Source organism: Bacillus sp. FSL W8-0770, assembly GCF_038008705.1.
Taxonomy (GTDB): Bacteria; Bacillota; Bacilli; order Bacillales; family Bacillaceae_G; genus Bacillus_A; species Bacillus_A cereus.
Genome location: NZ_JBBOZR010000001.1, coordinates 3539624 through 3597294, shown reverse-complemented (window position 1 = coordinate 3597294; position 57671 = coordinate 3539624). Strand labels below are relative to the sequence as shown.

The window sequence follows — 57671 nt, the reverse complement described above, 5'->3', positions numbered from 1 at the left end:
TTTACAACGAGCCATCCACGTGATTTCGATGATCACTTAATTGAAGTGCTTGGAAAAGGTGGCAACCTAGTAGAACATATCCATTTACCAGTTCAATCTGGAAGTACAGATATGCTGAAAATTATGGCACGTAAATATTCGCGTGAGCATTATTTAGAACTTGTAAGAAAAATTAAAGAAGCAATTCCAGATGTAGTATTAACAACAGATATTATCGTTGGTTTTCCAAATGAAACAGATGAGCAATTTGAAGAAACGATGTCGTTATATCGTGAAGTAGGGTTTGATACTGCCTTTACATTCATTTATTCTCCTCGCGAAGGTACACCAGCTGCAAAAATGAAAGATAATGTACCGATGGAAGTAAAGAAAGAACGTCTTCAGCGTTTAAATACACTAGTAAATACGTTGGCAATTGAAAAGAATAGTCGTTACAAAGGTCAAATTGTAGAAGTGTTAGTTGATGGGGAAAGTAAAAATAATCCGGAAGTACTTGCAGGTTATACTCGTACGAATAAACTTGTAAACTTCGTCGCTTCAAAATCTTTAATTGGTCAGCTTGTGAAAGTGAAAATAACGGAAGCAAAAACTTGGTCTCTTAACGGGGAATTAGTTGAAGAGCCGATTGAGGTGAAATAATAGATGAAAGTATATTCGAAAGATGACATTGTTGAACAAGCGAAAGAATTAGCAAAAATGATTTCTGAAACAGAAGAAGTTGATTTTTTTAAGAAAGCAGAGGCGCAAATTCATAAAAATGAAAATGTAAAGCGCGCAATCGATGAAATTAAAGCACTGCAAAAACAAGCAGTAAACTTGCAACATTACGGGAAATGGGAAGCTTTAAAAAAGGTAGAAGCTGAAATTGATGCATTGCAAGATAAGTTAGACAGTATTCCAGTCGTACAACAATTTAAATCTTCACAAACATACGTAAATGACTTATTACAGTTAGTTGCTAGTACAATTTCTAACAACGTAACAGATGAAATATTAATTTCAACTGGTGGCGATGTACTAAAGGGTGAAACTGGCGCAGCGGTAGAAAGTAAAAAAGGAAATTGTGGTTGTTAAAGAGATGTCATATTGACATCTCTTTTTTTTGGGGATTAAACGTAAGTTCTTCTCAAAAAAAGAATGACACATTCCGCTATTGTCACGCATATGATTAAGTGAATAGTGATTGAGGAGGGTTACGAATGTCCGAATTTAGAGAGATTATTACAAAAGCAGTGGTTGGAAAAGGACGTAAGTATACAAAGTCAACGCATACATGTGAATCGAATAATGAGCCAACAAGTATTTTAGGGTGCTGGGTAATTAACCACTCGTACGAAGCAAGAAAGAATGGAAAACATGTGGAAATTGAAGGTTTCTATGATGTGAACACTTGGTATTCATTTGATGGAAATACAAAGACTGAAGTTGTAACAGAACGTGTGAACTACACGGACGAAGTAAGTATTGGTTATCGTGATAAAAACTTTTCTGGTGACGATTTAGAAATTATTGCTCGTGTTATTCAGCCGCCAAATTGTTTAGAAGCACTTGTATCACCAAATGGTAATAAAATTGTTGTAACTGTAGAACGTGAATTTGTAACAGAAGTAGTTGGAGAAACGAAAATTTGTGTAAGTGTAAATCCTGAAGGCTGCGTAGAATCAGATGATGATTTCCAAATTGCTGATGATGAATTTGAAGAATTAGATCCGAACTTTATAGTTGATGCAGAAGAAGAGTAATAGAAAGCTAGGGAGAAGTTCTTCCTAGCTTTTTACTTTACATAAGTGGGGCTGAATGAACATGATTCTTTATGAAATATGTTATAATGAAGAAAGACTCCTGAAATAGGAGATAAGAGTGTCCGTGAAATGCGACATATATGAAAATAGATTATCATGTAAGAATTATGGAGGAAAAGTATGACTCAATATACGCCTATGATACAGCAATATTTAAAGGTTAAGGCAGATTATCAAGATGCCTTTTTATTTTTTCGCTTAGGCGATTTTTATGAAATGTTCTTTGAGGATGCTGTAAAAGCAGCTCATGAACTTGAAATTACATTAACGAGCCGAGATGGCGGTAGTAGTGAACGTATACCAATGTGCGGTGTACCGTATCATGCGGCTAAAAACTATATTGAACAACTTGTTGAAAAAGGATATAAAGTAGCTGTTTGTGAGCAAGTAGAAGATCCGAAAACAGCTAAAGGTGTAGTACGTCGTGAAGTAGTACAATTAATTACGCCAGGAACGATGATGGAAGGGCGTACAATTGATGAGAAAGAAAATAACTTCTTAGCCGCATTAACACATTTTGAAGATGGATCATATGCTTTAGCTTGTAACGACTTAACGACTGGACAAAATACAGTAACGTTATTGACTGGTTCAGTAGAAGATATTTTATTAGAAGTGTATGCAACTGGTTCGAAAGAAATTGTTGTTGATTCTTCATTTTCTAAAGATGAACTAAACAAGTTAACTGAAACATTGAAAATGACGATTTCGTATGAAGATGCAACGGCAATTCCGGAAGGATTAGAACATCTTGTGAAAAATGTTTCACAAGCAAAATTAATTAAAGCAGTTGGACGTTTATTTAACTATGTAATAAGAACGCAAAAACGTTCTTTAGATCATTTGCAACCAGTAGAAATTTATTATACGAATCAATTTATGAAAATTGATGTACATTCAAAGCGAAATTTAGAACTGACAGAAACACTTCGAACGAAAGAAAAAACAGGATCACTATTATGGTTATTGGACAAGACGAAAACAGCTATGGGTGGTCGTATGTTAAAACAGTGGATGGAACGTCCACTTATACAGAAAGAAAGAATTGAAGAGCGTTTAGAAATGGTTGAAACGTTTGTAAATGATTACTTCTTACGTGAAGATTTAAAAGAAAAGTTAAAAGAAGTATATGATTTAGAACGCTTAGCAGGAAAAGTTGCATTTGGTAACGTAAATGCAAGAGACTTATTACAATTAAGACGTTCATTGCTTCAAGTACCAGCTATTTTAGAAGCAATTAGTTTGTTAGATAACGCTTATGCATCGAGATTAATTCAAGGTGCAGATCCATGTGAAAGCTTAACAGAATTACTAGGAAGAAGTATTCAAGAAAACCCACCGCTTTCGATTAAAGATGGAGATATTATTAAAGATGGTTATAATGACAAGCTTGATCAATATCGTTACGTTAGTAAAAACGGGAAAACGTGGATTGCTGAGCTTGAAAAAAGAGAACGTGATATTACCGGAATTAAATCATTAAAAATCGGATACAACCGTATTTTCGGTTACTACATTGAAGTAACGAAAGCGAATCTTGCAGCACTTCCAGAAGGTCGCTATGAGCGTAAACAGACGCTTGCTAATGCTGAACGTTTCATTACAGATGAACTGAAAGAAAAAGAAACGTTAATCTTAGAAGCTGAAGAAAAAATTGTACAGCTAGAATACGATTTATTTACAGCACTTCGTGAAGAAGTAAAAGTATTTATTCCGAAATTACAACATTTAGCGAAAGTAATTAGTGAATTAGACGTACTGCAAAGTTTTGCAACAGTTAGTGAAGAAGAACAGTTTGTAAAACCTGTACTGACAACGAAGCGCGAAATCTTTATTAAAGATGGTCGTCATCCTGTTGTTGAAAAAGTATTGAACGGGAAATTGTATGTACCGAATGATTGTATTATGCCAGAGAATATGGATGTCTTTTTAATTACAGGGCCGAACATGTCTGGTAAAAGTACGTATATGAGACAATTAGCACTTGTAACGGTTATGTCGCAAATCGGTTGTTTCGTACCAGCAACAGAAGCAGTATTACCTGTATTTGACCAAATCTTTACGAGAATTGGTGCAGCGGATGATTTAATTTCAGGTCAAAGTACATTTATGGTCGAAATGTTAGAAGCGAAAAATGCAATTGCAAACGCATCAGAAAGAAGTTTAATTTTATTCGATGAAATTGGACGCGGTACATCTACGTATGATGGTATGGCACTTGCACAAGCGATTATTGAACATATTCATGACCAAATTGGTGCAAAAACGTTATTCTCTACGCATTATCACGAATTGACGGTGTTAGAAGAGAGTTTAAATCAACTGAAAAATGTACACGTTTCAGCAATTGAAGAGAATGGAAAAGTAGTATTCCTTCATAAAATTCAAGATGGAGCAGCTGATAAAAGTTACGGAATTCACGTTGCGCAACTTGCGGAGCTTCCAGATAGCCTAATCGCTCGTGCGAAAGAAGTGTTAGCACAGCTAGAAGGACAGGAAGAAATTATTATTCCAAAGCGAGTAGAAGTGAAAGTACAAGAAGCTACTCCAGAACCTGTAGTTGTAAAAGAGGAAATAGCAGAAATACAGGAAACGAAAGTAGAGACTGAAGAAGAATCGCAACTATCTTTCTTTGGAGGAGAACAGTCTTCGAAGAAACAAGAAAAGCCTCTGCTAGATCAAAAAGAAACAGCAGTACTGGCGCAAATTAAAAAAATCGATTTACTTGATATGACACCTTTAGAAGCGATGAACGAATTGTATCGCTTACAGAAAAAGTTAAAGAAAGGATGAGTAAGTAGATGGGGAAAATTCGCAAACTCGATGACCAACTCTCTAACTTAATTGCGGCAGGGGAAGTAGTAGAGCGCCCTGCTTCAGTCGTAAAAGAACTTGTGGAAAATTCTATCGATGCGAATAGTACATCTATTGAAATCCACTTAGAAGAAGCTGGGTTATCGAAAATTCGTATCATTGATAATGGTGATGGTATTGCAGAAGAAGACTGTATCGTCGCTTTTGAACGCCATGCAACGAGTAAAATTAAAGATGAAAACGATCTGTTCCGCATAAGAACACTCGGTTTCCGCGGTGAGGCATTGCCAAGTATTGCCTCAGTTAGTGAATTAGAATTAATTACTAGCACAGGTGATGCGCCTGGTACACACCTTATTATTAAAGGTGGAGACATTATAAAGCAAGAGAAGACTGCGAGCCGAAAAGGAACAGATATTACAGTACAAAACTTATTCTTTAATACACCAGCACGTCTTAAATATATGAAAACCATTCATACAGAGCTCGGAAATATTACAGATATCGTGTATCGTATTGCAATGTCACATCCAGAAGTATCGTTAAAACTATTTCATAATGAAAAGAAATTGCTTCATACGTCAGGTAACGGTGATGTAAGACAAGTACTTGCATCGATTTACAGTATTCAAGTTGCGAAGAAGCTTGTTCCAATTGAAGCCGAATCTTTAGACTTTACAATTAAAGGCTATGTAACATTACCAGAAGTAACGAGAGCATCTCGTAATTATATGTCAACGATTGTAAATGGTCGTTACGTTCGAAACTTTGTATTAATGAAAGCAATTCAGCAAGGATACCATACATTACTGCCAGTTGGCCGGTATCCAATTGGTTTCTTATCGATTGAAATGGATCCAATGCTAGTTGACGTTAACGTACATCCAGCGAAGTTAGAAGTTCGTTTTAGTAAAGAACAAGAATTGCTAAAGCTGATCGAAGAAATATTGCAAGCTGCATTTAAAAAAATACAGCTTATTCCAGATGCAGGTGTAACAACGAAGAAAAAAGAAAAAGACGAAAGTGTGCAAGAACAGTTCCAGTTTGAGCATGCGAAGCCGAAAGAACCATCTATGCCGGACATTGTTTTACCAACTGGCATGGATGCAAAACAAGAAGAACCGCAGGCTGTGAAACAACCACCACAACTGTGGCAACCGCCGAAACAAGAATGGCAACCACCACAGTCGCTCATAAGAGAAGAACAAAGTTGGCAACCATCCACTAAACCGATAATCGAAGAACCAATTCAAGAAGAGAAATCGTGGGACAGTAATGAAGAGGATTTTGAACTAGAGGAATTAGAAGAAGAAGTTCGGGAAATAAAAGAGATTGAAATGAACGGGAATGACTTACCACCGCTTTATCCAATTGGACAAATGCATGGAACATATATTTTCGCTCAAAATGATAAAGGCTTATATATGATTGACCAGCATGCCGCGCAGGAACGTATTAATTATGAATACTTCCGTGATAAAGTAGGAAGGGTAGCGCAAGAAGTACAAGAGTTACTTGTACCGTACCGTATTGATCTATCTCTTACTGAATTTTTACGTGTCGAAGAACAGTTAGAAGAACTAAAAAAAGTTGGGCTATTTTTAGAACAATTCGGCCATCAATCCTTTATCGTCCGCTCGCATCCAACATGGTTCCCGAAAGGACAAGAAACAGAAATCATCGATGAAATGATGGAGCAAGTTGTTAAACTAAAAAAAGTCGATATTAAAAAGTTACGTGAAGAAGCAGCCATCATGATGAGCTGTAAAGCATCCATTAAAGCGAATCAATACTTAACGAACGATCAAATATTTGCTTTACTGGAAGAACTACGTACAACAACAAACCCGTACACATGCCCGCACGGAAGACCAATTCTTGTGCATCATTCTACTTATGAGTTGGAGAAGATGTTTAAGAGGGTTATGTAGAGTGAATAGATTACATTTCAAAAGGGAGTAACATTTACTGTTGCTCCCTTTTAATATGTAGATTTAATTGTTAAACGAGAATATGGTGGAGTAATTTTGTATTGTATTTCTTGGTTGCGTTAACTTAAATTTATCTATGTATAAAAAAGCGCTGTATACAGCACTTTTTAAAAGGTGCATGAATTGTATCATTACTAACTAAATAACTATGCATGGCCAAATGTTGCTTCTTATTTAGCTAATTGTCATAAGGATCTATACAATTACTTATTTTTATTATTATTAATTTTTTCAGTGTATAGAACTTGCTCTTTATAGTGCTTCTTAATTGGGAAGTTATGTGTACCTGTGCCGTTTTTGAATTTTTTGTCAATGGGGTTCTTTAGAGGAACTGTTGTAGTTTCAGTAAATTCATATGGGTAATTTATTTTAGATTTATCTTCAAACATGAAAATGCCTCCTTTTAGGATCTCCTAAATTCTTTACTATAACATGATATGCATATAGATATTTTTTGGACTAGTTATTTATATAGGTTAATGGAATTTAATTACATAACTAATGAAACATTTTAAAGGAAAACAATTTGAGAAAGAAATGGTATGAATAGATGTTGGCTCCTATTGTTATTTTTTTGTTTAACAGCACAGTGAATTGTGCATATAAATTCATTATAGATTGTTTTTATAATATGGTTTATATGGGGTTTTCCTGATAATATAATGTGGAATATTATAGTGTTATTAGGTTATTAGGAACATTTAATGCTGTTTCATAACTGAAAGGGAATTGAAAAAAAACTGAAACTTTTCTCATAAAAATTCAATCTAACTTGAAAAATGAAAGGAAAATGAAATTTTCCAAAAGATATTCTTTGTTAAGATAAAAAGCATACATACAAAAAGCATTGACATATCTTAAAAATTTATTTTCAAGATATAGTGGGGGAAAAGATGAGATTAGAAAAACAATTAATAAAAAAGATGTATTATGAAACATTTCTAATGGAGAATGAAACAAAACCAACTCTTGACGTACTTGGACAAGCTTATGTAAACGAAGAAAAAAATGAGATTTCTGATGGGTCTTATATTCGTTTTGCACAAGGTGAATTTTATTATCGTCATCAAGATTTTGAAGCAGCTATTTTTAAATGGGAGAAGGTTAGTAATGAATTAGCACCATGGGCACAAAAAAATATTGCGGATGCTTATTTCGAACTTAATCAATTACCATATGCTGAAAATATTTATACTTCCATTACTACTGATAATAAAATATTGATGACCGAAATTAGACTACAATTACTTTCTCTTTACATTGAGCAAAATAATTTTGACTCAGCTTTCGGTGTTATTAAAGAAGCAGTTTCTTTAAATCCTGATTATCCGAATGTCACAAAAATTGCCCGTTCCTTTTATGAGGAACAGCAAGATTTTGATAGTGCAGTAGAGCTTGCTGTGAATGAGTTAATTCGAATAGAGTCGTATCCGTGGTTTGAGGTGTTAAAAGGATATATCGATAAAGGGTTTACTAAACATATTTCACCAGACTATTTTTATGATGCATTAGCTACATTAAATAATGTAGATCAAGTACAATTTACACAAATGGTTTCATCACTTTGGAACAGTTATAAAGATGAACCAAATTATTTATTATGGCTTAATACAATAAATGAATTTTTCTTACATATTGAAATACATTCGTCCGATATATGGAACAAAGTTTCTGCTCTTTACGAAGAAACGTACTTTACATTAATTCAAGGTCAATATACGCTTAGACAATTAGACGATATCATACCAAATCTGTTAGCAAACTGGTTAAAGGTAGTCAATCCATCTTATGCTGTATTTCCATCTGCAGCTGTATTGGCATGGGATGAGATTTTCCCTTCCAAAATAGATTCAGCAAATATAGAACATGCGGAAAACTTACTGTCACATTCTATTAATCATGTAAATGGCTTAGAGTACAGCTTACACCTTTTTGAATCTATTACACAGTGGGCACAAAAGCAGAATATAGAAATAGGTCACCGATTTAAATGGTTAGTTGACGAGCTCGCAGATTTAAGAACAAATCGTATTTTAGTAACGGGAACTTCAGGGAACGGAAAAACTACATTTATTAACTCTATATTAGGAGAAAATATATTAGAAAAATCAATTTCAAATGTAGTAGTTTTAAAAAATGATGCTCATATAGAAATAAACGCTATAACAGACTCAGCAATTACAACAACGGAAGATATCACTGATTACCATAATATGATGTCTCAGCACCATCAAACATATAGAGATAGAGCGTGTGTTGAATTTAAATTACCATGCAGATTTTTAAATGAAAATAAACTTACATTTGTAGTGACACCTGGCTTTAATAGAAATAACGACACTAGAGATGAGATATTCGAATATTTAAATTCTGTAGACGAATTACTGTTCGTATTGAATGCGGATTCACCTTTTACTGATAAAGAACGTGACATTCTATTAAGTATTCAAGAACATACGCCAAATTTACAAATTCATTTCTTATTAAATAAAATCGATAACATTTACAGTGAAGCAGAAGTGAAAAGGGTATTACATGATACGGCAACGAGAATAAATACATATTTTCCGTATGCGAGAATTTTCCCTTATTCCTCGTTATATACAAGTAGTCAACAATTAAATGGTTTAATCGAGTTTATTCATTTTAACTTTAATCATAAAAATATCGATGCAGAACGTACTGAAAAGTTATTATTTTTCATTCGAAAAACAATTACATATCTTTTGGAGAAACGTGTTGAGAAAGAAAATAACCTGGTGGATGCTATTAATTGGAATGAAGATATGCTAGTGAAACTAAACGGTAGCATTAATAACCTTACTGCATTTGAAAGGGAAAAAATTCATTTCATTACACAATCATATCGTTCAATGAAGACTGAAATTACAAATGATCTTACCGAAAATATTCCGAAGATATTAAAGAGCTGTTCTAATTTAATTAGTGAAGAAAGTGATTTCGGGCACATGGATACGGAACTAAATAAAGCAATGAATGAAAGAGTGCATAAATATTTAGAACAAACTGTATTACCTAATCTTGCTCTTTCTATGCAAAATTGGATTGCAACTTCTAATAATGAGCTTCTTCAAAGTCAAACGTATTTAGAAGAACTTAGTGAAGGGCTTAATTCACTATTTGGAGAAAATAAAATACAGTTAGAATGTGACTTTAAAGTGCTTGATGACTGGCGCAGAGATACTGACAGGATGACGACTAGAATACAAATGGATGAAGTAAATATTTTACGTCGATTTACGCCAGCACAATTTTTACTAAAAAGTGCCGGTAAATTATTTGGAGTTCTTCCTAAAAATAAATCTATGCTATATAACAAATATAAACAGTATGTAGAAAATGAAGATTATACTGAAGTAACGGCTTCTATTATGAAGAAATTTTTCTTGCAATTTGAGCTGTTTGAAAACACACAAGAGAGGGATATTCATATATTCTTTAGGAATCCATTTAACTCCTTAAAGCAAGCTGTAGAAAATACGCAATTAGAAATACAAGAAAAACAAGAGATGTTACATAAAATGAAATCAAATCCTGAAGTTTATCATGATTCTATCATGCTCTTTGAATTGAGATTGCGTCAATGTGAAGTAATTTTAAATATAGGTGATGATAATACCTATACAGATGTAGCTTTAGAAACAAGTGTAGAATAAAAGTAAAAGGGAGCAACTGTAATAAGTTGCTCCTTTTTCATATAGATTATTTTTCTGTTTCTTTAATTTTAGTTTGTACTTCGCCAGTTTTAATTTTATTGCTTTCTGAGAAACGTAATAAATCGCCTTCAATAATTTTGTCAGACATTCGTAATTCATTTTGTGCACGTTTAATGAGGGCTTGAGCTTCTTTTTTTGGTAAATCTACAATTTCACCTGTTATACGGTCGTAGAAAGTGTTGTTTTTGTATGCATACTTATCTGTAACGAAGCTACCATCACGTAAAACAACAAAGCCAGTATATTCATCTGAAAACATATCATGGCCAAAACGGATATCATTCGTAGAATCAACACCTAATAAATTTAGAATCGTAGGTTTCATATCGATTTGTCCCGTAGGCTTTGAAATAGTTTGACCTTCTGTTTGTCCAGGAATATGAATATATAAAGGTGTACGTTGTAAATTTAAAGTATCAAATTCTGTTATTTGATCTTTTTCTAAAAACTGTGCCATTGCACGATTATGTTTTTCGGAAATTCCATAATGATCACCGTATAACACAATAATAGAATTATCGTAAAGCCCCTCGGCCTTTAGACGTTCAATAAATTTTTTAATGGATTCGTCTAAGTAACGTGCTGTTACGATGTAACGATCAAATACGCCATTACCAGAGTTGTATGGTTCAATGAATTTTGTATCTTCATCATACGTAAATGGATAATGGTTTGTTAAAGTAAGGAAACGAGCATAGAATGGTTGATTAACAGTTTTTAATATATCTACTGATTGATCAAAGTATTCGATATCTTTTAATCCCCAATTTAAATTTGTTTCTGGTGTAATTTTGTAATCAAGCTCATTATAGTAACGATCATAACCAAGAGCAGAGTACATGATATTACGATTCCAAAATGTTGCGTTATTCGCATGGAATACAGAAGTGAAATAACCTTGCTGACGTAAAATTTCTGGAGTTGCAGTATAATCATTGTTACCGTGTGTGAAGAATACAGCTCCTCGATTTAATGGATACAATGACGTATCGATTAGAAATTCTGAATCGGATGTTTTCCCTTGACCAGTTTGATGGAAAAAGTTATCAAAGTAATAACTTTCATTTATGAATTCATTTAGGAATGGTGTAACTTCTTGCCCGTTCACTGATGCGCCTATTAAGAAGGTCTGCAAGGATTCAAGAGTGACGACAATTACGTTTTTTCCTTTCGCTGCACCAAACATATTAGGGTTTGGCTCGCTTTGATTTGCTTTTACGTAGTTTTCAGTTTCTTGTAATTTACTACTATCAGCAAGTGCTTTTTGTGACCCAGCTTTTACTTGCAGTGTTAAGTCATATACTTGGTGAGTATATAAGCCTAAATTTTTGACAAGCATGACTCGGTCGAATGATCTTGTTAATAATTCAGGGCGCTCTTTTTCTGCAAGATGTAGATTCGCAAAGAATACACCAATCGCTAAAAGAAAGTATAACAAGCGCGTAGAATGAGTTACACGTTCTGTTTTAAAGACCAATGATTTCTTTTTTAATAAAATAAAGAAGAAAACAATGTCTACGAATGCGAGTATAATTTTGTAGTTTAATATTTCTATAATACTGCCGCCTAATTGGCCAAAGTTTGAGGTTTGTCCAAGTACTGGTAATGTAACGAAATCACTATAAAAATCATAGAACATTACATTTCCAACAAGCACGATTGTTAATAAGAAATTAATACAGAGCGCTATATAATTTCGCTTTTCACCAGTTGCAAATAATGCTAATCCAACAAATGCTAATGATGCGGCTAGAGGGCTAATAAACAAAATGAGCTCTTGCGTTGAAGACTCGATTTTTAAATCAAAACTGAATCGCGTAATAAGATATGTTTTTAACCATACTGCTAAAGCCATTATTATAACAAAACTTATATTTTGCATTTGTAAATTTATTTTGTTCTTCATTTTTACACCTTCTTTATATAATTTATTTAACTAAAGTTATATATTATGTTTTTATAACTATTAGACTGTAATGAACCATTTAGACTTTGTTTTCTAAAGGGAATAATTTGAAGTATTCATATATATACAATGGGGATTTTTAAAGCGTAGTAGCATAAATATAACTCTTTTTTGAGAAACAGGCAGAAAAAGTCATAGTTGTAGTGAAATTGACTTATAGACATCCTACCATATTAAACACTATGATGATGTTACAAAATATCGAACAAATGAAAGTGAAAATGGATAGAGACTTTTAAAACTGTTGACATTCAATTCATTAGAATTGAATGCCAATCATTTTAAATATACAGTTATATTACATATGTATTTTGTAAAATCCTGATTTTTTGTCGGTTAATCATTAGCCGGGAAGGATAGGGGGCTTATTAATATACTTTTAATATATATGAGTAAAGTGTTTTGAAATTAGGAATATTTGACTAGAATCTTAATGATAGAAATTAAATGTCAGATAAGTACTTTCCAACATACAGACCACTTGCAGCTGCTTGAGATAATGAATGCGTAACGCCTGAACAATCTCCAATTAAAAATAGCCCATGCACACTTGTTTCAAAATAGTTATTGAGTTTTATCGTAGGAGCATAGAACTTTCCGTCAATTCCATATAACAAAGTATCTTTATCAATCGGTTCTTGTATAAATTGTTCTAAGCGTAATAAAAACTCTTTGAGCCCTTCAATATATAATTGAGGGATTTCTTGATTCAAATCTCCATAATCCCCCTGTAGTGTAGGGTGTATACGATTATGCTCCATGCTGTTTTCCACCGTAGGTTGTTTCTTTAGTAAGTCCTCTAAGCGCTGTATAACAATCCGATCTCGCCCTTGGTTAATGCCTTCAATAATTGAACTTGCGTATACATTTGCTTCTTTGAGAGTAGGAAAATAGCGAGGAATAAATAAAGTGAAATTTAAGTTAGAAGTGCCAGTTCCTTGTTCTCGAAAATTTTGACCGTCAGGCATAACTAAACCTTCTTCGTACTTTCGAATGATGCGGCCTTGTGGATTCATACAGTAAGTAGTTGCTGTGAAATGCTCACCTTGATAAGAAAGTTTTGTTTCAAAAGTATCTTTTAATATAGAACGTAATTGATGTTCTTTCATTTCTACTCTAATTCCTAAATCTACACGTGTTTGCTCCTGAGAAATATTTAGGGAACTGCATATTTCTTTTAACCAATCGGCCCCAGAGCGCCCAGTTGCAAATACAAGTTGCTTAGTTTGAACTGTTCCTTGATTTGTCTCTATTGTAAAATGATCTTCCTGTTTCAGAATATGTTGTACATCTATATGAAATTGGATCTTTATTTTCGTCAGTAAAAATTCATAGAGCTGCTGAAAAATGTTACTGGAAAGTGTAGTACCAAGATGTCTTACTTCTGTTGTTAGCATTTGTAAACCACACGCTTCAGCTCTCTTAGTGAGACTTGAATTTTCAGTAGAATATTTTGAAACCGAACTTCCACCAAACTGACATAGAATTTCATCTACTTCAGCCATGAGTTGTATAAAACCCTCTTTACCGACTTTTTTCTCAAGTTCTCCGCCAAATCCGTTTGTATAATTAAATTTCCCTTCAGATTTTCCTAAACCACCAAACCCGAAATATTTATCACATGTAGTACAATTACACACTTTTCCTTCGTCTAAAGGACAATGGCGATCTTCTAGCGCTTTACCTTTATCAAGAATTAAAACTTTTTTGTTACTTTTAGCTAGTGAATAAGCCATAAAAATGCTACTTACTCCAGCGCCGATAATCGTAACATCATACATATTCTTCCACCTGCTAACGAATAGTTTGTTTTTTATTTTTCTAGTGTATAACAATTTTATGAAGTTAAGAAATAGCTTTTATTAATAAAGTGGGAGTTTTTGAACTTGATGCTTTATTAATTTCTACGAGTGGTGGAGTAAATACAAAAATTTTTATTTGAAAGAAGAAACAGTTTAAAAAATAACTATGTCATATGATTAATAACATCTTACATAGAAAAAAACAGACCTTTTAAGTGAAGAGGTCTGTTAATGATTTTAAATCTTATTTAGCAAATACATGGTTACCAATTACTGCTACTGTTTGACGTGTCGTAATCCACTTGTCTGTTGATGTTTTTGGATTGTAGAAATAAAGCCAGTCAGAATGTACTCCATTTGTGGAGATAGCCTCTTCTACAGCCATTTTTGCTTCTGCGCTTGCAGGCTGATTAATTCTTCCATCTGTAACAGGAGTAAATGCATATCCGTATTTAATAGGTTCATAAATAACGCCTGTTATTGTATTTGGAAAACCTTTTGCATTTACACGATTTAGTATAACTTTCGCTACTGCTACTTTTCCTTTATAGGATTCGCCACCTGCTTCAGCGGTAACTAAGCGTGCCATTAAGTCTTTTTCTTTTTGTGAAATGCTTGAGTTGATTTTTAAATGTTGTCCTGTATAAAGCTTGTTTCCGACTGTATTGTTCATTTGTTTTATAGATTGGACAGTGACATTGTAACGCCTTGCTATCGTTTCTAATGAATCTCCCGGTTGTACTTGATAAATAATTTGTCCAGAAATGTTGGCTGGCTTGGTGTTTTGAGGAACAGTGATTTCATTTGATTTCACGGACCCTGGAATATGTAACTGTTCGCCAATAAAGGTTTGATCGTTTCCTTTATTATTAGCCTGTTTAATGGATTGTATTGAAACTCCGTATTGTTTACTAATGCCCCAAAGTGTATCGTTCTTTTTTACTGTATGAATGGTAGAAGCTTCAGCTGTGCTTTGACTACATACGAATGTAATTGCAGCTGCAGATAAAGGGATTATATGTTTTAGTTTTAGTAATTTCATTGTAAATCCTCCTAAGAAAAAATTAAGGTTAAACTATTAAGTAATGTAGTTTGAAATGTATATATGCGTAATATATTAATGTAAGTATATTAGCACATATAAAATAAATAATCACTATAAGTTTCATCTTCGTGTAGTGTAGAGTCCGAATATGAAATATTGCATATGAAAATACATTGAAGTTCATATTTCTGATTACTATAATCTATTTAGTAGAAAGGGAATACGTTATAGAAATAAAATCATTATAGATTAATATAATGATTAATTATTAATAGGAGGATTAATGTAATGAAAATATTTCAAAAAATGTGTGCGTCAACTGTAATCATTACAACACTTTTAGGAACAGGAGGTACTATTAATAGTGTACATGCTGATTCTATAGAACAGCAGATTAAATCAGGGATAGAACAAGAAACAGATAAGCAAATCATTGTAAAATTTAAAGCGGATTTGGATTTGCCATATGAAGATGGTATTGAAAAACAAATACAATCTCAAACGAATGATAAAGTAATAAAAGATCTTTTGACAGAATATCCAGATGTAACATTTACTCGTTTATTCACATCTGTAAGCCCGGAACAAATACAAAACCTTGAAGTGAAAGCACCTAATCATGTATCTACAAGTTTATTAAACTACTATATTCTGCAAAATCAAAATAGTGGGTATGAAGAAGAAATAGTAGATAAGTTAAAGGCATCTTCTTTAATAGAAGATGCGTATATGAAGAAACAAGAGAAAATAATGCCACCTGAAGTGCAATCATCAAGTGTAGCTCTTAATCCTAGTAACAATCCTAGATTTAAAAAACAAGGTTATCTTGAAGCGGCCCCATACGGTATTAATGCGCCTTTCGCCTGGGGAATTCAAGGCGGTAATGGAAATGGTATCACTTTTGTTGATATGGAATACGGATGGTTATTAAATCATGAGGATTTATTACATCAAAAAATTGAGTTAATGTCTGGAAGAAATATAGATCAGCATGTCGGTCATGGGACGTCTGTACTAGGAATTGTATCCTCTGAGGACAATGAAGTTGGGAATATTGGGATTGCGCCAAAGGCGAAAGCAAAGGTTATCTCTCAAATAAGAGATAATGGACAGTATAATACGGCTGATGCAATATTAAGCGCTGTAAATCAGTTAGAAGCTGGGGATGTTTTATTGTTAGAGGCGCAAGCATCTTTCGATGGATATGGTGATAAATATTTACCTGTTGAAGTACAACCAGATATCTTTGATGCAATTCGTGCTGGTACAGATAAAGGGATTGTAATTATAGAGGCTGGAGCAAATGGGTGGAATGATTTAGATGAGTTCAAAGATAGAAAGGGTAAGCAAGTCTTAAATCGTAATAGTAAAGATTTTAAAGATTCGGGTGCAATTATGGTAGGAGCTGGCTCTTCATCTTTCCCTCATGAACGTATGTGGTTTTCGAATTATGGAAGCCGTATTGATGTGTACGGATGGGGAGAAAATGTAGATACAACTACAGCTGAGCAAAGTAGAAGTGCTGTAAATCTTTATACTTCAAGCTTTAGCGGAACATCTAGTGCTTCGCCAATTATTGCTGGGGCAGCGACTTTAGTACAAAGCATTGCTAAAGAAAATTTAGGACAACCATATAGACCAAGTGAACTAAGAGCAATATTAAGTAACCAGAGCACAGGAACAAAATCTAAAGATCCATATGCAGATAAAATTGGTGTTTTACCAGATTTGAAGTCTATACTAGTAAACTTAGGCTATGAACAAAGAAAACCAAACGGTGGGAATGAATTACAAGTAACAGAAAATGAACCAAATAATGAGCCTAGACAGGCAAATAAAGTTAACTTTCATACACCGGTGAAAGGAACGCTACATAATAGTGATAGAGTAGATGTATTTACTTTCCAAATTGATTCGCCGGAAAATATTAATATTTCTTTACTAAATGAACAAAATATCGGAATGACATGGGTACTTCATCATGAATTAGATTTAAATAACTATGTAGCATATGGTGAAAATGAAGGCAATGTAGTTAAAGGAACTTATAATGCAAAGCCAGGTAAATATTATTTATACGTCTATAAATATGAGAATAAAGATGGTTCATACGTATTGAACATAAAATAAGTAAAAGGAACTTCAGATGAAGTTCCTTTAAATTTTTCTAATTTAGTATATGTGAATGATTTTTTAACTTTACTTCTATGCAATATTTCATATTGATGAAATGTTATTTATTTTTTCTGAACTAGCTTATATTATATTCAATAAGTTTGATGTAAAAACAGAAAAAGAGAGGGATAATAATGAGCAATAAGAAGTTAATTTTGAAATTATTCATATGTAGTACAATATTTATCACATTTGTATTTGCTTTACATGATAAGAGAGTAGTTGCAGCTAGCTCTGTTAATGAGCTTGAAAATTTATCAAAATGGATGCAACCTATACCTGATAGTATCCCGTTAGCACGAATTTCAATTCCAGGAACACACGATAGTGGGACGTTCAAGTTGCAAAATCCGATTAAGCAAGTATGGGGAATGACGCAAGAATATGATTTTCGCTATCAAATGGACCATGGAGCTCGCATTTTTGATATAAGAGGACGTTTAACAGATGATAATACGATAGTTCTTCATCATGGGCCATTATATCTTTATGTAACACTGCATGAATTCATAAACGAAGCGAAACAATTTTTAAGAGATAACCCGAGTGAAACGATTATTATGTCTTTAAAAAAAGAGTATGAGGATATGAAAGGGGCAGAAGGTCCATTTAGTAGTACGTTTGAAAAAAATTATTTTGTTGATCCTATCTTTTTAAAAACAGAAGGAAATATAAAACTTGGAGATGCTCGTGGGAAAATTGTACTACTAAAAAGATATAGTGGTAGTAATGAATCTGGAGGATATAATAATTTTTATTGGCCAGATAATGAGACGTTTACCACAACTGTAAATCAAAATGTAAATGTAACAGTACAAGATAAATATAAAGTGAGTTATGATGAGAAAGTAAAATCTATTAAAGATACGATGAATGAAACGATGAACAATAGTGAGGATTTAAATCATCTATATATAAATTTTACAAGCTTGTCTTCTGGTGGTACAGCATGGAATAGTCCATATTACTATGCCTCTTATATAAATCCTGAAATTGCAAACCATATAAAACAAAAGAATCCTGCGAGAGTAGGCTGGGTAATTCAAGACTATATAAATGAAAAGTGGTCACCATTATTGTATCAAGAAGTTATAAGAGCGAATAAGTCATTAATAAAAGAATAAAGATGATGAGAGTAAGAAGCGATAAAATATATCGCTTCTTTTTATTTTCCAATAACCAACATTAGAAATTGTACTTTTATAATAGAAAAAAATAAAAACATAAGATATAATCATACATATAAAATTTGTACCAATAAATTATATATGTATCATTGAATTTAATTTGTTGTAATGAAATGGAGGTATATACTATGAGGTTTCCACATGATTTTTTATTCGGAGCTGCTTCAGCTTCTTATCAAGTAGAAGGTGCATGGAATGAAGATGGAAAAGGTGTTACGAATTGGGACGAGTTTTCAAAAATTCCTGGCAAAACATACAATGGAACAAATGGTGATGTAGCGGTTGATCATTATCATCGATATAAGGAAGATGTTCGCTTAATGGCTGAGATGGGATTAGAATCGTATCGTTTTTCTATTTCTTGGGCAAGAATATTGCCGACTGGAGATGGAGAGGTAAATGAAAAAGGGATTGAATTTTATAACAACTTAATTGATGAATGTTTAAAATACGGGATTGTGCCGTTTGTCACTTTATATCATTGGGATTTACCATTACCGTTAGAAAAAGATGGTGGATGGACGAATAAAAGAACAGCAGAGGCTTTCGTAAAATATGCAGAAACTTGTTTTAAGGCATTTGGTGACAGAGTTAAGCATTGGATTACTTTTAATGAGACAGTAATGTTTTGTGGATTAGGTTATTTAAAAGGTGCACATCCACCAGGAATACAAAATGATGTTCCAAAGTATTTTCAAGCGACTCATTATGTATTTTATGCACATGCGAAAACAGTTGCGGTATACAAGCAGTTGAAACAATATGGTGAGATTGGGATTACACATGTTTTCTTACCTGCTTATAGTGTGGATAACCAAAAAGAAAATATACAAGCAGAAAATCATGCGAATGAATATGAAACGTATTGGTATTATGATCCAGTTTTAAAAGGTGAGTATCCGTCTTATGTTGTACAACAATTAAAGGAAAAAGGGTGGACTCCTAATTGGACGGTTGAAGAATTAGAAATTATTAAACAAAATGCAGAAGAAAATGATTTTATTGGTTTGAATTATTATCAACCAATACGAGTAGAAAGATACGATATGGATATAAAGAGTGAGGAACATTCTCGAGAAAACTCAACGCTTGCTCCAGGTAATCCTTCTTTTGATGGTTTTTATCGAACAGTTAAAATGGATGATAAAACATATACAAAATGGGGATGGGAAATATCTCCCGAAGGTTTCTTAGAGGGATTGCATATGTTGAAAGCGCGTTACGGTGACATAAAGATGTATGTAACGGAAAATGGACTTGGTGATGAAGATCTAATCATTGACGGAGAAATTGTAGATGTTCCGAGAATTAAATTTATTGAAGCGCATTTAAAAGTAATGAAGCGTGCAATTGAAGAGGGAATTAACTTAAAAGGTTATTATGCATGGTCAGTGATTGATCTTTTAAGTTGGTTAAATGGATATAAAAAGCAATATGGCTTTATTTTTGTCGATCATAATGATAACTTAAAACGTAAGAAGAAACTTTCGTTTCATTGGTATAAACGTGTGATCGAAACGAGAGGGGAAGAGTTATAACAGATAAAAGAGTATTTTAGGAGAAAGTGTATGAGTGCAAAGTATAAACAAATTGCAGATGTGTTAGAGCAAAACATTCGAGATGGGCTTTTTAATGAAACGAAAAAACTACCTACAGAAGAAGCGTTGATGAATCGATTTGAAGTAAGCCGTAATACGATACGTAAAGTAATTAGTCAGCTTGTGAATAGAGGTTATATTTTTCAAGTACAAGGTAGTGGTATGTTTTTACGCGAAACTTCTGTAACAGATTACATTAATTTAGGAAGTTTACGTGGATTAACGAAAAATCTTGTTTCACAAAATATTGAAACGAAAGTGTTAGAGCTTGAAGTAATAGATGCGGACGAAGAAATAGCAAAGCGAATGCAATGCGAAGTTGGAACTAGGTTGCATTTTTTGAAGCGCTTAAGAATTGTAGATGCTAAACCATTCTCTATTGAAGTAAATTATTTCAAAAAAGATATTATTCCATATTTGAACGAAGAAATAGCATTAAGCTCTGTATACAGTTATTTCATTGAAGATTTACGATTAAATATTGGTTTTGCTGATAAAGTTATTAGTTGTGAAAAAGTAAATAAAGAAAATGCACAGCTTTTAGAATTAAATGAAGGTGATCCGGCGCTTCTTATTGAAAATACAGTATATCTTGTAAATGGAACAATTTTCGAGTTATCTCAGTCGATGTTTCATTATGAAAAGACTAAACTTTTAAATCGAATTAATTTTAAATGAAAAATTATCGTGTAAAAAAAGCAACTGGTCCTAAGTGACCAGTTGCTTTTTATTTTTAAAGTGGATGAGCAAAAAAACACGAAAGTGGTTGGTCCGCTTTTTACAAACATCTATTATGATAAGAGAAGAAAGGTAGTATGTTATCAACGTTTTAAAGAGGAAGGTTTTTATGTAAGTTCTTTAATTAAAATTGATGGGGCTTAGAGAGGTGAAAAGACAATGAGTTTTGCAATTTCACTAGTCGTTATTATTGTAATTGTATCGCTATTTGGGACTGTACTAGTTGCAAGAAACGTGGAGGATAATTATGGTAAGTCTACAAAAAGAAATGTGAAAAACTTATCTGCAATCTATATTCTTCTTCTTTTTGTTCTACTGATTGGGGTAACATGGTATGCGGTAATGATTTGATAGTTTGTAAAAGAACTGAAATGAGAGTATGAAGTTGGAATTTTAGAAGCTATCGAGTAATCAGAAAGAGAGCCATTTTGGATATATCTATTTGCGGATAAGAAGATGTGACTAATTAATACTATTTTTAGAGTGAATACTGTTAGTAATAAATTGAGATTAGTTTGTTTTGAGAGGGGCAACTATATGGAATGGAAACCAAATCGTGCAGATAAGACACCAGTATATAAACAAATTGCTGATTATATTGAAAGAGGCATTTCTTCAGGCGAATTTCCTTCTGATAGTAAGTTACCTTCTGAGCGTATGTTAGCAAAGGAATTACAGGTGAACCGGAGTACAATAGTAGCTGCGTATGAAGAATTAAAATCACTTGGAGTAGTAGAACGACAAAAGGGAAGCGGAACACGGGTCAATACGGACATATGGGGTGTCTCACATAAACGAATACCGAACTGGGGTAGGTACGTGGAGGATGGATCGTTCTTACCTAACGTACCACTCGTTCAACAAATTCGAACGGAAACACAAAAAGATGATTTAATTAATTTAGCAAGCGGTGAACTGTCACCAGAATTAATTCCAAGTGATAGATTTCGAACAATTTTGTCGGAGAAAACATTTATGGAAAACCTCGGTTATGACCATCCACTTGGAAATGAGATGTTGAGAAAAACAATTGCAGCACATGTTCAGCAATATAAACAAATTGAAGCAGATTCAAGCTCTATTCTTATTACGTCAGGAGCACAACAGGCGCTTAATCTTATCGTTCAATGTTTATTAAAACCTGGTGATGCGATTGCGATTGAAGATCCTTCGTATTGTTTTTCGCTCCCAATGTTTAAATCGGCCGGTTTAAACATATTTCATTTACCTGTTGATAAGGATGGAATGAATCCAGATGACTTAATCGATTTGCACAAAAAGCATCGCATTCGTATGGTGTTTTTGAATCCAGATTATCAAAATCCAACGGGTACTGTGCTTTCATTAGCGAGACGTAAAAAAATTTTAGAACTGTCTTCTGAGTTCGGTATACCAATTGTAGAAGATGATCCGTATAGTTTAATTTCTTTTAATGGAGAAGTGAACCCGACATTAAAATCAATGGACCAAAATGGAAATGTTCTTTATATAAGTTCATTATCAAAAATTGTTGCATCAGGATTACGTATTGGATGGATAATTGGTCCTACACGCGTAATTGAGCGTTTAGCAGATGCAAAGCAACAAGTTGATTTTGGCCATAGTGTATTTACGCAGTGGGTAGCAAATCAATTTTTAGAATCAAAGGATTTCCATACACATATTACGATACTTCGTGGACAATTGAAGCAAAGAAGAGATGAATTAATTGCAGAGCTTGAAGGAACATTGGGAGAACGAGTTGAATGTTTCGTGCCAGAGGGTGGAATACATGTATGGTGTAAAGTAACAGGAAAGTTTGATGAATATCACTTATTAGGTGAATCTATACGGAATGGTGTCGCATTTGTTCCGGGCAGTGTTTTAGGTTCGAAAAATGAATATATACGATTTACGTTTGGTAGAGCGAATATAGAACAAATTCAACTTGGAATTAAACGGTTTGCCGACACGCTAAATGAGATTTCATAATATGGATGTGTGATAGTGAAATGAGGGAAAGAAATGAAGTACGTGACGCTTTTACTTCAAGTAGGCGTGCTATATGTATTTAGCCTAGTGGGTACGTGGATTCAGGAAATATTCCATCTATCAATACCGGGGAATTTAATAGGGATGTTAATACTGTTCCTGCTCCTTTCCACTCGCGTTTTACCGTTAAAATGGTTTGAATTAGGTTCGGAAAAGTTAATCGTATTTTTACCGTTATTTTTAATCCCTTCGACAACAGGGCTCATGGAATACGGGTCTTTTCTTTTCAGTAAGGGAAGTATTATATTCCTTTTAGTAGTTGCAAGTACTGTAGTAACTTTGATTGTTTCAGGGTATATAAGTCAATTATTAGTCACATCAAAAAAATAAAATCGACAAGGTGCACGATTCAAATGGTCTTAATTATTATTACTGTAGCAATTTATTTCTTGGCGACAAAGCTATATAAAAAATTTACGTTTGCATTTACGTTACCAGTGTTAACAGTTACGGCAATTATGATTTGTTTATTTTTGATTTTTGGTATTTCTCATCATGAGTATAGGGAAAATGGGGGAAACATTCTTTCAAGCTTATTGAGCCCTGCAATTGTAGCATTGGCCATACCTCTATTTAAAGAGCGAAAGATACTGATGAAAAATTTTTCATCGATACTAATCGGAGTAGTGATAGGTATAGTGGCTGTAACGAGCATGAATGTAGTGATTGGCGGAATTTTAAATATAGATAAGGAACTTATATTAACTACTTTACCACAGGTAGCGACAATGCCAATTGCCCTTTCAATAGCGGATCAAATTGGTGGTATTCCATCTATGACTTCTAGTTTTGTAGTTGTTGCAGGAATAACAGGCGCTATTATGGGACCAACAGTACTTAAGTTTTTCCGTATAACAAGTACGATTGGAAAAGGAGTTGGAATGGGCTGTGCATCACATATTATCGGTGTGAGTCGTTTAGTGAAAGAAGGCGAGAAAGAAGCGACTATCGGTTCGGTAACGATGATTGTAACTGGAATACTTATTAGTATACTAATACCGTATGGAACGAAATTTATTTTTTAAATGTAATGGAGATGATAACAATGACAACATGGTTTATAGTTACATTATTTGTTTTTGGAGCTATTAAAGTATTAGTTTCTAGCATGCCCACTTCTGTTGTAGAATCAATTATTAGTAAATTTGAATTGCATCAAAAGCTTGAGGTGGAAAATACTTCTATATCGATAGATGGAAAAAATATAGAGGGAGAAATGAAACTACAAGTTATTCATGAATTTAATGAGGCGTTGTTTTTAGATAAACATTATTTCCCGCCGCACGGAGAAGGAACACCAATAGTCATTGATACGAAGAAAGGGAGTAAAGAGATTAGATTTTCGCTATATAGCTATGAGGAACATGTTGATGTCATTAAGCAATATAAGAAGAAAGTCGTTGCCTATCGTTTACGCTCTAAAAGCCTTCAAACATTGGCACCATTAGTAATAACGGAAGAGTATGCTTAAGAAGAGACCTATAATGGTCTCTTTATTTTTTTATCCAATTATATACGTTCCAAATAAAAGAATGAAAAATCATATAACCAAATAAAGAATATGTATGGTTCCAATTCGCACTATGTACAAATAAACCTAAACTTTCAGCAATCTGTTCAAAAAGGCTAGCACAAATACCGATTGAAATAATAAATAAAATTATAGAAACTTTAGATAATTTTTTTGAAATGTGTATAAAGATAACTGTTAAAATCGGCAGTACGAACAATGTAAAAGCTATATTAACCGAAAATGTGGATGAGAAGGGCCTAGCCGGAAAGGAATATATTTGTTTATGAACAAAAAAGGCATCTAAGCAAGTTGCAATAATAGAAGAGAGAAAGATTGTAACTACTAATGCTAGAAACTCATTCTTCTTCTCGGAGGAGGACATTTTTCTTTGCGAGAATGGCGAGTTCAATTTTTTCGAGTGTTTTGCAGTAGTCTTCTGTAATTTGTCCATTTATATTTTCCTCCTTATCAACTAAGTAATTTACAACTTGCCAATCAGTAAACCAATCTGCACTGTCAACTTCTTCATGCTTCATATCTCGCCATGCATAGATGAGTGCAGGGCTGTATATGCGATAAGCATCATTTCGTAACTGGCATTTCTTTATTCGGCGCTTATAAAACTCACGGGAAAAAGATTCATTTACACTTGAAAATAAATGGGGCCAGTAATCTTTCCTAGATCCTGTATGCGGATGGTGTTGAGCCCAACTTATTATTTGAGATAAAACATGTGTATCTCGAAATAATAATGAGTACAATCTTTTTCCAATTAATATCCGTTCATGTAAGGAAGTGAAATGTTTCATTGTATCACCAAATAGTAATACTTTTTGTTTCTTATCATTTTCGTAGAATGGGAAAAGGATATGATTAAACTGAAAGAAATCAAAGAGTTTAAATCCAATACTATTTAGTACAGTCTTTTTAAATTGTACATTTTGAATCACTCTTTTTTCTAAGTAGTTTTGTTCATTAATAATAGTTGCAATTGCTAAAGTTTTTTTGTTACCTGTTTTCCAAAAATGGTTCCACATCGTTTCCATAAATGTAGAAACATTTAGGTGAGGGAGAAGGTGAAATAACTTTTGTGATCTCTTTACACTTTGTTCGTAAAGTAAAAATTGAGGGTATACATCTTGGAAAATAAGCCAATTCCCTCTTTCTAAAAAAGAAAAAAATATGAATTGATCTTTCTCTGATAAAATTCTCGTATATAAATCGCCCTTTAAATCAGTCATATTCCAACCGCCGTTACGTGATACCATATGCCCAAGCAGTGCCCAATGTATTTCTGGATATTGAATGTAAAATTGGTAGTATGCGCGTGTTCTTGTAACATTATTTTTATTTAGCTGTTCTGTTTGTATTTTTATTTTGTTGATGATGAGTTGTTCTTCTTTCGTTAATTTATACATGGTGCCAGAAGGAATAAGTTTGCTTTTTTGTTTCAATTCATTTTTTACGTCGAATAGGGAGAGAGGCAGTGCTTTGGAAGGTCCGTTATATGTATGATTTGAATTGCTTCGGTCCATTCCGTTACCTCCCTTTTTCATAAATTTAAACATGATTATTGGCTATGAATCATTCTATTTATTTTATTACGAGTATAAGAAATAAATGAGCGGTGTTTTTTACAAGGAATTTATTTATCATGAAAACCGTATAGAAAATCTTACTGTTGTGAGATGAAATGAAAAACAGAAACTACGTTTAATAGTTTCTGTTTTTTTATTTTGTCAATTAAATGTAACAAACGACGATTATGATTTGAATCAATTGAAAATAATTCAATAAATATTATTTAAATTGAGATGTTTCGTAGGAGGAAAAAGAATGTTAAATAAAATAATTTTAATTACTGGTGGGACAGGTTCGTGGGGGCATGAACTTATAAAACAACTATTAGAAAAATCACCGAAAGAAATTAGAATTTTTTCAAGAAATGAAACGGTTCAGTTTGAAATGCAGCAACAGTTTATAAATGATGATAGGTTAAAATTTATTATTGGAGATATTCGTGATAAAGATCAACTAGTCTATGCTTGCCAAGGTGTACATTATGTGTTCCATCTGGCAGCTTTAAAACATGTTCCAGTATGTGAGTATTATCCTTATGAAGCTATAAAAACAAATATACATGGTACGCAAAATGTAATTGAAGCCTCTATACAGATGCAAGTTGAAAAAGTTATATATGTTTCAACGGATAAAGCAGCTGATCCATCAAATACGTATGGGATGACAAAAGCAATTGGTGAAAAATTAATGGTTCATGCGAATATACAAACGAAGAAAACAAAATTCATTTGTGTTCGTGGTGGAAATGTTTTAGGAACGAGTGGAAGTGTAGTACCACTTTTTAAACAACAAATTAAAAAATCTTCAGAAGTAGGGATTACCGATGCGAATATGACTAGATTTTTCTTAACAGTTGAGGATGCTGTTGGATTGTTATTTAAAGCCGTATCTCAAGGTAGAGGCGGGGAAATCTTTGTTATGAAAATGCCGGCATGTAAAATAACAGATTTAGCAGAAGTATTAATTGAATATTCTGGAAAAGAAAAAGTTAAGGTAAAAGAGGTAGGGATAAGACCGGGTGAAAAATTAAGTGAAATGCTTCTATCTGAGGTAGAGAGTAAAACAAGTATAAGTTTTGATCAAAATTATTTTGTGGTACTACCGACTATTCCTATAGAAGGACTTCAAGAATATTATTCTAGCTATCCTCTAGTGGATGTGAAGAGTTTTAGTTCTCAACAAGACTTACTTGAAAAACATGAGGTGAAACAAATGCTATTAAAAGGAGGATTTTTGCGATGAAAAAAAATGCGATCCTTTTAATAACTGGTGCAAATGGTTTCACAGGACGCCATGCTTGCCACTATTTTTTAGAGCAGGGCTTTCATGTAATTCCTATGTTTCAAAATCGTGCACATAGAGAAAAAATTAAAAATGGTATTACTTGTAATTTAACTAATAAGAGCGAAGTAATGAAGGTAATGAAACAAATAAAGCCAGACTACGTATTGCATTTAGCAGGAAGGAATTCGGTCATAGAATCTTGGACAGCTGCCCTTGAATATATAGAGATTAATGTAATAGGAACGTTATATTTATTAGAAGCAATTAAGCAAGAAGCCTCGCATTGTAGAACATTAGTTATAGGATCTGCTTTGCAAGCAAATAGTATGAACGAAATAAAAATTTCGAATCCATATAGTTTAAGTAAAACGATGCAAGTCATTATTGCAGAGGCTTGGGGAGGATTAATGGATTCAAATATTATCATTGCAAAGCCCTCAAATTTAATTGGTCCAGGGGTATCGAATGGTATTTGTTCGATTCTCGCAAAGAAAATGATAGATATAGAATCAGGTAGAAGTAAGGCTATTATCGAAGTAAACAGTTTGAAAGATAGTAGAGATTTTCTAGATGTACGTGATGCGGTCAAAGCGTATCATGTGTTATTACGAGATGGAATAAATGGAAAACAATATAATATCGGATCAGGAGTAAAACGATCTTTATTAGATGTACTAGAACAATATAAAGAATTAACACAGCTAAATTTTTTTATAGAGGAAACAGAGAAAAGTGGGAGCGACTCAAATGAGAGTTTAGCAACAGAGGAAATAAAAAAGTTAGGTTGGATCCCAGAAATTGAATTTCATCAATCATTAAAAGATGTACTTGAGTATGCGAAGTGTAGTGACATCTGCATGCAATGAAAAACAAAAAAGGGTGTAAGAAATATATGAATGGTTATGAAGTAATAGATAATCAAAATACGTTATTTCTTTCAATTGTTGATACGCTGGACTGGAGAGATGAAGAAGCGCATGTATTGCTTATTTATGAGGCAATACATAAATATCAAGCGTATGTAGAAGAAAAAAGGGTCAATCGAATAAAGTCAGCATTAGAGACGGAAACTAGGTATGTGATTCAAATCTTTGCTCAATATGAGTGTAGTGAGTATGGAAATGATTTTTATGAACTCATTAACGATCTTTTAAAAGATATAGAGGTGGAGCTAAAGATTTATATAAAAAATAATAAGTTCATTTACATTTAAAAGGTAAATATAAAGCTAGATTTTTAATAATAAAGGTGGGTATAAGTTATGAGCAAAACGATTCTTTTTACTGGGGGCGGTACAGCCGGACACGTTATGATTAATATTGTATTAATTCCTAAATTTATAGAGAAAGGATGGAGAGTCGAGTATATTGGATCTAAAAATGGAATTGAAAAATCATTAGTGCAAAATGTTAAATACAATAGTGTTTCAACGGGAAAGCTTAGGAGATATTGGGATTGGGAGAATTTTAAAGATCCTTTTAAAATTATACGCGGTTGTTTACAAAGTTATAATTTAATTAAGAAAACAAAGCCTGACGTTATTTTTTCAGCAGGAGGATTTGTTTCAGTTCCTGTAGCTATAGGAGCATGGTTAAATCGTGTGCCTATAATTATACGTGAACCAGATAGCACATTAGGGCTTGCCAATAAAATAGCATTACCTTTTGCTACAAAGCTATGCACAACATTTCCTCAGACAGGAGAAAATGTAAATAATGAGAAGAAGGTTTATGTAGGACCAATTGTAAGGGAAGAAATTGAGAAGGGTAACGTATTACGAGGAAGAAGATATTGTGAATTTCAGCAAGATAAACCAGTATTATTAATTATGGGTGGGAGTCAAGGTGCTAAGTGGATAAATGATATGGTAAGGGAATGTTTAGATACAATACTATTAAACTTTAATATTATTCATATATGTGGTAAAGGGAAGGTAGACCCATCTATTGGCAAGGAGGGGTATATGCAATTTGAATATATAGGCGATGAGTTGCCGCATATACTAAATATGGCAAGTGTTGTAGTTTCAAGAGCGGGTTCTACTGCTATTTCTGAATTGTTATTTTTGAAGAAACCGATGTTGCTTATCCCGTTAACTAACAGTTCCAGTAGAGGAGATCAAGTTTTAAATGCTGAATATTTTTCACAGCAAGGATATGCGGAAGTTATACTCCAAGACAGAGTAAGTACGAATACATTTATACATGCAGTAAATAAGTTGTATACAAATAAGGATAAATATATTCAAAACATGAATGGATATAAGAAAACAAATGATGAGGGGATTCATCAATTAATAGATATAATAAATGAAGTGGTGAAGTAATAGAAATGTAAATAGTAAAAAGGAAAGAAGGTATCTTCTTTCCTTTTTACTATATTTGTTCCAATTCATTATTATTTATTTCAATTAGCTATGTACTATCGGTGAATGCCATTTTCTAATAGCTCAGTAAATGCATGAATATGAATAGGTTTACTGTAATAATAACCTTGAATAAACTGACATTTATTTTTTTGAAGGAAATTTACGTGCTCTTTCGTTTCTACACCTTCAGCAATGACAGACATTCCTAATGTATTTGCTAATGTGATGATCGTTTTAATAATTTCCATTCCATCATCACATGTTTCAGACATTGTAATAAATTCTCTCGGGATTTTTAACGTATCAATTGGATACAAAGGTAAGTAGGCTAGCGAAGAATAACCTGTACCAAAATCGTCGATAGAAATGTGAATCCCTAAACTTTTTAGTGTACGCAGTTTTATCAATGTTTCTCGCTCATCCATCATTGCAATTCGCTCTGTTAATTCAAGATCAAGAGAGCTTGCTGGTAAACCTGTATTTGTTAAAGTAGAAGAAATAGATTTTACAAAATCCTCTTGTTCAAATTCCTTAGCAGATAAATTCACACCTATTTTTAAATGTGAATATCCGAGTGCGTGCCAACGTTTCATTTGCTTGCAAGCCTGCTCTAATGTCCATTTACCTATTGAAATAATTTGTAGTGTTTCTTCTGCAATCGGAATAAACTCGTATGGAGAAATAATACCTAATTCAGGATGATTCCACCTAATTAAAGCTTCTGCACCGATAATTTTATTAGATTCACTATCAACTTGAGGTTGATACAAAAGGAACAATTCTTCATTTTGTAGTGCGTTTGGTAAATCTTTTTCTAATCGCAATCGTCTTTCAATTTTTTTAGCGATTACATCGTCATAAATAGATACAGAGTTAAGTTTTTTTGCTTTTGCATCATACATTGCAACATTAGCGTTTTTTAGAAGTGTAGCGGTATCGATTCCGGAATGTGGATAAATAGCGATGCCGATACTCAGTGATAAAGTTAATTTATGCTCATGTATGATAAATGACTTTTTCATGCATTTAAATAATTGGTTACATAATTGGAATAAGTAATCTTCGTCAGTATAGTTTTCAATTATGATTGTAAATTCATCGCCACCGATTCTTGAAAGATGAGTATGTGATGGAAGACATGATTGGAATCGCTTTGCTACTTCTTCTAATATGTAATCTCCTGATGAATGTCCAAGTGTATCGTTAATTGCTTTAAAGCGATCTAAATCTAAATATAATAATGCAAACTCGCTTTCTGTTATTTTAGCATTTTTTATAACTCTCTTTAATTTCTTATGGAAAAAGGCACGGTTCCCAATTTTCGTTACAGTGTCATGGAATGCTAAATATTTTATTTCTTCTTGCTGTTTTTTTAGTGCAGTAATATCTTTCACCATAATATAGCTTCCTGAAATTTGTCCGTCTATTATAATAGGAATGATTGTAACGTATAAAAAATAAGTAAAGCCATCTTTATATTGAGAACTAAGTTGTAAGAATGCCGATTCTTGTTGTTTCACTTTTTCTAATGCCATTGCTAGCTTATGCTTATCTTCATCTAAAATGATCGAAAAACAAGTTTCACCTAGTAACTCATCTGTTGGTGCCCCAAGTAGTACACTCCCAGCCTTATTTACATTTAAGAATATTCCATTTAAATCAATGGTGAAGATAGGGTCAGGATGATATTCATATAATGATTTAAACTTTTGCTGTTTTTGAGAAAGAGCCTCTGATTTATGAACTAAATCAGACGTCCGTAAAGTAACTTTTTCTTCTAGTTGGGCATTAAATGCCTGCAAACGTTTTGTTAAGGAATTGTTTTGCATACGTACGATAGAATGACGAATGAGTACGAAAATAAAAGTAATACAATTTCCTGTAATGAGAGTTGAAGATGATGTTTGTTCTTTTAATGTAAACCCGATTAGTATTGCAACAGCAAGATAGGGAAATACAACTAAAGCTTTTTTTCCTATTATAGGGTTTACAAGGAAATAATTTTTATGGCTATTATGATCTTCTGAAATAGAGCCAGCTATTGCAATAAGTAATATAGGTATTCTATATAAAAGACGTAATAATATTATCGTTTCAGTTGATAAGTGGTTATTTAAGTAAAAATAAATATAGTTAAAAGTTGCAGAACTTATTAATACAAAAATAAAGATATAAATTTTCCGTTTGGAATTAAAAATTGTTGGACGGAAAAAGAGACTAACACCTAGTAGTAGAAATAATAAATCTGCAATTGGGTATAAAAATGAAAGGAAAACATCTCCTAGTGAAAGAGCGAATATATTTAAATTTGGTTGATTAAATAAATACCATTCTAATGTAAATATGGAAGTAAGCACTATGCATATATCACAAATAAAGAACGCTTTTTCCCATTTATTGCATTCCTTTAAGATTTTATAGCAGAAAGCGATAAGACAGAAAAATAGAAAAAACATATAAAATACATCAGAAACCGTAAAACGATGTATTGGAATTTCGAAGAAGCTATCTTGATATGTATATACTATTTTCCCTAATAAAAAACTACCAATTGCTATTGTAATACATATCCAAAACGGATTTGAACTGACTTTTTTAGAATATATAGAGTAAATCAGTGATACAAATGTAATGGCTTCAACGACAAGTGAAGCGAAGCGTACATCTGAATTTGAAAAATGAGTAGGGAACAGATAGAAAAATATAAAATAGATTGAATAGCATATTAATGTTCCGATTAATATACATAATTGTAAATTTTTATTTAATTTCAATGAAATCACCTTCTTTAATTATGCACTATGTTCGTTATATCTATACATAATAATATTATTTAAGAATTGTATCAGATTTCCTTATAAAAATCATGTTTATAAGGAAAGTGTTAAAGAGTGTAAGTATTCTTAAGGTTTAAAAAATATTGCGGTTGATAGTATAGACTGCATCAAGACTTTAAATAGAAATTGTATATTTAGTCATCCTTTGAATTGTAAAGTTTTTTTAGTGATTTGTAAGTGGAGATGCAAAATTGCATATAAAATGATGAGTATCCTTTTTTGGGGAGCTTTTTATTTTTTAATCTGAAAATTAACATTTGTGAAAATGTTGAGAAAGGATATAAAATAAGAACGTGTATTCTTACAGAGTGGAATAGTATTGCCACTAAATAGGGAGGCTTTTTTATGATATATCGAATTAAAGATGCAGAAATATACTATGAAATTGTGGGAGAGGGTAAACCGGTCATTATCATACATGGCTGCGCCCCTGACCATAGGTTAATGATGAAATGTATGGAATCAGTATTTCAGAAATATGAAGGTTATAAGCGAATATATATTGATTTACCTGGAATGGGAAAATCGAATGCTCCAAATTGGATAAATAGTTCAGATCGTATAGTAGAAGTGCTTATCACATTTATTGAGGAAATCATTTCTACTGAAAAATTTTTATTGGTAGGAGAATCATATGGAGGCTATTTAGCTAAAGGTATACTTGCAAAGATGTTTGAGAGAGTTAGCGGATTACTATTAGTATGTCCTGTTGTTGTAGCGGAGCCAGAAAAAAGGATTCTTCCAGATAAACAGGTAATTGTACAAGATGAGGAATTTTTAAATACGCTCACTTCCACAGAAAGAGAGGAATTTTGTGAGTTAGCTGTAATAGCAAATGAATATACATATAAGCGATTTAAAGAAGAAATTAAGCCTGGGTTAGATGTTGCTAATGATGAATTTATTGAAAGGTTGCAAAAGAATTACTCTCTTACTATGGATTTTCAGCGTGAAAAATATGAAAATCCCGTTCTTTTACTGACTGGAAGACAAGATATATCAGTAGGTTATCAAAATATTATAGAAATTATTGAAGAATATCCAAGGGCAACATTAGCAGTGTTAGATATGGCAGGGCATAATTTGCAAATTGAGCAGCCTGAATTATTTGAGAGTTTAGTAGGAGAATGGATTAGACGAACAAATCAGCACAGTTTATAAAGTATTTTAGTATTACGCCTAAGTGTTGAAATGGGATAAATGAACGTGATTTATTAACTTATCTCGCTATTTTCCTGTAAAAGCCCGATTAGTAAGGGCTAATTAAAGTTTCACTTTATAAAAAATTTTAAGGAGAAATTATGAGCACATATATTTATATGGTTAGACATGGTGAATCACCAAAACTAGAAGGAAATGAAAGAATGCGCGGGTTAACTGAGAGGGGACATATGGATGCCCGTAGAGTAACTGACATATTAAAAGCGGAGAGGATTGATACTTTTATTTCAAGTCCTTATAATCGGGCTATGCTAACGATAGAGGAGTCAGCTAATTTCCATGAAAAAGAAATAGTAGTATATGAAAATCTTAAAGAGTGTATGTTTTCAAGTGAGGATCAGGTTATATCAGACAAAGAGGTGTATCCACTTGTACAGAAGATGTTCTCTAATCCGGACTTTGCACGAACGGAAGGAGAGTCATATGCAGATTGCCAGAGAAGAGTAGTGAAAGTATTAAAAGAAATCTTAATGGATTTTCAAGGATGCAAAATTGTAATTGGTACACATGGGCTTGTCATGACATTAATGATGAACTATTTTGATAAACAATATGGTTTTGAATTTTTAATGAATACGTCAAAACCGGATATATATAAGATGGAGTTTAAAGAAGAACAATTAATGAATGTAGAGAGATTATGGAAAGAGGAATAAAATTAGTTGCATGGATTTTGTTGTAAAAGTTACTTTTATAGCAAAGTCTTTTTTTTGAATAGAAAGCATCTTTATCAACTATTTTTAGAATGTTAAATCAATAAGTAATTATTCAGTCTTTGAATAAATTATGGAGAAATTGGTTTAGGGAAACAATTTTAAATGTGTCAAAACTCCAAACGTTGGATTTATATTCAATAGGAGAAAAAGATGTAGAATTTTGTCTTACAGTCCCCGTTTACTTTTCATTTCATTACATATAGGCTTTGTGGTGTAAGGGAGACATTGCCTTTACGCAAAATCTATAAGGAGGTCATTGTAATGAAACAGATTAAAAAGTTTGCGGGAGTTGCTTTAGCGGGGACGATTGGATTAAGTGGACTACTGTTTTTAGAACCAAGTGTAAGCGTTGCGGAAGCACAGCAAGTGAAAGTAGAAAATTTCAATACAATTGATGTAACGATGAATCTAAATGAATTGTATGTATTAAGTGGCAGAAGTATTGATATTCTTTCTGGAGATAAAGAAGCAATTCAGTTAAATAAATACACAATTAGTTTTAATAAACCTGGGAAGTATGTGATTAAAGTAAATGGCTGTATTTATGATGATGTATATACTTTTATTGTAAATGAGTAGTATATATTCTTAAATTGCGAGATAAAAACAGAAACACCCTATTTACGGTGAGAGTCGTAAATAGGGTGGATTTATTTGTATTAAGCTGTACTTTAAAGATGTTCACTAATTTTCTTTTTGCCATGTAAAGTATGTAAAAGTGTTTGAAACATCTTAAATGATTGCTGAAAGATTGGACTTTGAATAAAGGTGTACAGAAAAGTTACGATGAAAACAGGACCTCCTAGCATAAATCCAATAACTAGTACAATACATTCTACTATGATTCTAGCACGGCTAATAGAAAGTCCTGTTTTGTCTGAAATAGTAAGCATGAATCCATCACGGGGTCCAGCGCCAATCCCAGCTGCAACGTACATACCTCCACCGATACCTGTAATGGCAATACCAGAAAATAAAATGAGTAAGTTTATCCATAAATAATTACTAGCTTCTGGAAGCATGTTTGATTGTAAGAAAAAGTCCATAATGGGACCGATAAGTAGTGCATTCAAAAATGTCCCCACATTTATATATTTTCGATCTACTAGTAAAGATATTAGAACGAGACATAACCCACATATGACACTCCACGTACCGATGGTCCATCCAAACTTTTGGTAGAGAGCCATATTTAAAACTTCCCAGGGGTGCAAGCCGAGAAATTTAACTTTGACTGCGAGAGCGTTTCCAAGGCCAAAGAAAATTAATCCTAAGAAAAAAAGAAAATAGCGAAAGAGAGTTAGCCTCATCTTTAAAACCTCCCATATTTTATAATTATGTATGTTACCTGTTACGGTCTTAATGTACAAATATTATGTCTTTTTATCATGCGTTTAAAAGTGTTAACAATGTAAATGAAATATACATCTTCACAGTCAAAAAAGTTAAAATATTTCGTTTTAAGGATTATAATGGAAGGAGAAACATAAAAGGGAGTGAATGAACTTGAAACAAGAACTTATTGAAAGATTTACGAGATATGTAAAAATTGATACGCAATCAAATGAAGAAAGCCATACAGTACCAACAACACCAGGACAAATTGAGTTTGGTAAGTTATTAGTGGAAGAGCTAAAAGAAATTGGTTTAACAGAAGTAACGATGGATGATAATGGCTATGTAATGGCAACACTTCCTGCTAATACGGACAAGGATGTTCCTGTAATCGGATTTTTAGCCCACTTAGATACGGCAACAGACTTTACAGGGAAAAACGTCAAACCACAAATTCATGAAAATTTTGATGGTAATGCAATTACATTAAATGAAGAGCTAAATGTTGTGTTAACACCAGAGCAGTTCCCAGAATTACCATCATATAAAGGACATACCATTATTACAACTGATGGTACAACACTTCTAGGAGCAGATGATAAAGCTGGTCTTACAGAAATTATGGTTGCAATGAACCATTTAATACATAATCCGCAAATTAAGCACGGGAAAATAAGAGTAGCATTTACACCGGATGAAGAAATTGGTCGTGGGCCAGCGCATTTTGATGTAGAGGCGTTCGGTGCATCATTTGCTTACACGATGGATGGAGGTCCATTAGGTGGTTTAGAGTATGAAAGTTTTAATGCTGCAGGTGCTAAGTTAACGTTTAACGGAACGAATACACATCCTGGAACAGCGAAAAATAAAATGCGCAATGCAACTAAACTGGCTATGGAGTTTAACGGGTATTTACCAGTAGAAGAGGCACCAGAGTATACTGAAGGATACGAAGGGTTTTACCATTTACTCTCTTTAAATGGTGATGTTGAGCAAAGTAAAGCATATTATATTATTCGAGATTTTGATCGTGAAAATTTTGAAACACGTAAAAATACCATTGAAAATATTGTGAAACAAATGCAAGAGAAGTATGGGAAAGATGCAGTCGTTTTAGAAATGAATGATCAATACTATAACATGCTTGAAAAAATTGAACCAGTAAGAGAAATTGTTGATATTGCATATGAAGCAATGAAAAGTTTAGACATTGAACCAAATATTCATCCGATTCGCGGAGGAACAGATGGATCACAATTATCATATATGGGATTACCGACGCCGAATATTTTCACTGGTGGTGAAAACTATCACGGTAAATTTGAGTATGTTTCGGTAGATACTATGGAAAAAGCTGTTCAAGTTATTGTAGAAATTGCAAGACGTTTTGAGGAGCAAGCTTAAAAAAGAACCAAGTAGTACAAATGTGCTACTTGGTTCTTTTAATATAGTACTCGCCACAAATAAAAAGTCGCATAAGACTCCCAATTAGCCCAGTTTGCTGCAAAGTCTTTTATTTCATCTTTAGTCGGTTTATTTTCGGAGCCTATTATAAATTTAATTGCATTATGGAGACCAACATCATCAATTGGAAAAGCTGAAGGGAATCTTAAACAACGCATTAAAACATAGTTGGCAGTCCATGGTCCTATACCATGGATGGCGGTTAATTGTTTCTCAGCAACCTTTACATCTTGTGTTTGCAGTAAATCCTCTTTTGATAGTTTTCTTTCTGTAATAAGCTTCGCAATACCGATTAAGTATTCACATTTTCTAGTCGTCATTTTTAATTGTTGGAGATCTTCTACATGTAGATTTGTAATTGTTTCAGGTGATGGGAATATCCAATGTTTTCTACCGTCCCATTCTACATAACTTCCAAATTGCTCAACTAATCTCCTTTTTAGCGTATAAGCATATGTTAAGTTAATTTGTTGACCGATAATTCCCCAGGAAAGTGCCTCAAATAAGTCTGGAATACCTAAATTACGAAGGCCATAATATTGTTCAATTGGTCCTTGAAGGAGTAAATCATGTTTCGCTAATGTATAAAAAGGGGCTAAATCAGTAGTTAAATCAAACCATTCTTTTATATAGTTAGCTACAGCATCGCTTACCCATCTTTCATGAGTATATAACTCTCCTAAAAAACGTATTTGAATATTGCCATCAGTATTCAAACTAATTTCAACTAAAGGATTTACATCTTGAACAGGGATAACTTTATAAATTTTATTGTCTTCAATATGGAACATACATTCATTGTTAGAACGTGATAGATAGCGTAAATTTTCTTGAAAACAAAATTCTTTCGGAACTGCTACAGATAATGCGCTATTATATTCTGCTGTCATATGAATTCCACCTGTAACTTTTCTAATGTAAGCAATTTTTTCTTCATTTCTAATCCACCCCTAAATCCGGTTAGTTTCCCATTCTTCCCAATAACACGGTGACAAGGAATAGTAATAAGGAGAGGGTTAGCAGCAATAGCAGAAGCAACGGCGCGCACAGCTTTAGGTTTTTGAATTCTTTCAGCAATTTCTGTATAAGAATATGTCTTTCCATAAGGAATTTCACGTACCGTATTCCAAACAGATAATTGAAAATTAGTTCCATAAGCATCGATAGGAAATGTAAAAGTTTCTCGCTTGTTTTCTAAATACTCGATAACTTCTTGCGTATATATTTGCAAGTAATCTGGACTATGAATCAATATATGTTGGGGCAGTTTTTTTCTAGCCCATATATTTAATTCTTCAAAGTTTTCGTCTTGTGATCCAATGAAACATAGTCCATTTTCAGTTGCAGCAATATGAAATCGCCAATTTTTATGTGTAAGTAGCGTCCAATATATATAATTATTTTTGTAGGAATTCATTATCGTATCCCTCTTTCATTTCGTTCTTTTTTCGATATTCAGTAGGAGTAAATCCGGTTTTCTTTTTAAATAAAGTTGCGAAATACTCTGGGTTTTCTATCCCGACAGCAGTACTAATTTCTTTAATAGATTGATTTGTGTGTAAAAGGTATTTGGTTGCTTTAAGAACCCTGAATTGTTGTATATATTCTATAGGAGTTAGCCCTATTATTCTTTTGAAAGTACGCTGTAAATGAAAAGGGCTACCGTGACACATTTCCGCAAGCATGTCGAGAGTTAAGGATTCGTCATAATGCTTTTCGATATAGTCTTTAATTTGTTCTACCCACTCTTCATTAGGTAAAGTGATCCCATTTGGCTTACAACGTTTGCACGGGCGAAAGTTTTCGCTTAATGCTTGCTCTGCATGATGAAAAATTCGTACATTGTTTCTATTCGGTATTCTTGATTTGCATGATGGCCTGCAAAAAATTCCAGTTGATTTCACAGCATAAAAGAATTTGCTATCATAGGAAGAATCATTATGAATAATTGCTTGCCAATACTCATTTGTTAATATAACTCCTTCATTGTGCAAAGAACATCACCTCTGAAATTAGTATAACCTGAATAAAGTGCGTATGTATGTATTCATAAATGTAAGAGCAAGATTACAAAGGTGAAAATATGATTGTTTTTCTATTTTGTGATAGCATGAAATTTGGAAATAAACATCAAGAGGAGGGCTAAAAGTGAAGTTAATTTCATGGAATGTAAATGGTTTGCGAGCAGTTATCGCAAAAGGTGGATTCTTGGAATATCTCGAGGAATCAAGTGCCGATATATTTTGTCTACAAGAGATTAAATTACAAGAAGGGCAAATTGATTTAAATCTAGAGGGATATTATACATACTGGAATTATGCTGTGAAAAAAGGATATTCAGGAACTGCTATTTTTTCGAAAAAAGAACCGCTTTCAGTTACATATGGTTTAGACATTGAAGAGCATGATCAAGAAGGGCGACTTATTACTTTAGAATTCGAAGATTTTTATATGATAACGTTATATACACCAAATTCAAAACGTGGATTAGAACGATTAGATTACAGAATGAAATGGGAAGATGATTTCAGGTCCTATATCAAACGATTAGATGAGAAAAAACCAGTTATTTTTTGTGGAGACTTAAATGTTGCTCATAAAGAAATCGATTTGAAAAATCCAAAAAGTAATCGTAAAAATCCTGGATTCTCTGATGAGGAGCGAGAGAAATTTTCATGTATTTTAGAAGAAGGATTTATTGATACATATCGTTACCTTTATCCTGATCAAGAAAGTGCATACTCGTGGTGGTCGTATCGTATGGGCGCGAGAGCGAAAAATATCGGATGGCGTTTAGATTATTTTGTTGTTTCGGAAAGAATGAAAGACCAGATAACAGAAGCGAAAATTAATAGTGAAGTGATGGGATCAGACCATTGTCCAGTTGAATTGCATATAAATTTCTAAAAAAAGAAGTATCTCCCTAATATTAGGGAGATACTTCTTTTTTTAATTCAGTTTGTTAAAATTTTTCAAATCATTCTTGAAATAATTTCATATTAAATATATACTTAGTAACGATAATCATTATCAGTGAAAATGATTATCAAGTGATGAAGGCGTAAAAGAATTATAGTCTAGGGGAAGTGAACGTGAATGAGTTCTGGATAAAATTATTAATCTAATGAAATATATATATGGGATAAGATTCATATAGTTAAATTCTATTGAGAATATAGTTTGAAAATTTGAGAGGAGACATATAAAGATGAACAAGAAATTATTTACTTTAGGGATGGTTACAGTTTTAAGTGTAGGTTTAGCGGCATGTAATAGTGCGGATAAAACTTCAGGCGAGCAAAAACAACAGACAAAAGCTACGGAAACGAAAAAAGATGAAAAACGAAAAATTACATATTTAGGTAAAGAATATACAGTGCCAGCAAAAGTAGATAAAATTGCGACAGCTAGTTTAGAGTCAATGGAAGATGCGGCAGTACTTGGAATTAAACCAGTTGGTGCCATTACTGTAGGTGGTAAACTACCAAAGTACCTGGAAAAAGAGTTAGAAGGTGCGAAATCTGTTGGTGAGAAAATGCAACCCAATTTCGAAACATTACTACAATTAAAACCAGATGTGATTACATCAAGTACGAAATTTCCAGCAGAAACAGCTGAAAAGTTTACGAAAGTAGCTCCTACATTCCCGGTATCACACGTTTCAACAAATTGGGAAGATAACTTAAAGTTAATGGGAGAATTAACTGGTAAAAAAGATAAAGCAGAAAAAATTATTAAAGACTACAATTCAGACGCTGAAAAAGCAAAAGCAAAACTAGGAGATAAGTTAAAAGATAAAAAAGTACTTGTCATTAGACTAAGAGCAAACGAATTATTCCTATATCCAGAAGGAGTATACTTCAACCCTGTAATTTATAAAGATCTTGGACTAACTGCTCCAGAACAATTGAAAACTGTAAAAGCACAAGAGAAAATTTCATTTGAAAAACTTGCTGAACTTAACCCAGATTATATTTTCTTACAATATGAGGCAAGTGAAAATAAAAATCCAAAAGTGTTAGAAGAAATTGAAAGTAATCCAATTTGGCAAAGTATGAATGCTGCGAAGGAAAAGAAAGTATTTGTAAACGTTGTAGATCCAATGGCACAAGGTGGTACTGCTTGGAGTAAAACTGCCTTCTTAAAAGAAGCAGTGAAAAATTTATCTAAATAATACAATAAGTAAGGTGCGTTGAATGATATGCAGAAAACAAATGCAGTACCAGTAACTATATTATGTATAGCACCCATACTCATCTTATTTACAGTTATACTTTCGATTTTGTATGGGGCGAAAAGTATTGATGCTGAAACAGTGTGGAACGCATTATTTCATTTTGATTCAAGTGATGTAAATCATAATATTATTATTACTTCACGTTTACCAAGGGTAGTTGCAGCTCTTTTAGTCGGAGCATTTCTAGCCATATCAGGAGCACTTATGCAGGGGATGACAAGAAACTATCTTGCATCCCCTTCTATTATGGGTGTGACGGATGGTGCTGCCTTTGTTATTACACTTTGTATGATTTTTCTTCCAGGAATGTCATCAATTGGTATGGTTGTATGTTCAATGATTGGTTCTGCACTCGGAGCCGGTATCGTGTTTGGTTTTGGTTCGCTCCTTCAAAATGGCTTATCACCAGTTAGGTTAGCAATTATCGGAACAGTTATTGGAACATTTTTAAGCAGTGTATCGGCTGCCATGGCTTCGTATTTCCAAATTTCTCAAAATGTTAGTTTTTGGTTTAATGCAAAGTTAGATCAAGTAGATCCTAATATAATTAAAATTACGATACCGTTTGGGATAATTGGAATAATTTTAGCATTGTTAATATCAAAATCTATTACCATTCTTTCATTAGGCGAAGAGGTTTCTATTAATTTAGGACAGCGTACAAAACTAGTTAAAGCGATGGCAATTTTATCGGTAATTTTTTTAACAGGAACAGCAGTTGCTTTAGTAGGAAAAGTTGGTTTTGTAGGTTTAATTATTCCGCACATTACCCGCTTTATAATTGGAGTAGATTATAAATGGATATTGCCATGTGCAGGCGTTATTGGTGGGGTTTTCTTAGCGTTATGTGATGTTTTAAGTAGATTTGTAAATTATCCATTTGAAACGCCAATTGGAGTCGTAACATCTTTAATTGGAATTCCTTTCTTCCTTTATTTAATCCGTACAAGAGGAGGAGAGAGACATGCTTAAAAGTTCAAGTCAACGTTTCGGAATGACGATGGGGATTATTATATTTTTAATACTATGTGCTATTTATATTAGTTTAACAAATGGTACGTTCGACATTACGATTACAGATGTGTTTAAAACACTTTTTAGAATTGATCCAGTACCAGAACATGATTTAGTTATTTTTGAGTTTCGTCTTCCACGTATCGTAATTGCTGGATTAGTAGGATTAGGCCTTGGTGTTGCGGGTGCCGTTATTCAAGGGATTACGAGAAATGGATTGGCAGACCCAGGTATTTTAGGAGTAAATGCCGGTGCGGGAACAGCGATCGTCATTTTTATGTTTTTCTTTCAAGGACAATTAAAAAGCACAGACTGGGTTTCTATTATGATGATGCCAATGTTTGGTTTAGTCGGCGGATTAGGTGCTGCTATTATCATCTATCTTTTTTCTTGGAAAAACGGTAAGTTAGATTCGCAGCGACTTTTATTAACAGGGATTGCAATTGGATCAGGATTTGGGGCCTTTTCTATGTACTTATCACTCAAAATGAAGTCAACTGATTTCGAGATGGCTGCAGTGTGGGTTTCTGGAAGCATATATAGTGCGAACTGGAAGTATATTGTGGCTATGTTACCATGGCTTATTATTTTAATTCCACTTATACAAAAGAAAGCATATTTACTAGATTTATTTCAATTGGAAGAAACGAGTATTACAAGTTTAGGTGTTTCAGTAGAAAGAGAGAAATCGATTTTATTATTAAGCAGTATCGGGCTTGTGAGTGCATGTGTTGCTGTTTCAGGGAGTATCGGTTTTATTGGCTTAATGGCACCGCATATAGCGAAAAGACTTGTCGGTATTCAACATAAGTATATAATTCCCACGTGCGGCGTAATCGGAATGTTTCTTGTAGTTGCCTCAGACTTTATTGCAAAAACAGTTTTCACACCTGTAGAGTTACCAGTTGGAATCGTTATTTCTATTGTCGGTGTACCGTATTTCTTATATTTACTTTATAAGGCGAAAGCGTAAGAGGAGGAATAAAAGTGAGTATTTTAAGTGCAAAAAATTTAGAAACAAGTTATGAAAAGCTTACAGTGTTTCGCGATTTAAATGTGGAAATACAAGAAGGAAAAGTAACGACAATTATAGGTCCGAACGGTTGCGGTAAATCAACATTGTTAAAAACAATGGGAAGAATTTTAAAACAAAAAAGCGGAAAAGTATATTTACAAGGGCAAGATTTACATACAATTTCAACGAAAGAAATTGCGAAGCAGTTAGCTTTACTACCGCAAACTCCAATTGCACCAGGTGAACTTAAAGTGGAAGAATTAATTTCTTATGGACGCTATCCACATCGAAATAACGTAAATAAGTTAACGACAAAAGATAAAGAAATGATTGATTGGGCATTAAATATAACGAAAACTTCTGAATTTCGAACGAGACAAATTGCAAATTTATCAGGTGGTCAAAGACAAAAGGTATGGCTAGCGATGGCATTAGCACAAGAGACAGAAGTGTTGCTATTAGATGAGCCAACTACATACCTTGATATGTCTCATCAATTAGATGTATTACAAATTGTGGAGAAGTTAAATAAAGAACATAATTGTACGGTTGTTATGGTATTACATGATATTAACCATGCAGCAAGGTTTTCAGATGAAATTATTGCAATGAAGGAAGGAGAAATTGTTACAACTGGTAGCCCAGAAGAAATCATTACAAATGAAGTGTTAAAAGAAGTATTTCATATTGATGCACGTGTCATGATAGATCCGTATAACGGGGCTCCTGTTTGTTTCGGTTATGATAGCGTTGTATCTCAAGAAGAAAAAATCGAAATATATGTAACAAGTTAAAAAGGGGGGGATAGGGTGAATACTACAGTTGAAAAACAGCAGATTATAACATCTAATACAGAACAGTGGAAAATGTATTCAAAATTAGAAGGTAAGGAATATCAAATTCATATTTCAAAGCCGAGGCAACCAGCACCGGATTCAGGATATCCTGTCATTTATGTATTAGATGGCAATGCCTTTTTTCAAACATTTCATGAAGCAGTTAAAATACAATCAGTAAGAGCGGAAAAAACCGGTGTTTCACCAGCTGTTATAGTAGGATTGGGTTATCCAATTGAAGGCGCATTTTCAGGGGAAGAAAGATGTTATGATTTTACGCCTAGCGTAATTTCAAAAGATGCCCCTTTAAAACCAGACGGTAAACCGTGGCCTAAAACAGGAGGAGCACATAATTTCTTTACTTTTATTGAAGAAGAACTGAAACCACAAATTGAAAAGAATTTTGAGATCGATAAAAGTAAGCAAACGTTATTTGGACATTCTTTAGGTGGACTATTTGCTCTTTATATACTATTTACAAACTTAAATGCTTTTCAAAATTATTTTATTAGTAGTCCATCTATATGGTGGAATAACCAATCCGTACTTGAAAAAGAAGAGAACCTTATACATGAATTAAACAATGCTAAGTTTGAAACAGGAGTGTTCCTTACAGTTGGGTCACTAGAACGAGAGCATATGGTTGTAGGCGCAAATGAATTATCAGAGCGCCTTCTCCAAGTAAACCACGATAAACTTAAATTTAAGTTTTATGAAGCTGAAGGGGAGAATCATGCATCTGTTGTGCCGACTTCTTTAAGTAAAGGATTGAGATTTATTAGTTACGTATAGGAAAAAAGGTTATGGATGAAACATTCCATAACCTTTTTTGATATGTAGAATTGTCCTTTTTGAAAGTTTTGTTTCAACTTTTCGTCTAAAGAGACAAAAAGTTGTCACAAAACGGTCACAATTAGCATAAACATAAAATAGACGAAATGAACTTATTTCCAAAAAGGCTTGGTTTATTCCGATCATGATTTGTAGAGCTGAAAAAGTATGGATTAAAAGTTCACTATATTCCCAAGGAGGTAGATCGTATGAAAACTATTCTTGCTATCGCTGGACTTATTTGGGTTTTATCGCATGGCATCCCAATTTATGAAGGAGAACAAATTCGCAGTGCTCTGAATAAAAATTTTAATGAATATCATATCATTGATCGGCAAGATAATGTTGTAACAGTTCGAGTAAATGACTGTTTTCATACGGTAACCGTTGAAGGAACTTCAGTAGTGAATGATACAAAAGTATGCGATCAGCAATAACTATATATAGGAAGAAAAAAGTCTCAATTTACACATGTGAATTGAGACTTTTATATTTGTGATTGAAGTTTTTTCATAAACAATTATTGACATAACGAGTTTATGTTGATAAAATTCAATTCATAAAATATAGATAATTTAATAGATTTCGAATCAGATGAAAATTAAATCTGATTTCTCTTATCTAGAGAGGTGGAGGGACTGTGCCCTGTGAAACCCAGCAACCATCAATTTTTACATTGAAATGGTGCTAATTCCTGCAAAGCAAATGCTTTGAGAGATGAGAGAAAGGGATAGTATCGATATATGCATACAAACCTTTCTGCTCATTCTAAGGGCAGAAAGGTTTTTTTATTGTTCTCGACTGTGAGTAAAGACTATTCTGGAGGAAAATAGAGAGATTTATACAGTCCGTGTGCAGGAGGAATAACGATGTGAAAATCAATGAACCAATTTGTGCATGTCCTAGTGTTGTTCTAATAAAATGGATTATTGATTTGTTACAGCGTGAATTAATAAATAAATACATAAAAGAAGAAGGGTGTTTACAACATGAAAAAACTATTACTATCAGGACTTATTACAACGGCAATTTTTGGTTTAACTGCTTGTGGAGGTAAAAGTGAAGATAAGCTTGTTGTCGGTGCTTCTAATGTACCTCATGCAGTTATTTTGGAAAAAGCAAAACCATTACTTGAGAAAAAAGGTGTAGAACTAGAAATTAAAAAATTCCAAGACTACGTATTACCAAATAAATCATTGGCGAATAAAGAATTAGATGCAAATTATTTCCAAGGTATTCCATTCTTAGAGAAAGAAATGAAAGACAAAAAATATGATTTTGAAGTAGCTGGAAAAATACACATTGAACCAATCGGTTTATATTCTCAAAAATATAAAAATCTAAAAGAGCTTCCAGATGGTGCAACAATTATTATGAGTAATGCAATTACTGATCATGGACGTGGTTTAGCAATTTTACAAAAAGAAGGTATTTTAAAAATTAAAGATGGTATAGATCCTGTAAAAGCAACCGTAAAAGATATTACAGAAAATCCGAAAAATTTAAAATTCAAAACAGACATTGAACCTGGTTTATTAACACAAATGTATAAAAATAAAGAAGGTGATGCTATTTTAATTAATGCTAACTATGCAATTGATGCAAAATTAAATCCAAGAAAAGATGCAATTGCGTTTGAAGGTAAGGATTCGCCATATGTAAACGTAGTTGCAGTTCGTAAAGGTGACAAAGATAAGAAAGAAATTAAAGCACTTGTAGAAGTATTACATTCGAAAGAAATTGAAGATTTTATTAATAAGGAATATAACGGTGCTGTTATTCCTGTAAAAGAATAACTTTGAAAACTAAGAAATTGTACTCTTTACAACTACGTATTTTATAACTGATGAAAATTAATTATTTTATTAAGGGCTACTAAGGTAGCCCTTTTATATTTGCAACGAGAAATGGTTAGGGAATGTACATTAATGGAGGCTTTAGTTGAAGAACATAGCACAAAAGTGATTAAACATTTTACTTTATTAAGTTCTGATGGAGAATGTAATGTTTTTTTGAAAAAAGAAAGGGTATCATGAAAATTGAGACTGAGAAGCTAATAAATTGTTAAGAATAAGCTTAGAGCGGAAATATACTCATATGGGGTATCATACATAGATAATTAATGCTATAATTGGTATACTCGTAAAAGCAATTGTTTTATTGGATGAAGAGAAACTTTAAGAAGGTGATAATATGGGGCATAAAGAGCATGAAGTGGTAACACATAGATCAGAAAAAGAAAAAGAACAAATTATAAATAGATTAAAGAGGATTGAAGGACAGGTCCGCGGTATTCAAAATATGATTGAAAATGATCGCTATTGTGTGGATATTTTAGTGCAAATTTCAGCGATTAATGCAGCGATGAAAAAAGTAGGAATGGGTGTATTAAAAAACCATACAAGTCATTGTGTTTCAGGTGCTATTAAAGATGGCAATGGTGACGAAGCAATTGAAGAATTAATGACTGTATTTGAACGTTTTTCAAAAGCGTAAAAACAAGCTAGTATGTCACTGGCTTGTTTTTTTGTTTACCTTCATAATAAGATTTCGGGGTATTGATGTGAAAAAGTGTGTGTAAAATAAACTTTTAGAAAATAATTGAAAAATCATGATACAAAACCATTGATTACCTTAGGGGGGTATGGTAAGATGTAATTGTGATTAACAAAGAATGAAGAAACAAGAGGAGGATTTTAAATGGAACAGTTAACATTACAAGTTGAAGGTATGTCTTGTGGACATTGTGTAAATGCTATCGAAAGCAGTGTGAAAGAGCTAAACGGTGTTGAACAAGTGAAGGTTCAATTAGCAGAAGGAACTGTTGAAGTTACTATCGACTCGTCTGCCGTAACATTAAAAGATATCGTTGCTGTAATCGAAGACCAAGGATACGATGTTCAATAATTATTTTTAGATATGGAAATAAATCGTACTTTAAACGAAGTACGATTTATTTTGCTAATAATTATACCTCATAAGGGTATATAGAGGTGAGAGACATGAATGAACAAAAAGAGGCCAATCTTCAAATATCAGGAATGACATGTGCGGCATGTGCAAATAGAATTGAAAAAGGTCTAAAAAAAGTAGAAGGTGTTCATGAGGCAAATGTAAATTTTGCGCTTGAAAAAACAAAAATAATGTACGATCCAACTAAAACAAATCTACAACAATTTAAAGAAAAAGTTGAAGCGTTAGGATATGGAATTGTAAGTGATAAAGCTGAATTTACTGTTTCAGGAATGACATGTGCAGCATGTGCAAATAGAGTTGAAAAGCGTTTAAATAAGTTAGATGGTGTGAACAAAGCGACAGTAAATTTTGCTTTAGAATCAGCTACAGTAGACTTTAATCATGATGAAGTTAATGTAAATGAAATGAAGAGCGCGATTACGAAGCTAGGATATAAATTAGAAGTGAAACCAGATGATCAAGATGCATCAACTGATCATCGATTACAAGAAATTGAAAGACAAAAGAAGAAGTTTATTATTTCGTTTATTTTATCTTTCCCATTATTATGGGCAATGGTTAGTCATTTCTCATTTACGTCGTTTATTTATTTACCAGATATGTTAATGAACCCTTGGGTGCAACTAGCACTTGCAACTCCTGTTCAATTTATCATTGGTGGACAGTTTTATGTTGGAGCTTATAAAGCGTTACGTAATAAAAGTGCGAATATGGATGTTCTCGTGGCGCTTGGAACGTCGGCCGCGTATTTCTATAGTGTATATTTAAGTATTCAATCTATTGGTTCTTCGAAACATATGACAGATTTATATTTTGAAACGAGTGCGGTACTTATTACATTAATTATTTTAGGTAAATTATTTGAAGCGAAAGCAAAAGGGCGCTCATCAGAAGCAATTAAAAAATTGATGGGTTTACAAGCGAAGACAGCTACAGTTGTGCGAGATGGAACAGAAATAAAAATTTTGATTGAAGAAGTAGTAGCTGGTGATATCGTCTATGTAAAGCCTGGTGAAAAAATACCAGTAGATGGTGAGATTGTAGAAGGAAAGTCAGCAATTGATGAATCGATGTTAACGGGTGAAAGTATTCCTGTTGATAAGTCAATTGGGGATGTAGTAATAGGTTCGACAATAAATAAAAATGGATTTTTAAAAGTGAAAGCAACTAAAGTAGGAAGAGATACTGCATTAGCTCAAATTATTAAAGTAGTAGAAGAAGCACAAGGTTCAAAAGCTCCTATTCAAAGGGTAGCAGATCAAATTTCAGGTATTTTCGTACCGGTTGTAGTTGTGATTGCGATTATCACATTTGCAGTATGGATGATATTTGTTACACCTGGTGATTTTGGCGGAGCACTTGAGAAAATGATAGCAGTACTTGTTATCGCTTGTCCGTGTGCATTAGGTCTTGCAACACCTACGTCTATTATGGCGGGATCAGGAAGGTCGGCTGAGTATGGTATTTTATTTAAAGGTGGAGAGCATTTAGAAGCAACGCACCGATTAGATACAGTTATTCTAGATAAAACGGGTACAGTGACAAATGGGAAACCGGTGTTAACAGATGTAATGGTAGCAGATGGATTCCATGAAGCAGAAATACTACGTTTAGTAGGTGCGGCAGAAAAAAATTCTGAACACCCACTTGCAGAAGCAATTGTAGAAGGAATTAAAGAAAAGAAAATTGATATCCCAAGCTCAGAAACGTTTGAAGCGATTCCGGGATTCGGTATCGAATCCGTTGTAGAAGGGAAACAATTATTAATTGGTACACGTCGATTAATGAAGAAATTCGATATTAATATTGAAGAAGTTTCTAAATCGATGGAAGCGCTAGAACGAGAAGGAAAAACAGCGATGCTTATTGCGATCAATAAAGAATATGCTGGTATAGTGGCCGTTGCAGATACTGTAAAAGATACTTCAAAAGCAGCTATCGCAAGACTTAAGAAAATGGGTCTAGACGTTGTTATGATTACAGGAGATAATACACAAACTGCTCAGGCAATTGCGGGGCAAGTTGGTATTGATCACGTAATTGCAGAAGTATTACCAGAAGGAAAAGCAGAAGAAGTGAAAAAACTCCAAGCACAAGGTAAGAAAGTAGCGATGGTTGGAGACGGGATAAATGATGCTCCTGCTCTTGCTACAGCGAACATTGGTATGGCAATTGGAACGGGAACGGATGTAGCGATGGAAGCAGCGGATATAACGTTAATCCGCGGTGACTTAAATAGTATTGCTGATGCGATCTTTATGAGTAAAATGACGATAAGAAATATTAAACAAAATTTATTCTGGGCATTAGCTTATAACGCGTTAGGAATTCCAATTGCGGCATTAGGTTTCTTAGCCCCTTGGGTTGCTGGAGCAGCAATGGCATTTAGTTCTGTATCCGTTGTATTAAATGCATTACGATTACAAAGAGTTAAATTAAAACCTTAAAAAGCTACATTAAGTAATTGAATAGAATTAAAAAACAATACTTGAATAAGTATTGTTTTTTTGTTCGTATAGAAATTAAAACGATATAATAAAGCAGAAATATAGAATCGTATGTAGTAGAAAAGTTAAGAGGTAGTTTCGTAAGGAGACTTATATATGTTAAAAGATATTATAATTAGAACATTCCAGAAAGAAGATTTAGATCAAGTATTACAATTGTTCTATGAAACAGTTCATACGGTTAATGCAAAAGATTATAATGAGTTACAGCTACAGGCGTGGGCACCGGAGCGACTAGATAGAGAAAATTGGTTACAGTCTTTAGAAAAGAATATTAGCTATGTAGCGGATCATAAAGGTGTGATTGTGGGGTTTGGGGATTATAACGATGATCGTTACATAGATCGTTTATTTACGCATAAAGATTATCAAGGGAAAAGAGTCGCTTCATACATACTACAGAAGTTAGAAAAAGAAGCAGTGAACCTAGGGCATAGGGAGATATATACAGAGGCGAGCATTACCGCAAAACCTTTTTTTGAAAGTAAAGATTTTATTTGCATAAAAGAACAAAAGAAACAACATAATGGTCAGATTTTTATTAATTATGTTATGAAAAAAATATCCTTCTCATAAATGAGAAGGATATTTTTCATTATTTTACAGCTTCTTTTAGTTCTTTACCAGCTTTGAAAGCAGGTACTTTAGAAGCTGCGATTTGCATTTCTTCACCAGTTTGTGGGTTACGGCCTGTACGAGCAGCTCTTTCACGAACTTCGAATGTACCGAATCCGATAAGTTGTACTTTTTCACCAGCAGCTAAAGTGTTAGTGATTGATTCTACTACAGTTTGTACAACTACAGTAGCTTCTTTTTGAGAAATCTCAGCATTTTGTGCTACGTTTTTAATTAATTCTGTTTTGTTCATGTTTTTCACCTCATATGTAAATAATGCTATTTAAGTTGTTATTATAACGTATAAAACATTCGAGAACAAGTGTACGTACATATATTTGCAAAAAAAATGAAATTTGTAATATTTTTTAGGGCACTTTATAGACATCCATTTAAGCGGACAGAGATTTGTTCTTCATTTCAGTCTTCTCTTGATGAGCAGGTAGTTTCTTATTATAAGATATGAAGTAAGGTAGTGCTACAAATAACATACCTCCTACTAAATTTCCAAAGAAAACAAAAATAAAGTTTGGAAAATATTCAGCCCAAGTGAAATGACCGGCAAAAATCGCGGCTGGGATGACAAACATATTGGCTACAACGTGTTGAAATCCAATCGCAACAAAAGTCATAACCGGGAACCAAATACCGATAATCTTTCCGATAAATTCTTTACTTCCCATACTGAGCCAAACAGCTAAACAAACGAGCCAATTACATCCGATTGCAGAAATAAATGCTTGCAATGGCGTATCTTGTAGTTTTGCTTGAGCGATAGAAATAGTTTTCGCTAAAAAAGCTCCCTCAGTTAAGCCAACGATATGACCGAAAAAGTAGGCTACAAATACAGCCCCTATGAAATTGCTAAATGTAACAATAACTAAATTTCGTATGAAATAAAATAAAGTAATTTTCTTTTGGAGCCAGGCCATAGAAACTGTCATCATGTTACCGGTTACTAGTTCACCGCCTGCAAGAATAACGAGAATAAGACCAATAGGAAATACAGCAGCGCCTAGAAAACTAGAAAATGATCCCCAATATTTTGGCATTGTCCCAATAACATGAATATCGAGTAAATACCCTAATGCGATAAAAGCGCCACCAAAAAAACCAAGAATTAGCATAGGGAGCAATGATAAATGAGCTTTTTTCCTTCCTGAATTCGCAGCAAGTTCCGTAATTTCTTCTGGTGTAAATACAGACATGAATAACCCCTCCGTAATCAAATGATGGAATGAATAGAAAAAATTTCGAAAATCTATGTATTATAAAAATATGTTATGACTTCTGTATAAAATTGTCAAAGTGAATAGAGAGGGAATTACATATTGATAATATTGTTCATGTTGTCACATGAATGTAACAATAAGGATTTAAAGTGTTTCTAGAGGTGAAAACATGAATACGAATCATGTAAAAAAAGAACGAAAAAAATCAATCGTAAAGATATTTATTATTAGTTTTATAAGTATATTAATGATACCAGTAAGTTTGTATTATTATGCGACAGAAATAGAACGAAAACTAGTAACAGTTACGTGGAATGAAATAGAAGCTTCTACAATTCCTAAAGAGTTTAATAATAAAAAAATATTGCAGTTTTCAGATGTACATTTAGGACCAGAGTTTACACTGAAACAACTTGAACATTTAGTGGAGAAGATGAATGAATTACATCCGGATATAGTAGTTTTTACCGGAGATTTAATAGATAAATTTGGGTCTTATAGTGCGGAAAGAGAAGAAGCGAAGGTTATTTTGCAGAAAATTTACGCTCCCTTAGGGAAATATGCTGTGTTTGGGAATCATGATAGGGGCGGGGGCGGTAGTTTATTTTACAAAAAATATATGGAAGAAGCTGGTTTTTCTGTATTAGTAAATGAAGTGCAGAAAATTAAAGTGGAAAACGGCAAATATATTATAATATCAGGTTTGGATGATTTTCTATTAGGGAAGCCGAAAATAGATTCAACTTTAAAAAACTTGAAACAAAATGATTTCAACATGTTATTAGTACATGAGCCGGATGTTGTAACCAAAATAAATCGTTACCCAGTTGATCTTCAACTGTCAGGACATAGTCACGGAGGACAAGTCCAAATTCCTTTTGTAGGTCCGTTAATTACTACCAAACTAGCTGAGCACTACGTTGAAGGTATGTATGAAGTAGAGGGGAAGAGTAAGCCGTTATATTTATATGTAAATCGTGGCATTGGGACTACTAGGATGCCTGTTAGATTTTGTAGTGTACCTGAACTTTCAATTTTTGTGTTGAAGCAAAATAGTAACTAAAATATTTAACAATATGATTCCAAGGAACGTGCGATGTTGGTCGATGGAAAAGAGTTTCTTAAAACTTTAGATGTGACAAAGTAATTTTCATAAATAAAAAACAACAATAGGACCTATAAAGGGACCTATTGTTGTTTTTATCCTGCATTGATTGCCCATAAATGTCCGATTGATGAGGGCTAATTATAGTTTTACTTTGTTATTTTTGCAAGGAAAGACCATCAAAATATGTTCTATAGTTATTTGAGAATTCAAAGTTGTTTTTTGCATCCCAATTAATAGACCAAGACATTAGGCCGCGGAATGCAGGATAGCCACTCTGGTTAGAAATTTTATACTTTCCTCCGAACGGAACTCCTTTAATAATATAATTTAAAGCTTTTTTCATTTCAGTCGGAGAAATATATCCGCCACTTGGAGCTGCCGCTGGTGCTGCAGGAAGTCCAATCATTACCTGATCTGAACGAAGAGCTGGGAAAATGTTATTTGTATTACCACCTACAGGAAAACCATGTAAGAGCATATCTGCCATAGCGACTTCGTAGTCTGCAGTACCTTGATTGTAGTTATTACCGTCCATTCCAATCCCGCTACCAGCATTGTAGTGTTGAACGTGAATGTATGTTAGTTTATCTTTCACTCCGTAAATAATTGGTAAATATGCACCCCAGATGCTTCCGTATGCGCTATAACCGCCTTGAACATAAGCTGTTTCAGGAGCCATGCTTAATAGAAAATCTGGACCATAATGATCTGAGATTGTTCGAATAGCTGATATAAGATTTACGATTTGGGGAGTAGTTGGGTTTTTGAAATTAGTGTCATTTCCGTTTAAGTAAATACCTGATTCAAGGTCAATATCTATTCCGTCAAAACCGTATTTATCGATTAGAGATTGTATGGAATTAATAAAACGTTGCTTAGAGGCATTGTCAGGAAGTAAAACGACTCCATTTTGTCCACCTATTGAAAGAACTACTTTCTTTCCTTTACTTTTTAAATAAGAAATATCTGATTTGAATTCTGCATCTGTACCATACACAGGAGAAAATTCAACAGTGGAACGATCACCACCAGTTTCACCAAAAGATACATTGATTACATCCCATTTTGGTGAAACGTCTTTTAATTTAATAATGCCAGTACCGTTATCAAAATTATGCCAGTATCCAACGAGTAATTTTGAACCTAAATTGTTTGCTGCTTGTGATTGGAAAGGGGATAGCGGTAGAAGTAAGAACATTACTAAAATACAACAAAAAAATTTGAACTTGTTTAACATATCAACACTCCTATACAAAAAAGTTGTCTAGATGTATAATCTTGTTTATTTAATGATATCTGAAAATTCTTTCTTTTGTAAGAGGACTATAATTTTCTCAACAATTGTGTATGAGAAAGTATTAAACCTAATGTAATAATTTTTGAAGGAGGTTGAATTTTAATTGTTGAATTCAGAATATTTTGATATATTTTAAAGTATAGGACAAAATCTTTCGCACAGTACTCTTACATAAATTTCAAAATTTAGTTTGGAAGGGGATGTACAAGATTTGGATAAAAATCTAAAGAAAGACCTCAAAATACGCCACATTACAATGATTTCAATTGGCGGTGTAATAGGGGCTGGTTTGTTTGTTGGAAGTGGTGCAGTTGTACATTCGGCAGGACCAGGTTCTATCGTTTCATATGCATTAGCAGGACTTCTAGTCATTTTCGTCATGAGAATGCTAGGAGAAATGGCAGCTGTTAATCCGACAAGTGGTTCATTTGCAACGTATGCAAGAGAAGCGATTGGTCCTTGGGCGGGTTATACAATAGGCTGGTTATACTGGTTTTTTTGGGTAATTGTTATTGCAATAGAAGCCACAGCAGGTGCTGGTATTATCCAATATTGGATTCCACAAATACCGCTTTGGTTATTAAGTTTAATATTAACAATTTTATTAACGCTGACGAACGTTTTTTCGGTGAAATCATTTGGAGAGTTTGAATATTGGTTTTCTTTTATTAAAGTAATAAGTATTATTTTGTTCCTTTGTCTAGGTCTTGCTGTTATTTTAGGATTTGTTCCAGGAACAGAAGCACCCGGCACTTCGAATTTAATTGGACAAGGTGGATTTATGCCAAACGGTATAAGTTCGGTACTGCTTGGAATTACTGTCGTTATATTTTCATTTATGGGATCAGAAATTGTAGCGGTAGCCGCAGGTGAATCTGCAGAACCTGTAAAAGCAGTAAAAACAGCAACAAACAGTGTGATTTGGCGTATTCTTGTATTTTTTATTGGGTCTATAGTGGTAGTTGTTACGCTACTGCCATGGAATTCAGCAAACATATTAAAAAGTCCATTTGTAGCTGTATTGGAACATATAGGAATACCAGCTGCGGCACAAATTATGAATTTTATCGTTTTAACAGCTGTACTCTCTTGTTTAAATTCGGGTTTATATACAAACTCAAGAATGCTTTTTTCGATGGCAGAAAGAGGAGATGCTCCAAAGGCGTTTTTGAAATTGAACAGTAGTGGTGTTCCAGTTCGGGCCGTTTTATTTGGAACTTTCTTCGCTTATATTGGCGTTGTGTTTAGTTACATTTCTCCAGATAAAGTCTTTTTGTTTTTAGTGAATGCATCTGGCGGGATTGCGTTACTAGTTTATCTCGTTATTGCAGTTTCGCATTTAAAGATGCGTAAAAAAATGGGGAAAGTGGAACAACAAAATTTGAAAGTGAAAATGTGGCTTTTTCCGTATGTAACGTATGTTACAATTGTTGCTATTATAGCAGTTTTAGTTGCGATGTTCGCAATTGATACTTTACGTTCACAAGCACTTTTAACAATGTTTGTTACTGTTCTTATCATACTTTCTTATTTTATTTTTAATAGAAATAAAAATAGCACAGTTTTGAATCCTAAAAGTAAGAATGAGGAATCTGTTCGATTCTAATTTTCTAATTTTCTAATTTTCGAAGAGAGTTACACCCAGTCATTGCTATAAAAGAATCATATATAATCATAGAAACAAGTAATTACTATTGTCATAGTGGATATAAACTTTTTTCTTGACTTTTTATACGAAGGCGAGCAAAATGGTAAAAAAGGAAGGGGGGGATGATAATGGAAGAGTACGTATTAGAGCTGTATAACCTGTTATATACGACAGAATGGCAAGATATTGTTTCGTTTCTAGGAATCGTATTTTGCATGAAAATTGTAATTGTATATATGGAAGAGCAAGGTATGTTCTATTCCTTCTCATCCCCGTTCGATATGCAGCGCGAGCCGTTGCTAAACTATGCCAATGTGAATTACGAACAAATTCCTTTTGTTATTTTCTTTATGATTCGATTTATTACAGCAATTGTAAGGAAAAAGGAAAGTGACGATGAAGAGTGCCACTCAACTTGTAATATAGCGAATGTTTTTTAAGCTTAATACAAGGAGGAGATTTATATGTGGTTTCGATTTCTTATGATTGGTTTCTTTTCATTAACAGCAATTTCTTTAATGGGATATCAAGTGTCTGAAATTTTTCAAGCATATAGCGATACATTTTTTAACAAAAACTAATCGCGTTGCTATTTGAATAATAAAGCGATAAAATCCTTCTTAAGAAGTTTTATTAAGAAGGATTTTTTCTTTGTCTTATCTTGCTGTGTCAAACTATTGTCACATTTACACTGTGAATAGTATGTTAAAATAGTGAGGTTACGTATACATATTTGAAGGAAGAGGGAGTGACCATTTTGGTGGATCAATCAACAAATCAGAAAAGCTATGCTCCTATTGTGATAACGCTTTCTGTAATTGTAAATGCGATTATTTTATTTTTGTTCTTTGGACCTGTTGGCTATGAAGGAGAATTACATTTTGATGTAACAATTTTACCAATGTTAAATGCAATTTTTAATAGCTTTACGTTCGTATTCTTATTAGCAGCTCTATACTCTATTATTAAGAAGAATGTGAAAATGCACCGTGGTTTCATCCTGGCAGCATTTACAACGACGTTGCTATTTTGTGTTTCTTATTTATCTTATCATTACTTAGCGCCAGCAACACATTTTGGCGGAGAAGGATTCATTAAATATGTGTATTTCATCATTTTAATTACACATATTATCCTGGCGGCAATTATT

Annotated in this window: 53 protein-coding genes and 1 riboswitch (2 of these 54 running past the window's edge); of the genes, 39 read left to right on the top strand and 14 right to left on the bottom strand. The window is 33.3% G+C overall.

Annotated elements, in window-relative coordinates; genetic code table 11:
* The 5 genes from miaB to mutL form a co-directional block, all read left to right on the top strand.
* Nucleotides 1-639, top strand: the end of a protein-coding gene (gene miaB, locus NST27_RS18405; RefSeq protein WP_001005375.1) for a tRNA (N6-isopentenyl adenosine(37)-C2)-methylthiotransferase MiaB. Its footprint begins 891 nt before the window's first position; only the last 639 of its 1530 coding nucleotides appear in the window; the start codon falls outside the window, past its left edge; its stop codon occupies nt 637-639.
* 3 nt (nt 640-642) lie between these two features.
* Nucleotides 643-1074: a RicAFT regulatory complex protein RicA family protein gene (locus NST27_RS18400; RefSeq protein ID WP_000870461.1), complete on the top strand. Its 432-nt coding sequence runs from the start codon at nt 643-645 to the stop codon at nt 1072-1074.
* A 125-nt stretch (nt 1075-1199) separates the two neighbouring features.
* Nucleotides 1200-1742 (top strand): outer spore coat protein CotE, encoded by a 543-nt coding sequence (cotE, locus tag NST27_RS18395; protein WP_001288799.1) that lies wholly within the window; start codon nt 1200-1202, stop codon nt 1740-1742.
* Between the two features lie 180 nt (nt 1743-1922).
* The gene (gene mutS / locus NST27_RS18390) at nt 1923-4595 is read left to right on the top strand and encodes a DNA mismatch repair protein MutS (protein ID WP_000196029.1); all 2673 of its coding nucleotides are present in this window, start codon (nt 1923-1925) and stop codon (nt 4593-4595) included.
* A gap of 8 nt (nt 4596-4603) precedes the next feature.
* Nucleotides 4604-6547 (top strand): DNA mismatch repair endonuclease MutL, encoded by a 1944-nt coding sequence (mutL, locus tag NST27_RS18385; protein ID WP_047386682.1) that lies wholly within the window; start codon nt 4604-4606, stop codon nt 6545-6547.
* 263 nt (nt 6548-6810) lie between these two features.
* Here the strand turns inward: mutL and NST27_RS18380 are convergent, their stop codons facing one another.
* Nucleotides 6811-6996, bottom strand: coding sequence for a hypothetical protein (locus NST27_RS18380; RefSeq protein ID WP_000461138.1), 186 nt, complete (start codon nt 6994-6996; stop codon nt 6811-6813).
* A gap of 504 nt (nt 6997-7500) precedes the next feature.
* On the opposite strand from NST27_RS18380, the gene NST27_RS18375 reads away from it, so the two are divergent.
* Nucleotides 7501-10284, top strand: a complete 2784-nt coding sequence (locus NST27_RS18375; protein WP_001235304.1) for a dynamin family protein — start codon at nt 7501-7503, stop codon at nt 10282-10284.
* A 46-nt stretch (nt 10285-10330) separates the two neighbouring features.
* Here the strand turns inward: NST27_RS18375 and NST27_RS18370 are convergent, their stop codons facing one another.
* The 3 genes from NST27_RS18370 to NST27_RS18360 all read right to left on the bottom strand — a co-directional run bounded on the left by NST27_RS18370 (nt 10331) and on the right by NST27_RS18360 (nt 15154).
* Nucleotides 10331-12250 carry an LTA synthase family protein gene (locus NST27_RS18370; protein WP_000791024.1) on the bottom strand — a complete coding sequence of 640 codons (1920 nt, stop codon included), beginning with the start codon at nt 12248-12250 and terminating at the stop codon, nt 10331-10333.
* 503 nt (nt 12251-12753) lie between these two features.
* A complete protein-coding gene (locus NST27_RS18365; protein ID WP_000272402.1) occupies nt 12754-14091 on the bottom strand; it encodes an NAD(P)/FAD-dependent oxidoreductase in 1338 nt (445 codons plus the stop codon).
* A gap of 265 nt (nt 14092-14356) precedes the next feature.
* On the bottom strand, nt 14357-15154 hold the full coding sequence (locus NST27_RS18360) for a cell wall hydrolase (protein WP_000771177.1): 798 nt from the start codon (nt 15152-15154) through the stop codon (nt 14357-14359).
* A gap of 291 nt (nt 15155-15445) precedes the next feature.
* Here NST27_RS18360 and NST27_RS18355 point away from each other — a divergent pair, with 291 nt between their 5' ends.
* The 9 genes from NST27_RS18355 (at nt 15446) to NST27_RS18315 (ending at nt 24357) form a co-directional block, all read left to right on the top strand.
* The gene (locus tag NST27_RS18355) at nt 15446-17287 is read left to right on the top strand and encodes a S8 family peptidase (RefSeq protein ID WP_000689190.1); all 1842 of its coding nucleotides are present in this window, start codon (nt 15446-15448) and stop codon (nt 17285-17287) included.
* A 179-nt stretch (nt 17288-17466) separates the two neighbouring features.
* The gene (gene plcA / locus NST27_RS18350) at nt 17467-18456 is read left to right on the top strand and encodes a phosphatidylinositol diacylglycerol-lyase (protein ID WP_000066293.1); all 990 of its coding nucleotides are present in this window, start codon (nt 17467-17469) and stop codon (nt 18454-18456) included.
* 191 nt (nt 18457-18647) lie between these two features.
* Nucleotides 18648-20057, top strand: a complete 1410-nt coding sequence (locus NST27_RS18345) for a glycoside hydrolase family 1 protein (RefSeq protein WP_001212117.1) — start codon at nt 18648-18650, stop codon at nt 20055-20057.
* Between the two features lie 30 nt (nt 20058-20087).
* Nucleotides 20088-20795: a GntR family transcriptional regulator gene (locus NST27_RS18340; protein ID WP_001274917.1), complete on the top strand. Its 708-nt coding sequence runs from the start codon at nt 20088-20090 to the stop codon at nt 20793-20795.
* 219 nt (nt 20796-21014) lie between these two features.
* Nucleotides 21015-21206, top strand: coding sequence for a hypothetical protein (locus NST27_RS18335; protein ID WP_000006451.1), 192 nt, complete (start codon nt 21015-21017; stop codon nt 21204-21206).
* Nucleotides 21207-21392: 186 nt separating this feature from the next.
* Nucleotides 21393-22826 (top strand): MocR-like pyridoxine biosynthesis transcription factor PdxR, encoded by a 1434-nt coding sequence (gene pdxR, locus NST27_RS18330; RefSeq protein ID WP_000454968.1) that lies wholly within the window; start codon nt 21393-21395, stop codon nt 22824-22826.
* A 33-nt stretch (nt 22827-22859) separates the two neighbouring features.
* Complete coding sequence (locus tag NST27_RS18325; protein ID WP_000878485.1) at nt 22860-23216, top strand: CidA/LrgA family holin-like protein; 357 nt, start codon at nt 22860-22862, stop codon at nt 23214-23216.
* A 23-nt stretch (nt 23217-23239) separates the two neighbouring features.
* Nucleotides 23240-23911: an LrgB family protein gene (locus tag NST27_RS18320; RefSeq protein WP_000242945.1), complete on the top strand. Its 672-nt coding sequence runs from the start codon at nt 23240-23242 to the stop codon at nt 23909-23911.
* A 20-nt stretch (nt 23912-23931) separates the two neighbouring features.
* Entirely contained in the window at nt 23932-24357 is a 426-nt protein-coding gene (locus tag NST27_RS18315) for a YfmQ family protein (RefSeq protein WP_000214643.1), read from the top strand.
* A gap of 22 nt (nt 24358-24379) precedes the next feature.
* Here the strand turns inward: NST27_RS18315 and NST27_RS18310 are convergent, their stop codons facing one another.
* Together NST27_RS18310 and NST27_RS18305 are read right to left on the bottom strand one after the other, a co-directional pair.
* Nucleotides 24380-24781: a CBO0543 family protein gene (locus NST27_RS18310; protein WP_033685728.1), complete on the bottom strand. Its 402-nt coding sequence runs from the start codon at nt 24779-24781 to the stop codon at nt 24380-24382.
* Nucleotides 24756-25934 carry a DUF2515 domain-containing protein gene (locus tag NST27_RS18305; RefSeq protein WP_000376168.1) on the bottom strand — a complete coding sequence of 393 codons (1179 nt, stop codon included), beginning with the start codon at nt 25932-25934 and terminating at the stop codon, nt 24756-24758. Before NST27_RS18305 ends, NST27_RS18310 begins: the two co-directional genes overlap by 26 nt.
* Before the next feature lie 301 nt (nt 25935-26235).
* Here NST27_RS18305 and NST27_RS18300 point away from each other — a divergent pair, with 301 nt between their 5' ends.
* The 4 genes from NST27_RS18300 to NST27_RS18285 are packed head-to-tail and all read left to right on the top strand — an operon-like array spanning nt 26236 to nt 29590.
* Entirely contained in the window at nt 26236-27222 is a 987-nt protein-coding gene (locus NST27_RS18300; protein WP_000932588.1) for a UDP-N-acetylglucosamine 4,6-dehydratase family protein, read from the top strand.
* Nucleotides 27219-28130 (top strand): NAD-dependent epimerase/dehydratase family protein, encoded by a 912-nt coding sequence (locus NST27_RS18295; RefSeq protein ID WP_000739017.1) that lies wholly within the window; start codon nt 27219-27221, stop codon nt 28128-28130. Before NST27_RS18300 ends, NST27_RS18295 begins: the two co-directional genes overlap by 4 nt.
* A complete protein-coding gene (locus NST27_RS18290; RefSeq protein ID WP_002098140.1) occupies nt 28127-28477 on the top strand; it encodes a DUF6572 domain-containing protein in 351 nt (116 codons plus the stop codon). Before NST27_RS18295 ends, NST27_RS18290 begins: the two co-directional genes overlap by 4 nt.
* Nucleotides 28478-28525: 48 nt before the next feature.
* Nucleotides 28526-29590 (top strand): undecaprenyldiphospho-muramoylpentapeptide beta-N-acetylglucosaminyltransferase, encoded by a 1065-nt coding sequence (locus NST27_RS18285; RefSeq protein ID WP_000047558.1) that lies wholly within the window; start codon nt 28526-28528, stop codon nt 29588-29590.
* Nucleotides 29591-29685: 95 nt separating this feature from the next.
* Here the strand turns inward: NST27_RS18285 and NST27_RS18280 are convergent, their stop codons facing one another.
* Entirely contained in the window at nt 29686-32406 is a 2721-nt protein-coding gene (locus NST27_RS18280) for a bifunctional diguanylate cyclase/phosphodiesterase (protein WP_000773537.1), read from the bottom strand.
* A gap of 408 nt (nt 32407-32814) precedes the next feature.
* Between NST27_RS18280 and NST27_RS18275 the strand changes: the two genes are divergently transcribed.
* The 3 genes from NST27_RS18275 (at nt 32815) to NST27_RS18265 (ending at nt 34985) form a co-directional block, all read left to right on the top strand.
* Nucleotides 32815-33630, top strand: coding sequence for an alpha/beta fold hydrolase (locus NST27_RS18275; RefSeq protein WP_000640332.1), 816 nt, complete (start codon nt 32815-32817; stop codon nt 33628-33630).
* Between the two features lie 140 nt (nt 33631-33770).
* Nucleotides 33771-34346: a histidine phosphatase family protein gene (locus tag NST27_RS18270; protein ID WP_000109178.1), complete on the top strand. Its 576-nt coding sequence runs from the start codon at nt 33771-33773 to the stop codon at nt 34344-34346.
* A 321-nt stretch (nt 34347-34667) separates the two neighbouring features.
* Entirely contained in the window at nt 34668-34985 is a 318-nt protein-coding gene (locus NST27_RS18265) for a hypothetical protein (protein WP_000809495.1), read from the top strand.
* 92 nt (nt 34986-35077) lie between these two features.
* Here NST27_RS18265 and NST27_RS18260 read toward each other — a convergent pair whose 3' ends face one another.
* A complete protein-coding gene (locus NST27_RS18260) occupies nt 35078-35716 on the bottom strand; it encodes a YczE/YyaS/YitT family protein (RefSeq protein ID WP_001241259.1) in 639 nt (212 codons plus the stop codon).
* Nucleotides 35717-35912: 196 nt separating this feature from the next.
* Here NST27_RS18260 and pepT point away from each other — a divergent pair, with 196 nt between their 5' ends.
* Nucleotides 35913-37145, top strand: a complete 1233-nt coding sequence (gene pepT / locus NST27_RS18255; RefSeq protein ID WP_002098141.1) for a peptidase T — start codon at nt 35913-35915, stop codon at nt 37143-37145.
* Between the two features lie 38 nt (nt 37146-37183).
* Here the strand turns inward: pepT and NST27_RS18250 are convergent, their stop codons facing one another.
* From NST27_RS18250 to NST27_RS18240, 3 genes are read right to left on the bottom strand one after another with little or no spacing between them, the layout of a single operon-like run.
* On the bottom strand, nt 37184-38095 hold the full coding sequence (locus NST27_RS18250) for a DNA-3-methyladenine glycosylase 2 (RefSeq protein ID WP_000123515.1): 912 nt from the start codon (nt 38093-38095) through the stop codon (nt 37184-37186).
* The gene (locus NST27_RS18245; protein WP_001089839.1) at nt 38092-38622 is read right to left on the bottom strand and encodes a methylated-DNA--[protein]-cysteine S-methyltransferase; all 531 of its coding nucleotides are present in this window, start codon (nt 38620-38622) and stop codon (nt 38092-38094) included. The genes NST27_RS18250 and NST27_RS18245 overlap by 4 nt, the downstream gene beginning before the upstream one ends.
* Nucleotides 38603-39199 carry a bifunctional transcriptional activator/DNA repair enzyme AdaA gene (locus tag NST27_RS18240; protein WP_000551300.1) on the bottom strand — a complete coding sequence of 199 codons (597 nt, stop codon included), beginning with the start codon at nt 39197-39199 and terminating at the stop codon, nt 38603-38605. Before NST27_RS18240 ends, NST27_RS18245 begins: the two co-directional genes overlap by 20 nt.
* Nucleotides 39200-39353: 154 nt before the next feature.
* Between NST27_RS18240 and NST27_RS18235 the strand changes: the two genes are divergently transcribed.
* The 12 genes from NST27_RS18235 to NST27_RS18180 all read left to right on the top strand — a co-directional run bounded on the left by NST27_RS18235 (nt 39354) and on the right by NST27_RS18180 (nt 51197).
* A complete protein-coding gene (locus tag NST27_RS18235; RefSeq protein WP_016118501.1) occupies nt 39354-40112 on the top strand; it encodes an exodeoxyribonuclease III in 759 nt (252 codons plus the stop codon).
* Nucleotides 40113-40413: 301 nt separating this feature from the next.
* Entirely contained in the window at nt 40414-41379 is a 966-nt protein-coding gene (locus NST27_RS18230; RefSeq protein WP_001035506.1) for an iron-hydroxamate ABC transporter substrate-binding protein, read from the top strand.
* A 27-nt stretch (nt 41380-41406) separates the two neighbouring features.
* The gene (locus tag NST27_RS18225) at nt 41407-42414 is read left to right on the top strand and encodes a FecCD family ABC transporter permease (protein WP_001173058.1); all 1008 of its coding nucleotides are present in this window, start codon (nt 41407-41409) and stop codon (nt 42412-42414) included.
* Nucleotides 42407-43429 (top strand): FecCD family ABC transporter permease, encoded by a 1023-nt coding sequence (locus NST27_RS18220; protein WP_000920451.1) that lies wholly within the window; start codon nt 42407-42409, stop codon nt 43427-43429. The genes NST27_RS18225 and NST27_RS18220 overlap by 8 nt, the downstream gene beginning before the upstream one ends.
* 14 nt (nt 43430-43443) lie before the next feature.
* On the top strand, nt 43444-44265 hold the full coding sequence (locus NST27_RS18215; protein ID WP_000025773.1) for an ABC transporter ATP-binding protein: 822 nt from the start codon (nt 43444-43446) through the stop codon (nt 44263-44265).
* A 15-nt stretch (nt 44266-44280) separates the two neighbouring features.
* Nucleotides 44281-45099 carry an alpha/beta hydrolase gene (locus NST27_RS18210; RefSeq protein WP_001098703.1) on the top strand — a complete coding sequence of 273 codons (819 nt, stop codon included), beginning with the start codon at nt 44281-44283 and terminating at the stop codon, nt 45097-45099.
* Between the two features lie 248 nt (nt 45100-45347).
* The gene (locus NST27_RS18205) at nt 45348-45575 is read left to right on the top strand and encodes a hypothetical protein (RefSeq protein ID WP_000849103.1); all 228 of its coding nucleotides are present in this window, start codon (nt 45348-45350) and stop codon (nt 45573-45575) included.
* Nucleotides 45576-45752: 177 nt separating this feature from the next.
* Nucleotides 45753-45862: riboswitch (SAM riboswitch) on the top strand.
* 265 nt (nt 45863-46127) lie between these two features.
* The gene (gene metQ, locus NST27_RS18200; protein WP_047386666.1) at nt 46128-46934 is read left to right on the top strand and encodes a methionine ABC transporter substrate-binding lipoprotein MetQ; all 807 of its coding nucleotides are present in this window, start codon (nt 46128-46130) and stop codon (nt 46932-46934) included.
* Nucleotides 46935-47331: 397 nt separating this feature from the next.
* Complete coding sequence (locus NST27_RS18195) at nt 47332-47634, top strand: metal-sensing transcriptional repressor (RefSeq protein ID WP_000509879.1); 303 nt, start codon at nt 47332-47334, stop codon at nt 47632-47634.
* Between the two features lie 204 nt (nt 47635-47838).
* On the top strand, nt 47839-48045 hold the full coding sequence (gene copZ, locus NST27_RS18190) for a copper chaperone CopZ (RefSeq protein WP_000436973.1): 207 nt from the start codon (nt 47839-47841) through the stop codon (nt 48043-48045).
* Nucleotides 48046-48140: 95 nt separating this feature from the next.
* Nucleotides 48141-50561 (top strand): heavy metal translocating P-type ATPase, encoded by a 2421-nt coding sequence (locus NST27_RS18185; RefSeq protein WP_001005322.1) that lies wholly within the window; start codon nt 48141-48143, stop codon nt 50559-50561.
* Nucleotides 50562-50717: 156 nt separating this feature from the next.
* Complete coding sequence (locus NST27_RS18180) at nt 50718-51197, top strand: GNAT family N-acetyltransferase (RefSeq protein WP_000910157.1); 480 nt, start codon at nt 50718-50720, stop codon at nt 51195-51197.
* A 19-nt stretch (nt 51198-51216) separates the two neighbouring features.
* Here NST27_RS18180 and NST27_RS18175 read toward each other — a convergent pair whose 3' ends face one another.
* Nucleotides 51217-51489, bottom strand: a complete 273-nt coding sequence (locus tag NST27_RS18175) for an HU family DNA-binding protein (RefSeq protein WP_001043904.1) — start codon at nt 51487-51489, stop codon at nt 51217-51219.
* A 139-nt stretch (nt 51490-51628) separates the two neighbouring features.
* Entirely contained in the window at nt 51629-52444 is an 816-nt protein-coding gene (locus NST27_RS18170) for a formate/nitrite transporter family protein (protein ID WP_000110537.1), read from the bottom strand.
* 193 nt (nt 52445-52637) lie between these two features.
* Between NST27_RS18170 and NST27_RS18165 the strand changes: the two genes are divergently transcribed.
* Nucleotides 52638-53531 carry a metallophosphoesterase gene (locus NST27_RS18165; protein WP_001095343.1) on the top strand — a complete coding sequence of 298 codons (894 nt, stop codon included), beginning with the start codon at nt 52638-52640 and terminating at the stop codon, nt 53529-53531.
* Between the two features lie 199 nt (nt 53532-53730).
* Here the strand turns inward: NST27_RS18165 and NST27_RS18160 are convergent, their stop codons facing one another.
* A complete protein-coding gene (locus NST27_RS18160; RefSeq protein ID WP_000932444.1) occupies nt 53731-54813 on the bottom strand; it encodes a chitinase in 1083 nt (360 codons plus the stop codon).
* 271 nt (nt 54814-55084) lie between these two features.
* Here NST27_RS18160 and gabP point away from each other — a divergent pair, with 271 nt between their 5' ends.
* The 3 genes from gabP to NST27_RS18145 form a co-directional block, all read left to right on the top strand.
* Nucleotides 55085-56479, top strand: coding sequence for a GABA permease (gabP, locus tag NST27_RS18155; RefSeq protein WP_047386664.1), 1395 nt, complete (start codon nt 55085-55087; stop codon nt 56477-56479).
* Nucleotides 56480-56643: 164 nt separating this feature from the next.
* Nucleotides 56644-56961 carry a hypothetical protein gene (locus NST27_RS18150; protein ID WP_103595474.1) on the top strand — a complete coding sequence of 106 codons (318 nt, stop codon included), beginning with the start codon at nt 56644-56646 and terminating at the stop codon, nt 56959-56961.
* A gap of 317 nt (nt 56962-57278) precedes the next feature.
* Nucleotides 57279-57671 carry the 5' portion of a DUF420 domain-containing protein gene (locus NST27_RS18145; RefSeq protein WP_000228314.1) on the top strand. It continues 150 nt past the right edge of the window, so 393 of the gene's 543 nt are visible here — the first part of the coding sequence; the start codon lies at nt 57279-57281; the stop codon falls past the right edge of the window.

Bases quoted from the DNA above. Each gene is read 5' to 3' on its own strand.
- NST27_RS18185 (WP_001005322.1), top strand. From the start codon at position 48,141: ATGAATGAACAAAAAGAGGCCAATCTTCAAATATCAGGAATGACATGT.
- NST27_RS18345 (WP_001212117.1), top strand. From the start codon at position 18,648: ATGAGGTTTCCACATGATTTTTTATTCGGAGCTGCTTCAGCTTCTTAT.
- metQ (WP_047386666.1), top strand. From the start codon at position 46,128: ATGAAAAAACTATTACTATCAGGACTTATTACAACGGCAATTTTTGGT.
- NST27_RS18380 (WP_000461138.1), bottom strand. From the start codon at position 6,996: ATGTTTGAAGATAAATCTAAAATAAATTACCCATATGAATTTACTGAA.
- mutL (WP_047386682.1), top strand. From the start codon at position 4,604: ATGGGGAAAATTCGCAAACTCGATGACCAACTCTCTAACTTAATTGCG.
- NST27_RS18335 (WP_000006451.1), top strand. From the start codon at position 21,015: ATGAGTTTTGCAATTTCACTAGTCGTTATTATTGTAATTGTATCGCTA.
- NST27_RS18195 (WP_000509879.1), top strand. From the start codon at position 47,332: ATGGGGCATAAAGAGCATGAAGTGGTAACACATAGATCAGAAAAAGAA.
- NST27_RS18400 (WP_000870461.1), top strand. From the start codon at position 643: ATGAAAGTATATTCGAAAGATGACATTGTTGAACAAGCGAAAGAATTA.
- NST27_RS18230 (WP_001035506.1), top strand. From the start codon at position 40,414: ATGAACAAGAAATTATTTACTTTAGGGATGGTTACAGTTTTAAGTGTA.
- NST27_RS18310 (WP_033685728.1), bottom strand. From the start codon at position 24,781: ATGTCCTCCTCCGAGAAGAAGAATGAGTTTCTAGCATTAGTAGTTACA.
- cotE (WP_001288799.1), top strand. From the start codon at position 1,200: ATGTCCGAATTTAGAGAGATTATTACAAAAGCAGTGGTTGGAAAAGGA.
- NST27_RS18375 (WP_001235304.1), top strand. From the start codon at position 7,501: ATGAGATTAGAAAAACAATTAATAAAAAAGATGTATTATGAAACATTT.
- NST27_RS18225 (WP_001173058.1), top strand. From the start codon at position 41,407: ATGCAGAAAACAAATGCAGTACCAGTAACTATATTATGTATAGCACCC.
- NST27_RS18320 (WP_000242945.1), top strand. From the start codon at position 23,240: ATGGTCTTAATTATTATTACTGTAGCAATTTATTTCTTGGCGACAAAG.
- NST27_RS18220 (WP_000920451.1), top strand. From the start codon at position 42,407: ATGCTTAAAAGTTCAAGTCAACGTTTCGGAATGACGATGGGGATTATT.
- mutS (WP_000196029.1), top strand. From the start codon at position 1,923: ATGACTCAATATACGCCTATGATACAGCAATATTTAAAGGTTAAGGCA.
- NST27_RS18300 (WP_000932588.1), top strand. From the start codon at position 26,236: ATGTTAAATAAAATAATTTTAATTACTGGTGGGACAGGTTCGTGGGGG.
- plcA (WP_000066293.1), top strand. From the start codon at position 17,467: ATGAGCAATAAGAAGTTAATTTTGAAATTATTCATATGTAGTACAATA.
- NST27_RS18290 (WP_002098140.1), top strand. From the start codon at position 28,127: ATGAAAAACAAAAAAGGGTGTAAGAAATATATGAATGGTTATGAAGTA.
- copZ (WP_000436973.1), top strand. From the start codon at position 47,839: ATGGAACAGTTAACATTACAAGTTGAAGGTATGTCTTGTGGACATTGT.
- NST27_RS18160 (WP_000932444.1), bottom strand. From the start codon at position 54,813: ATGTTAAACAAGTTCAAATTTTTTTGTTGTATTTTAGTAATGTTCTTA.
- NST27_RS18245 (WP_001089839.1), bottom strand. From the start codon at position 38,622: ATGAATTCCTACAAAAATAATTATATATATTGGACGCTACTTACACAT.
- pdxR (WP_000454968.1), top strand. From the start codon at position 21,393: ATGGAATGGAAACCAAATCGTGCAGATAAGACACCAGTATATAAACAA.
- NST27_RS18285 (WP_000047558.1), top strand. From the start codon at position 28,526: ATGAGCAAAACGATTCTTTTTACTGGGGGCGGTACAGCCGGACACGTT.
- NST27_RS18270 (WP_000109178.1), top strand. From the start codon at position 33,771: ATGAGCACATATATTTATATGGTTAGACATGGTGAATCACCAAAACTA.
- NST27_RS18170 (WP_000110537.1), bottom strand. From the start codon at position 52,444: ATGTCTGTATTTACACCAGAAGAAATTACGGAACTTGCTGCGAATTCA.
- NST27_RS18165 (WP_001095343.1), top strand. From the start codon at position 52,638: ATGAATACGAATCATGTAAAAAAAGAACGAAAAAAATCAATCGTAAAG.
- NST27_RS18265 (WP_000809495.1), top strand. From the start codon at position 34,668: ATGAAACAGATTAAAAAGTTTGCGGGAGTTGCTTTAGCGGGGACGATT.
- NST27_RS18295 (WP_000739017.1), top strand. From the start codon at position 27,219: ATGAAAAAAAATGCGATCCTTTTAATAACTGGTGCAAATGGTTTCACA.
- NST27_RS18250 (WP_000123515.1), bottom strand. From the start codon at position 38,095: ATGACAGCAGAATATAATAGCGCATTATCTGTAGCAGTTCCGAAAGAA.
- NST27_RS18260 (WP_001241259.1), bottom strand. From the start codon at position 35,716: ATGAGGCTAACTCTCTTTCGCTATTTTCTTTTTTTCTTAGGATTAATT.
- NST27_RS18175 (WP_001043904.1), bottom strand. From the start codon at position 51,489: ATGAACAAAACAGAATTAATTAAAAACGTAGCACAAAATGCTGAGATT.
- NST27_RS18365 (WP_000272402.1), bottom strand. From the start codon at position 14,091: ATGTATGATGTTACGATTATCGGCGCTGGAGTAAGTAGCATTTTTATG.
- NST27_RS18205 (WP_000849103.1), top strand. From the start codon at position 45,348: ATGAAAACTATTCTTGCTATCGCTGGACTTATTTGGGTTTTATCGCAT.
- NST27_RS18275 (WP_000640332.1), top strand. From the start codon at position 32,815: ATGATATATCGAATTAAAGATGCAGAAATATACTATGAAATTGTGGGA.
- NST27_RS18315 (WP_000214643.1), top strand. From the start codon at position 23,932: ATGACAACATGGTTTATAGTTACATTATTTGTTTTTGGAGCTATTAAA.
- NST27_RS18150 (WP_103595474.1), top strand. From the start codon at position 56,644: ATGATAATGGAAGAGTACGTATTAGAGCTGTATAACCTGTTATATACG.
- NST27_RS18180 (WP_000910157.1), top strand. From the start codon at position 50,718: ATGTTAAAAGATATTATAATTAGAACATTCCAGAAAGAAGATTTAGAT.
- NST27_RS18325 (WP_000878485.1), top strand. From the start codon at position 22,860: ATGAAGTACGTGACGCTTTTACTTCAAGTAGGCGTGCTATATGTATTT.
- NST27_RS18360 (WP_000771177.1), bottom strand. From the start codon at position 15,154: ATGAAATTACTAAAACTAAAACATATAATCCCTTTATCTGCAGCTGCA.
- NST27_RS18340 (WP_001274917.1), top strand. From the start codon at position 20,088: ATGAGTGCAAAGTATAAACAAATTGCAGATGTGTTAGAGCAAAACATT.
- NST27_RS18355 (WP_000689190.1), top strand. From the start codon at position 15,446: ATGAAAATATTTCAAAAAATGTGTGCGTCAACTGTAATCATTACAACA.
- NST27_RS18305 (WP_000376168.1), bottom strand. From the start codon at position 25,934: ATGGACCGAAGCAATTCAAATCATACATATAACGGACCTTCCAAAGCA.
- NST27_RS18370 (WP_000791024.1), bottom strand. From the start codon at position 12,250: ATGAAGAACAAAATAAATTTACAAATGCAAAATATAAGTTTTGTTATA.